Annotated in this window: 34 protein-coding genes and 1 riboswitch (1 of these 35 cut by a window edge); of the genes, 4 read left to right on the top strand and 30 right to left on the bottom strand. The window is 59.8% G+C overall.

Going from position 1 to position 43,138, the window contains the following annotated elements; translation table 11 throughout:
* The 25 genes from EXY20_RS03465 to EXY20_RS03350 all read right to left on the bottom strand — a co-directional run.
* Positions 1–253: transposase (locus tag EXY20_RS03465; RefSeq protein ID WP_135547603.1), on the bottom strand; the 253-nt coding region annotated here is incomplete at its 3' end.
* Positions 254–536: 283 nt separating this feature from the next.
* Entirely contained in the window at positions 537–695 is a 159-nt protein-coding gene (locus EXY20_RS38770) for a hypothetical protein (RefSeq protein WP_167858954.1), read from the bottom strand.
* A gap of 36 nt (positions 696–731) precedes the next feature.
* The gene (crcB, locus tag EXY20_RS03460; protein ID WP_135547601.1) at positions 732–1,088 is read right to left on the bottom strand and encodes a fluoride efflux transporter CrcB; all 357 of its coding nucleotides are present in this window, start codon (positions 1,086–1,088) and stop codon (positions 732–734) included.
* Entirely contained in the window at positions 1,085–1,480 is a 396-nt protein-coding gene (gene crcB, locus EXY20_RS03455) for a fluoride efflux transporter CrcB (RefSeq protein WP_135547599.1), read from the bottom strand. The genes crcB (EXY20_RS03460) and crcB (EXY20_RS03455) overlap by 4 nt, the downstream gene beginning before the upstream one ends.
* A 48-nt stretch (positions 1,481–1,528) precedes the next feature.
* Positions 1,529–1,591: riboswitch (Fluoride riboswitch) on the bottom strand.
* A gap of 83 nt (positions 1,592–1,674) precedes the next feature.
* A complete protein-coding gene (gene cntE, locus EXY20_RS03450) occupies positions 1,675–2,859 on the bottom strand; it encodes a staphylopine family metallophore export MFS transporter CntE (protein ID WP_135547597.1) in 1,185 nt (394 codons plus the stop codon).
* 51 nt (positions 2,860–2,910) lie between these two features.
* Complete coding sequence (nikE, locus tag EXY20_RS03445) at positions 2,911–4,533, bottom strand: nickel ABC transporter ATP-binding protein NikE (protein WP_135547594.1); 1,623 nt, start codon at positions 4,531–4,533, stop codon at positions 2,911–2,913.
* Between the two features lie 11 nt (positions 4,534–4,544).
* Positions 4,545–5,378 (bottom strand): ABC transporter permease, encoded by an 834-nt coding sequence (locus EXY20_RS03440; RefSeq protein WP_135547592.1) that lies wholly within the window; start codon positions 5,376–5,378, stop codon positions 4,545–4,547.
* Positions 5,375–6,331: an ABC transporter permease gene (locus EXY20_RS03435; RefSeq protein ID WP_135547590.1), complete on the bottom strand. Its 957-nt coding sequence runs from the start codon at positions 6,329–6,331 to the stop codon at positions 5,375–5,377. Before EXY20_RS03435 ends, EXY20_RS03440 begins: the two co-directional genes overlap by 4 nt.
* A 9-nt stretch (positions 6,332–6,340) precedes the next feature.
* A complete protein-coding gene (locus EXY20_RS03430) occupies positions 6,341–7,906 on the bottom strand; it encodes an ABC transporter substrate-binding protein (protein WP_135547588.1) in 1,566 nt (521 codons plus the stop codon).
* Between the two features lie 111 nt (positions 7,907–8,017).
* Positions 8,018–9,280 carry an ATP-grasp domain-containing protein gene (locus EXY20_RS03425; protein WP_135547586.1) on the bottom strand — a complete coding sequence of 421 codons (1,263 nt, stop codon included), beginning with the start codon at positions 9,278–9,280 and terminating at the stop codon, positions 8,018–8,020.
* A gap of 383 nt (positions 9,281–9,663) precedes the next feature.
* The gene (locus EXY20_RS03420) at positions 9,664–11,133 is read right to left on the bottom strand and encodes a serine hydrolase domain-containing protein (RefSeq protein ID WP_135547584.1); all 1,470 of its coding nucleotides are present in this window, start codon (positions 11,131–11,133) and stop codon (positions 9,664–9,666) included.
* 84 nt (positions 11,134–11,217) lie between these two features.
* Positions 11,218–12,195, bottom strand: a complete 978-nt coding sequence (locus EXY20_RS03415; RefSeq protein WP_135547582.1) for a phosphotransferase enzyme family protein — start codon at positions 12,193–12,195, stop codon at positions 11,218–11,220.
* Between the two features lie 18 nt (positions 12,196–12,213).
* Positions 12,214–12,690, bottom strand: a complete 477-nt coding sequence (locus EXY20_RS03410) for a GNAT family N-acetyltransferase (RefSeq protein WP_135547580.1) — start codon at positions 12,688–12,690, stop codon at positions 12,214–12,216.
* A 394-nt stretch (positions 12,691–13,084) separates the two neighbouring features.
* Complete coding sequence (locus EXY20_RS03405) at positions 13,085–14,116, bottom strand: glycoside hydrolase family protein (protein ID WP_135547578.1); 1,032 nt, start codon at positions 14,114–14,116, stop codon at positions 13,085–13,087.
* 8 nt (positions 14,117–14,124) lie between these two features.
* Positions 14,125–15,513, bottom strand: coding sequence for a sulfatase-like hydrolase/transferase (locus tag EXY20_RS03400; RefSeq protein WP_135547576.1), 1,389 nt, complete (start codon positions 15,511–15,513; stop codon positions 14,125–14,127).
* Positions 15,503–16,831 (bottom strand): sulfatase-like hydrolase/transferase, encoded by a 1,329-nt coding sequence (locus tag EXY20_RS03395; RefSeq protein ID WP_135547574.1) that lies wholly within the window; start codon positions 16,829–16,831, stop codon positions 15,503–15,505. Before EXY20_RS03395 ends, EXY20_RS03400 begins: the two co-directional genes overlap by 11 nt.
* On the bottom strand, positions 16,828–18,336 hold the full coding sequence (locus EXY20_RS03390) for a sulfatase (RefSeq protein ID WP_135547572.1): 1,509 nt from the start codon (positions 18,334–18,336) through the stop codon (positions 16,828–16,830). The genes EXY20_RS03395 and EXY20_RS03390 overlap by 4 nt, the downstream gene beginning before the upstream one ends.
* Before the next feature lie 2 nt (positions 18,337–18,338).
* The gene (locus tag EXY20_RS03385) at positions 18,339–20,204 is read right to left on the bottom strand and encodes a DUF3604 domain-containing protein (RefSeq protein WP_167858953.1); all 1,866 of its coding nucleotides are present in this window, start codon (positions 20,202–20,204) and stop codon (positions 18,339–18,341) included.
* A gap of 58 nt (positions 20,205–20,262) precedes the next feature.
* Positions 20,263–21,771: a sulfatase-like hydrolase/transferase gene (locus tag EXY20_RS03380; RefSeq protein ID WP_167858952.1), complete on the bottom strand. Its 1,509-nt coding sequence runs from the start codon at positions 21,769–21,771 to the stop codon at positions 20,263–20,265.
* A 13-nt stretch (positions 21,772–21,784) separates the two neighbouring features.
* Positions 21,785–23,125: an arylsulfatase gene (locus EXY20_RS03375; RefSeq protein WP_167858951.1), complete on the bottom strand. Its 1,341-nt coding sequence runs from the start codon at positions 23,123–23,125 to the stop codon at positions 21,785–21,787.
* Positions 23,126–23,189: 64 nt separating this feature from the next.
* Entirely contained in the window at positions 23,190–24,932 is a 1,743-nt protein-coding gene (locus tag EXY20_RS03370; protein ID WP_135547564.1) for an extracellular solute-binding protein, read from the bottom strand.
* Positions 24,933–24,955: 23 nt separating this feature from the next.
* Entirely contained in the window at positions 24,956–25,852 is an 897-nt protein-coding gene (locus EXY20_RS03365; protein ID WP_135547562.1) for a carbohydrate ABC transporter permease, read from the bottom strand.
* Positions 25,853–25,866: 14 nt separating this feature from the next.
* Positions 25,867–26,781: an ABC transporter permease gene (locus EXY20_RS03360; RefSeq protein ID WP_235885322.1), complete on the bottom strand. Its 915-nt coding sequence runs from the start codon at positions 26,779–26,781 to the stop codon at positions 25,867–25,869.
* Positions 26,782–27,801: 1,020 nt separating this feature from the next.
* Positions 27,802–30,798, bottom strand: coding sequence for an S-layer homology domain-containing protein (locus EXY20_RS03355; RefSeq protein ID WP_167858950.1), 2,997 nt, complete (start codon positions 30,796–30,798; stop codon positions 27,802–27,804).
* A 17-nt stretch (positions 30,799–30,815) separates the two neighbouring features.
* On the bottom strand, positions 30,816–31,259 hold the full coding sequence (locus tag EXY20_RS03350) for a hypothetical protein (RefSeq protein ID WP_135547557.1): 444 nt from the start codon (positions 31,257–31,259) through the stop codon (positions 30,816–30,818).
* Positions 31,260–31,391: 132 nt separating this feature from the next.
* Here EXY20_RS03350 and EXY20_RS03345 point away from each other — a divergent pair, with 132 nt between their 5' ends.
* Entirely contained in the window at positions 31,392–31,961 is a 570-nt protein-coding gene (locus EXY20_RS03345; RefSeq protein WP_135547555.1) for a TetR/AcrR family transcriptional regulator, read from the top strand.
* Positions 31,962–32,015: 54 nt separating this feature from the next.
* Here the strand turns inward: EXY20_RS03345 and EXY20_RS03340 are convergent, their stop codons facing one another.
* Together EXY20_RS03340 and EXY20_RS03335 are read right to left on the bottom strand one after the other, a co-directional pair.
* Positions 32,016–34,262, bottom strand: coding sequence for a helix-turn-helix domain-containing protein (locus EXY20_RS03340; RefSeq protein ID WP_135547553.1), 2,247 nt, complete (start codon positions 34,260–34,262; stop codon positions 32,016–32,018).
* Positions 34,263–34,313: 51 nt separating this feature from the next.
* Positions 34,314–35,189 (bottom strand): helix-turn-helix domain-containing protein, encoded by an 876-nt coding sequence (locus tag EXY20_RS03335; RefSeq protein WP_167858949.1) that lies wholly within the window; start codon positions 35,187–35,189, stop codon positions 34,314–34,316.
* A gap of 132 nt (positions 35,190–35,321) precedes the next feature.
* Between EXY20_RS03335 and EXY20_RS03330 the strand changes: the two genes are divergently transcribed.
* The 3 genes from EXY20_RS03330 to EXY20_RS03320 all read left to right on the top strand — a co-directional run bounded on the left by EXY20_RS03330 (position 35,322) and on the right by EXY20_RS03320 (position 38,316).
* The gene (locus EXY20_RS03330; protein WP_135547549.1) at positions 35,322–36,833 is read left to right on the top strand and encodes a sulfatase family protein; all 1,512 of its coding nucleotides are present in this window, start codon (positions 35,322–35,324) and stop codon (positions 36,831–36,833) included.
* Between the two features lie 92 nt (positions 36,834–36,925).
* Complete coding sequence (locus EXY20_RS03325; protein WP_235885321.1) at positions 36,926–37,855, top strand: VOC family protein; 930 nt, start codon at positions 36,926–36,928, stop codon at positions 37,853–37,855.
* A 137-nt stretch (positions 37,856–37,992) separates the two neighbouring features.
* Positions 37,993–38,316, top strand: coding sequence for an MGMT family protein (locus tag EXY20_RS03320; protein ID WP_135547547.1), 324 nt, complete (start codon positions 37,993–37,995; stop codon positions 38,314–38,316).
* A 37-nt stretch (positions 38,317–38,353) separates the two neighbouring features.
* On the opposite strand, the gene EXY20_RS03315 is transcribed toward EXY20_RS03320, so the two are convergent.
* The 3 genes from EXY20_RS03315 to EXY20_RS03305 all read right to left on the bottom strand — a co-directional run.
* Entirely contained in the window at positions 38,354–39,514 is a 1,161-nt protein-coding gene (locus tag EXY20_RS03315) for an FAD-dependent monooxygenase (protein ID WP_135547545.1), read from the bottom strand.
* A 27-nt stretch (positions 39,515–39,541) separates the two neighbouring features.
* Positions 39,542–40,576 (bottom strand): aldose 1-epimerase family protein, encoded by a 1,035-nt coding sequence (locus EXY20_RS03310; protein ID WP_135547543.1) that lies wholly within the window; start codon positions 40,574–40,576, stop codon positions 39,542–39,544.
* 707 nt (positions 40,577–41,283) lie between these two features.
* Positions 41,284–43,138 carry the 3' portion of an alpha-amylase family protein gene (locus EXY20_RS03305; protein ID WP_135547541.1) on the bottom strand. 1,295 nt of this gene lie beyond the right edge of the window, so 1,855 of the gene's 3,150 nt are visible here — the last part of the coding sequence; its start codon lies off the right edge, out of view — the gene reads right to left on this strand; the stop codon is at positions 41,284–41,286.

The raw sequence follows: 43,138 nt of genomic DNA, 5'->3' as shown, positions 1-43,138 counted from the left end.
TCGCCTTTTTTAGGATCGCGAGTTCCTCCTGCAGATCTTGATTCTGTTTTTCCAGTTTCTTCAGCTTCTCGTGGTCCACATATAATTGGGACTTTTCACCGACGTCTGTGAACTGTTTTCGCCATCCACGAATACTACTCACAGGAATATCCAGCTCTTTGGAAACTTCGGCTGGTGTTTTCCCGGTTTCTTGCATGTGTTTGATGGTTTGGCGTTTGAACTCCTCATCAAAATGTTGGCGGATATTTCCCATGACACACCTCGACCTTTCGTTTGTTTGTATTGTATCAGGTCGCTGTTACAGTGTGTCTACTTTCTAGTCTAAATTCATTTCGGCAAGCGGCCGGCCAAATAAGGCTGATTTCAGCCTTACAGCGGCGTTTCGGCGAGCGGCGGCCTTACAGTAAATCGCAACAGCTACCACCGCTTAACCCGGCAACCTTGCCAACGTGCCCCCTGCCTTTACCTGCATTAATACACTAAAACTCGCCCAAAACGGCCGATTCGAACAACTTAAATGCAAAAACACCTTTAATTCATTGTTGATTTCCATTAATTAGTACCTTTAAATCGAAGTCAAGTGCATTTTTACCTTTAAGCGCTTCAAAAAGGGATGTAGCGCAATATTTAAGTGCATATTTACCTTTAAACTGCTGCCAGACTTCGTCGGAACGCCTGTCATCGAGTTGCCTCACCAAAAGCAGCTCTCCACACCTCCTGTTTTCCACATCCTAGAAAATCACCATGCCAACAAACGCGCTCAAAAGCCCGCAAACGACCGAAAGCCCCACATAAACCGCCGCTTGCACGTGCTCCCCTTTTTGAACAAGCTGGCTTGTTTCGTAACCAAACGTGGAAAACGTCGTGTAGGCGCCGCAAAATCCGGTCCCGCCAATCAGCCACAACGAGTCGGAAATATTCTGGTTGGCATGAAGGGAGAACAACACTCCCAGGATAAACGAACCGGTTATGTTGATGACCCACGTTCCCCAAGGAAACCCCGGTTGAAGCCGGGAAGCAATCCATCTCCCCAGGTAAAATCGCGCAAGCGTGCCGACAACGCCGCCAAGCCCAATGAGCCAGATCATGCTGTCCCGGTCCCCTCCTTCTTCACTCGCGCTTTCGCCAGTCGAACTCCGGCAAAAGTCAAAAGCAATCCTCCCACGATACTAAGCAGAACATATAAGACGGCAATGATTCCATGTCCCTCCCGGATCAGCTCGACGGTCTGAACCGAAAACGTGGAAAATGTCGTAAACGCTCCGGTCATCCCCGTTCCCAACCCGAGTCGAATTTCGGGACGGATGGCGGGATGTCCCCATGACACGGTAAAAAACCAGCCCAGAAACAAACAACCCGTCAGGTTAATCGTCAGGATGGCCAGCGGGAATCCGCCCGATAACGCAGGCACGATTTCCCCCAACTCGTACCGCATGACGGTCCCGATCAGTCCGCCTATGACAAGCGCCACAACATTCATGTTCGACTCCCTTTCGTCACAAAAATAAAACTCCTACCAGCACAAAATAAACTGGTAGGAGTCATTAGCCTTTGGAGGGCGGTTACGGCGAACTCCATCGCCATATCAAGTTCAAAGTTGACTATAGCGGATGACTCGAAAAAAATCAAGCGCAGTTGCGTATAGCCTTTGCTCGCGACTGGGGCGCCCAATTATCATCCCGCCCGCATGCTTCGGTTCATCGCGACCAAGCAGGCGGCGCCAGCGGCAAGCCCGGCGCTTGCCAGGTACATGGCACTGTACGACAGCCGGTCCGCGACCGGCCCCATCGCCATGCCGCCCATGGAAACGCCAAGGTCGGCCGTCGCGATAAACAAGCCAATCCATACGTTGCGGGATGCGCGCGGCACGACAAAAGTGAGGTAAGCCACCAGCGTCGGGTACAGCAGCGCCTGCGCCGTGCCGATCATCGCCGCTGCCGCGTACAACGCCGCCGGCCCTTGCGCCTGCGACAGCATCATCGCTCCCGCGGCCGCAAGCAAGCAGATCCCGCCGACAAAACGGGGATGCCACTTGCCGTCCGAAGGCAACCGCTTACGGAAGGCGAACCGAACGGCGACAATGACGGCGGCCTGGACCGTCAAATAAACGCCCGCCTGTCCGTGCGGCACTTGTTTGGCATACAGCGGAATGAAGGTGGCGACCGCCCCGAACACGACGGAAACGATCAGCATCAACAAGCTGCATACCACGAGCGGACGCTGGGCGGTTAACTGGCGCTGCCAGCCGCGCACACCCTGCCGTTCCGGGGCCGCAGCGGCAGCGTCCTCCTGCGGCCGAACGGCAAGCGTCGGCACGCTCCAGCCGAAGATGGCCGTCGCCATAGCAACGCCGATGATGACGGCGGCAAAGACGTCCATTCCTCCCGCCTGCCACAAGGCGATGGCGATCAGCGGGCCGAATACGGTCGGCATGTACGTAAACAAGGAATACAGCGACACGCCCTGGGCTCGCTGCTCCTCGGGCAAGGCGTCCATGATTCCGATCTGCAGCGTCATGGAGAAAAAGGCGGTGCACGCCCCCTGTATGACGCGGGCCACCGTATATCCGCTCAATCCCGCGAAGGCGTACATCGCAAGCGCCAGCCCGTTGACCACAAGCAGGAAACGAAGCACCGCGGCAGGCCCGTGCTTGTGAATCAGGTGCCCGGCCCACGGCCGAAAGCACATGCAGGCGAGCATATAGGCGCCCATCATCGCCCCGATGCGGCCGTTGCTTGCCCCGAGCGTCGCGCTTTGCAGCGGCACGATCACATTGAGGATGGCGTTGGCGCTGAAAAAGAGCAGCGTCAGCGCGTACAAACGCAGCAAAGGCGCGGCAAGCGCCCGATTTGCTTTCACATGATGACCGCCTTTCCCGGCAACCTCAACCCGCCTTAATCGGCGGGCGTATCAGTCGAGCCCATCTTCCAAATCGCCCGCGCACCGAAGCAGCAACTGCGTATAAGAATGCTTGCTGTCGCGAAGCAGCGTGTCCGCCTGCCCGATTTCGCAAATGTGTCCGTTGTGCATGACGGCAATGCGGTGGCAGAAGGAGCGAAGCACCCGCATGTCGTGCGAAATCATCAGCAGCGCAAATCCGTACTGCCGATGCAGCCGCATCAGCAGCGCCAATATGCGCGCCTGGATGCTCATATCCAGGGCGGAAACCGCTTCGTCGCAAATGAGCACCTCCGGCCGGACAACCAGCGCCCGAGCGATCGCCACCCGCTGGCACTGGCCCGTGCTCAATTGGGGCGGCCGCCTGCGCTGCGCTTCCCCGGCGATGCCGACTTCGTTCAAATAAAACGTCGCCAATCGTTCCCGTTCCTGCCTGCCGCCGCCGATACGCAAGTACCGAAGCGGCTCCTGCACAAGCTGCAGCGCGGTGCGCCCCTGGTTCAAGCTCGCGCGGGCATCCTGAAACACGAGCTGGATCCGCCGGCACAGCTCGCGCCTTCGTTTGCCCCGCAAGCGGCCGATATCGGCGCCGCGAAGCAGAATGCGGCCGCCGCCCGGCGGCTCCAGACCCGCGATGAGGCGGGCCAAGGTCGATTTGCCGCTGCCGCTCTGCCCCGCAATGCCGAGAATCTCCCCGCCATGCAGCGTCAAGTCGACCTGGCGCAAAACCTGCTGCTGCTTCCGGCCGAACGATTTGTCCACCTGCTCCAGCGCCAGCAACGGTTCGTTCGTCGCCGGCTGCTCCGTCTCCCGCACAGCGGCGGTCACTTGCGCGCGCGCAGCCAGCAACCCGCGCGTATAGGCGGCTGCCGGCCGCGTCAGCACGGTGCGGGTGTCCCCCTCCTCTTCGATCGAACCGCCGTTCAACACGATGACGCGGTCGCTGATTGCGTTCGCGACGGCAATATCGTGGGTAATGAACAACACGGTCAAATTCAGCTTTTTCCGCATCGCCTGCAGCAAGTCGAGCACTTCCTTCTGGCTGACGGTATCGAGCGCGGAAGTGGGCTCGTCCGCGATCAGCACGTCCGGCTGCAGACACAGCGCCAGCGCGAGACAGACCCGCTGGCACATGCCGCCGCTGAGCTCGAACGGATACCGCGCCAGCACGCCGCGCGGATCGGAGAAATTCAGCGACGCAAGCAGCAACGCGCCGATCTCCCGCGCCTCGTCGCCCGCGGCGAGGCGGTGAAAGCGCAGGCTTTCGCGAAAATGCGCCTGGATGGTCAACAGCGGGTTGAGCGCCTGCTGCGCATCCTGGAACAGCATCGCGATCCGTCTGCCGCGAATGTGCGCCCACGGCGCGTCTTTGCCGGACAGGTCGATGTCCGGCCCCGCGCCGATGGTCATGACGCCGCTGCCGATTTGCGCCGACGGCGGCAGCAGGCCCGTCAGCGCCCGGGCGATCGTCGATTTGCCCGAGCCGCTCTCCCCCAGCAAGGAAACGACCTCTCCCTTGTGCAAGTCGAAAGAAAGGCGGTCGAGCACGGGAACGGGCCGGCCGTCAAGCGGATATGCGACCTGGAGATGGCGCAGGCGCAGACTGGCTTCGCCTTGGCGATGGCGCTGGGTCATTCCCCGCCCTCCTATAACTCCGATTTTTCATATGGGTCGAGCCTGTCGCGCAGCCCTTCCCCGATCAGGTTGAACGCCAGTACGGTCAGAAAAATAAACAACGCGGGGCCGAGCAGGATGTGCGGCGCCTGCAGGAAATGGTCGCGCCCGTCCGCCAGCATGCTGCCCCACTCGGGGGCCGGTGGCTGCGAACCGAGTCCCAGAAACGAAAGCGACGCAATCGACAAAATCAGGCTGCCCAGCTCGAAGGTGGCCAAAATCAGCACCGGACTTATCGCCTTCGGCAACAGTTCCTTGCGCATGATCGTGCCGTTCGACGCCCCGAGCACTTTCGCCGCAGCGAAGGAACCTTCGTTCTTGGCATGCAGGACAACGCTTCGCGTCAAACGCGCGAAGGAAACCCACCATACCGCCACAACGGCGGCGAGCAGATGGTAGAGGCTCGTGCCGAACAACGCCGCAACGATCATCGCCAGCACCATGAACGGAAAAGCGAGCAGCACATCGACGATGCGCATCAACAGCGCGTCGAGCGGCGAGCCGTGATACATGCCGGCCGCAAGTCCGACGGCGAGACCGATGGCGAGCGCGGCGCCAAGCGCGGCAACGGAAGCGAGCAGCGTCTGTTTGCCGCCATGCAGCGCGCGCGAGAGCACATCCCTGCCGAAGCGGTCCGTACCGAACGGATGGCGCAGGCTCGGCCGCTCCAGCCGCTCCTCCGCCTGCTGTTTCAGCGGATCGTGGGGAGCGAGCCGGGGCGCGCCTATGATGGCGATCGCGAGCATCCCGAACAGAACGACGCCAACGATCAAACTGAGCGGGCGTTTCCCTTGCCTTCTGTTCATCCCGCTCCTCCTTTCCGGCGAACGCGGGGATCGACAAGCGCATAGGCGATCTCCGCGAGCAGGTGAATCAGAATGACCAGCGCGATCATGACCAGCGCATAGCCTTGAATGACCGGATAATCTTGGATAAGCAAACTGTCCAGCGCATACTTGCCGATGCCCGGCCAGGAAAAGATGCTTTCGATCACAACCGCGCCGCTGATCGACATCGTCAGCGAAAGCGCAGCCAGGGTCACGACGGGAAGCAGCGCATTCCGCAAGGCGTGCCGCACGACCGTCCGGCGGTCGAGCCCGCGGGAAAGCGCCGACAGCACATAGGTTCGGCCAAGCTCGGACAGCAGATTGGCTCTGACGACGCGGATGAGCTGCGGCGCTCCCATCGCGCCAAGCGTCAAGGCGGGAAGCCATAATCTCGAAAGAACGGCTTCGCTGCTGATTTCGTATATGCCCAGCGTTACCGCGCAAACCGACAGCAGCCCAAGCCCGATCACAAAAACCGGCGTGGACGCGAGACCGACACAAGCAAGCCGGATCGCGTTATCCTGCACAAAGTTCGCCTTGAGCGCCGCAATCGTCCCGAAAATCAGGCCAAGCAGCGCTTGGATCGCCAGTCCGGAGACAGCCAGAAAAGCAGTCGCCGGCAGCCGCTCTGCGATCTCGGCCCCAACCGGCCTGCCCGTGCGGATCGATTCCCCCAGGTCGAGGCGCAGCAATCGCTTCGACCAGGCGATGTACTGCGCGGCCACACTCCGGTCCAGCCCGAACTCGGCTCGCAGCTCGGCCGCTTTGCGGTCGTAGGCGGTTGTGTCGCTCATGGCCACTTCGGCGGAGCGGCCGAGCAGCAATTGGATCGGATCGCCGGGCGCGACGCGAATCAGGACAAAAAGCAGGAACGTTGCGCACAACAAAACGACACCGGCTCCGAGCAGCTTGCGCAGAAGCGTCTTGACCATGGGCGGAGCCTATTTCGCCGCCAGGGCAAGGTTGCCGTTCACGATATTCTCGAACTGGCGGAAGTGGGCTTCGAAGCCTTTCAAGGAGCTGCTGACCGCCGTAATTTGCGGGCGCGGGAACAGGCCGATGACCGGCGCCTGCTGAGCCACGCGCTCGTTGATTTGCAGCGCCAGTTTGCGGCGCGCTGCGGCGTCGGTCGCTTGCTCCAGCTTGGCCAGCAATCCGTTGGTCTCATCGTCGCTATACCCGCCGTAATTGGCGCTTCCCTTCGGCCCGTATTGCCCGATCAGCAGCGCGTATTCGTCGCCGAAGGTACTCCAGGCTTCGATGGAGGCGTCCCAATCGCCGGATTTGCGCGCCGTTTCGATCAGGCTGTAGTCCCCGTGCCGCACTTCCGCTTTGATGTCGATTTGGGTCCACTGGTTTTGCAGCGCCTCGCCCAGCGCCTTGTCGCCTCCCCATGTCATCAGCCGCAGCGTCAGCGGTTTGCCGTCCTTGTAGCGAATGCCGTCGGCGCCTGCTTTCCACCCCGCCTCGTCCAGCAGCTTCGCCGCCTTGTCGCGATCGAGCTTGTCGTAAACCGCGTTTCTCGCTTCCGCGTAAGCCGGGTTGGAGCCGAGCCACGTGGATACCGGAAAGCTTTGTCCTTCCGCCGCCAGCGTGACCAGCTCCGCGCGGTTTACCGCCCACGACAGCGCTTGCCTCACCCGGGCATCCGCCAACTGCGGCTGCTTCAGATTCAAGTAAATCGTTTGCGTATTGGCCGCCGGCGCAGCCTCCAGCTTAACTGCGGCATTGCCTTTGAATTGCGCCAGGCTCGTCACCGGCACGTTCATCACCACATGGCTGCGCCCGCTCAAGCCGGATAGCACCCGCGTCTGTTCGTCGGCGATTTCCTCGAACACGATTCGCCTGACCGCCGCCGGTTTCGTTCCCCAGTGCGATTCGTTTGCGGTCAGCACCATTTTTTGCTTCGGGACGAATTCCACCACCTTGTACATGCCGGTCAAATCCATCGTCGAGACCGCGTCATGCTTCGCCTCCGCATTGTGGATCAGCGTCTGGTAGTAAGACAAATTCAGCGGCACGGGCATATGCTCGCGCGCCGTTTTGACGCGGATCGTCAGATCGTCCGCCTTGCTCAGCGTCAGATCCTTCAGGAACGGCAGCGCCTGCAGGTCGAGCGCCCTGGATCGCTCCAGCGAAGCGATGACGGCGTCGGCGTCCGCCTTCTTCCCGCTCCAGAAGCGCAGCTCCGGCCGCAGCTTGATTTCCCACGTGGTGGCATCGAGCTCTTGGGCGCCGAGCGCCAGCTCGGGCACTACCTCGCCCTTGGCGTTCACCTTGAACAGCGCTTCCCCGGCGCCGATGGCGCGCAAGTAGCTCGAGGTGATCGGTTTGACCGGATCCAGACTGGCCGCGATCTCCTGACTGACCACGATCAGCTCCTGGTTCGCGGACTCCGTTTTCGTTCCGGGTTGCTCCGTCCCGGGAGCGGCCGTTTTGTCGCTTGTGCTGCAACCACTTAATGTAATTATTACGATTAAAATCAGCGCAAAAAAATTTTTCTTCATGATTTCCTCCACTTTGCCATGCGGCAGCGTTCGATTTGGGTTCCATTGCGTGTGCGACGCGTTGCAGACGCCTTCTTTCTGTTCCTTTCGCTGAAAGTTGTGCGGCGCGGGTCAGCGCTCGGACGGTTTGGGCTCTGCAAAATCGAGTGTAATGCGTCTCAGCGCTTCTTCCGCATATTTTCTGGCATTCGCCCCTTCCCGATCCTCCGCGACCACATGGCCCAAATAACAGGCGTTGTCGACCGGAGCCGCTACGGTTTGGCCGGCGCAATCCTCGATTGTGTAACGAACGAGATGTTCGTCGGCCGCCAACGTTTCCAGCCCTTGCACTTGCGCCACCGTGCCGCCTCGCGGGGGCACGAGGAACATGACGGCCGCGCTGCCTGCGCCGGTTTCCGCAGGTGTGAGCACCGGTTTCAGGCCAAGCGACAGCTCGACGAACGCCCGGAGCAAATCGATCCCCGTGACGCGGTCGATCAGCTCGACGATGTAGTTGCCGGCACTTCTCGGGTTGATCTCGACCAACCGCGGGCCTGCGGCCGTCAGTTTTACCTCCGTATGGGCGATGCCACGGTCGAAGCCGACCGCCGCCAGGGCGCTGCCGACGAATTGTTTCACCGCCGACCCGGTTGCCTCGTCCAATCGGGCCGGGAACATGTGTCCATTTTCGATAAAATACGGGGTGCCCGTTACGGATTTGTCCGTGATGCCGATGATCGTCGTTTCGCCTTGGCAGGAGACACTTTCTACGCTGACTTCCTCTCCTTCCATGTACGCTTCGAGCAGACAGCCGAGGTCGCGCGGTTGATCCCGGAAATTGAGCGGAAACGCGTCGAGTGCCCGAAACGCCTCCTCCAGCTCCCGCTGGTTGCGAATGAGGTAAACGAACGCGCTGGACGCCAGATCGACCGGCTTCAGCACAAGCGGATACCCGATCGCGGCTGCGGCTTGCTCCACTTCCGGCCATCCGTATGCAATACGGTAGTCCGGGTTTGCCAATCCGGCGCGGTCCAGCAGCCGGCGCATGAGATGCTTTTGCCGCACCTGCTTCACCTCGCGGGGAAACGGGCAAGGAAGCTTGAACGCCCGGGCCACCTCGCTTGCGGCTTCGATGTAGTAATCGCAAACCGTAATGACTCCATCGAACCGATAGGGCTGCAAAAATGCGATCAAACCCGGTACGTCGTTCGTTTCGGTTACGAGAACCGAATCGGCATGCTGCAGGACTGGGTGCTCTTCCGTGCTTGACGCGCTGCGATAATGCTCCGGCTTGCGCGTCACGAACGTATACGTGTGCCCCAGCGATTTCAACAGCGGGGGCAGCAGGATGCCGCTCGCCCCTACCCAGCTTTCGATCATGAGCAAACGTGCCATATGTACCTCCCGAAACGATTATGATGCCAACCCTTTCTCCAGTCCCCTCGCTTGAATGAGGTTCCTGCCTTCTGGACGCCTCCCTTAATAGTAATAATTACATTTAAAAAAACTATAGCTGATTCCCCCTTTCATTGTCAATTGTTGTTTGGCTAAAACGAGTGGAAATCGGCGAATATCCGGCGAACCCGGCTTCCGCCGCTCCTGTTTGAACCGTCGCCAAGCAGACACGTTGCGCAAAACGCGGCATTCTCCCCTCCGCCAACTAACTAATTCGCTTTTGTGCCGCTCCGATTAAGCGCCCTGAAGAATAGGCCATGTTAACTATGCCCACCAAAAAAAGCCCGCTTCAATTGCGGACTTGATCCGGTCGGCTTGTGGCGTTATTTGCGAACAGATGCGAGGGCTTCCAAGCGTTTCCCGTCCGGGTAGGTGAAGATTCCTCTTACAACCCGGCCGTCGCTCGAGAGCTCCAGCCTTCCGTCGTAATAGCTCGTCGTGTATTCGATACTTTTGTTCGACACAGCCACGGGGATGAGTTCGAGCATGACCCAACTGTATCGTATACGGATATATAAATAAGCTTTGTTGCGGGATTCGAGCACCAGAAAGGCTTCCGCCGGATTGATGGCAAGCAGTTCAAAATCGCGCAAGAACATGCCGTTCGCAATATCCCCTGCCGTCGCTTCCTCCAGCCGGGCAAGCAGCTTGTTCTCCTCCAGCTCGCGGGTATCTTCGAATCGTACCGACCGATAAATGCCCCGCACCGCAAATGGGGGCTCTATGCTCGTTTGTTGCGGCTGAGGCGGGAGGAACAGAAGCTCGTCGCCCAAAACCAGGTGTGCCAATTGTTTGGCAATGCCTGCAACGGGAGTGATGTCGATATTGCCGAGCACAATAATGCAAACATCCTCGTCAACGGCATTCACCATATAGGCCGTATACCCGCTCACATCCCCGGCAAGCCAATAAAAAGGAAACACAGTCCCGCCGATCGTGAATTGATCTTTCCCCCAACCAAAGGCATAAGGAGCGTCCCCTCGAAACGATGGCTTCACATGACGCTCATACCACCGATACAAATCTTCCACGGTCGAATACAAGGAGAAGGCGCCTTGGCCGTAGGACATATCGGCAAACTCGGCCCGAATCACGTCTTCTTTATGCACCGAGTACCCGGCAGCCAAATGCCGGACGACCTTCCGGCCATCATCGTTTCCGGTATGGTCCATCCCCAGCGGCCGGAACAATTGTTCCTCCAGAAACGCCGTGTAGGATTTCCCGGAACATTGTTCGATAAGCGCTGCAAGCAACATGTAACCCAAGTTGGAATACATAGATCGGGAGCCCGGTGCAAAAAGCAACGGCTTGTTCGCGCTTTCGAGCCGTTTCTCGGCGGTGTGGTAGAGGCGCTGCGCGATTTGCCAGGACGCAAGCGAAAAGCTGGCATCGTCGAGACCCGACGTATGTGCCAGAAGATGCTCGATCGTGATTTCCTTGTGTGGAAAAGCAGGAAAATGCCGCACCAATCGATCGGTAATGTGCAGCCGGCCCTGCTCCTGCAGCGCTAATACGGCCTGAGCCGTAAACGCTTTGGAAAAAGAGGCGATGCGAAAAGGATAAGCGGCCGAATTGGCGATACCGAACTCCACATTCGCCAGACCGTATCCTTTTTTCAACAGGATCTCACCCTTCAGGCCGACCAGGACGGAGCCGTAAAAGCATCCGCGCGAGGAATACGCTTCCATTACACGTTCCAAACTTTCTGCCAAAGGCAAAGGCCGCACGGAACAACCACCTTTCCACTCAACATGCTTGCTACGTACGATTTTAGCAGACCCGCTCCTCCTCATTTTGATAATAAATGGTTATAAATGAACGTTGCCAACGAAGCGAAGCTGCCGCTCGTATTTCGCGACAGCTTCGTCTTGCTCAACTCAGAAACTCAGGAAAATTCGTTCCCCGTTAAGGAACGGCACGCAGCGCGTTTCGCAAAAGGCAGGCAATTTCTCCCGAATCCGCGGGTGTACAGCCTGGTGCTCCATCATAAAAGCGTAGTACCCCAGCACCGCGGAAAGCATAAATCCGTCCACGACCGGATCGATCGCTTCGAGCGCCAGCTCCTTGCCGTAATAACCGTTTACCACTTGGATCCGGTGCTCTTTGGGAACCATCATCGCAGCCATTGCCACATCCAGCAGCAAATACCCATAACCGAAGAGACAATAATCAATAAAAACATAAGCTCCGGATGGCGTGATCAGTATGTTGCTCTTGTTAAGATCGGCGTGGATCATCCCCTGCGCCAACCAATCGGGCCGCCCGGACTTCAGCTGTTCGACGAAAAGGGCAAACGTACGCTGAATGATCGTAAAATGTTCCTCGGCGAACAGTTCCATTTCGACACCCCGCCGAATTTGCACGAGCATTTTCTCCGTGCCGGAGATGCCGTAATCGGGCCGATCGCTTGGCAGCGCCTTGTCATAAGTGGCAAAAAACGCATGCAACTGCGCCACCTGCACGCCCAAACGGTAAGCGGCGGCATCGCTCGACAAGTCCTCTGGCGTCAAAATTCGCCCTTCGATCCAATGAAGCAGCGAACAGAAAATCGTCCGCCCCTCCCATTCGAGCTCGCTAGCGAGTTGCCCGCGCAGATCGGCTACAGGCATCTGGGCCATAAGCTCCGCACCGCTCGCGATCGCTTCCAACAGCCGCAGCTCGGATTCAATCCCTTGTCTGGTATGCTGAATACCGGCAAGGTTGACGGTCACCGGGTCGTGCACGCGCAGCAGATAGTCTTTGCCCTGGGAAAGATCGTTCACTTTATACGTCCGATTCTCGTTGTGTCTGAGCAGATTGACTTCAGGGCGGATCAACCCATACTGGAGCAAAAGCCCGGGCATTTTATCATCCATAACGACACCCCAATCTTGTTAAAGCTGCAATACGGCAACCGACTCGTTGTGAATCACTTCGCCGTTGTCGCGGAAGCCGAGACTTTCATAAAGCTTGGCGGCAACGACGTTTTCGGGTTTGTACGCGATCCAGCAGTACTGTGCCGGACCCGCCGGAAAGGTGCGGATAAAGGACAAGACAGCTTTCATCGCTTCCCGGCCGTATCCTCTGTTCTGGTGCCGCTTATCCATCATCAGCCGCAAAATGCAATAGTTGTTCCTGGCGATCGAGGGTTCGTCGTATCCGGTAATCCCATAGACCGCCATGACAAAGCCGACCGGCTGCTCCTCCTCGTAAATCGCAAACGGAAACGGATGCCCCCCATTGGTTGCCAGAACATAACACGACGCCAAGCTTGATAGATTGGAGGCAACAAAACGACGCTGTTCCTCGGTTACTTCCAGGTTAAAAATATCGCGCCGGTTATCCAGCGTGATCTTTCGGAGCGTAATCATCGAAAGGGCTCTCCTTCATCCTTTGCCGTATTGCGCCGCGGTCGCCTTTTAACCATACAATTTATGTCTATAAAGTAATAGACTTATGCCGAATTTTTTTATAGACTATTATGTATCCGTGCCAATTTTAAAATATCCATTTTATGGGACATATTGACCGGCAATGAGTGCTGAAATATCAAAATAAGCCATGTTTTATTGGCTATTTCGTCAAAAACAAGGAGCAGCACAGAAATAGCCAGCGAAATCGCTGGCTATTTTGCTGAAACTGCCCGTTATAGAGCGATTTAGTCGCAATAGCCAGTGTTTTCACTGGCTATTTTTGTCGATCCAAAAGAAAATGGGCGAATAAGCCATTTTTCATTGGCTATTTTGGACGACGAGAGCATGTAGTTTACGTCGCGAGCGGGATCGCAATCGTCCATGTGGCGGTGGCGGGGTCGCGGGTGTCGTACACGCCTCCTCGATTGGCGGTCGCGGCATAGAAACAGACCGGACGCCCGTCTCTGACGAGCAGCTGCGGCCGTTCCAGCGAGCCTTGCACGGTTACGGCGCCGTCGCCCCAGGCGACGGTGCGCGAATACGCAAGCGGCTGCGCGGACACCGTCCACCGCAAGCCGTCCGGCGACGTCGCATGAATACCCGCATGCTTCTCGCCGCATATGCCGCCCTCCATGTCCTTCATAATCAGCTCGAAGCGCCCGTCATGAAACCAAATGTACGGGTCCTCCACGTGATCTCCCATCTCGTCGAACCGGAAGATCGGTTCGTCCGCCGCCCGCTCGTAAGGGCCCAAACAATGGGCCGCTTTCGCCACGCCAAGCCGCAGGCGGTCGCTCTGGGAGCCGGTCGACTTGTACACGAGCAGCACGCTTTCGTCCGGCAGCACGCATACCGCCGGATTCGTTGTCATCAGCCCGTCCCACTTGCCCTGCCTCGGCAGCAGGATCGGCGTATCAAACCGTTCCCAGGGCCCAGCGACCGAATGCGAAACCGCAAGGCCGATCCGCTGGTTGCTTCTGGCTTCGAGCGGTTTGCCCTCGCCCCATAGTTCGGGATGCGAAGCATCGGGCATGCCGCCTTCGTAAGTGGTCCCGGTATAATACAACAAATAGCGGTCGCCGGAACGATGGATCGTCGGATTGTGCGTCATCATCCCGTCCCAATAAGCCGGGCCGCGGGGCGGCAAAACAACTTCAACGAAACGGAACGGGCCTTCCGGCGTGTCGGACACGGCGCGCACAATTTCCGAATTCGTCACCCAGTACGGCCAGAAGCTTACCTCCTTGGACCACCGCGAAGCAAACATGTGAAACCGGCCGTCTTCACCCTCGATCACGGAACCGCACCATACCCAATAGTCGTCCATCGCAAATCCGCCGCCGACGGGCGCCGGCAGCAGTCGTTCCTGAAATGAAAGCGCCATGCGTCACCTCATCCTCCTTTCGTTCCCCCTGCGTTCTCGCTAAGCTTGCCGTCTCCGTCCGCCAGCAACGCCAATTGCCGCTGCTGGAAACGAAACGCGTTTTCGTTTTCCCGCTCGGGCGAACAAATGCGCCGCAGCTCATCCTCCAATCGCTGTGCCATCTCCGGATAGTCGGCGATGACGTTGCGCAGTTCGTCAGGATCTTCGGCCAGATGAAACAGCTGATGCGGCGCATCCATATAATAAACCAGCTTCCAATCGCGGCAGCGAATCACGTATGCGCCGGAGCGGGTGCCATGACCGTGATATTCGGCGAACACGATCCGTTCGGGGTCGTCTTCCGGTACGTCCTGCAGTGGCTGCCCCGCCCAATCCGGCGGCCTGACGGCTCCCGCCGATCGAAACAGGCTCGCCTGCACGTCGAACAGATCGACCGCCGATTCGACGACGGCTCCCTCCCGGTAGTCCGGCCCCATGGCGAGACACGGAATCCGCACGGAATCTTCGTACAGCGAACATTTTCCCCACAGGCCGAATTTCCCCAGCATTTCGCCGTGGTCGGATACATAAAGCAAATTGGTCGTAGCCGCCAGCCCGGTCCGGTCGAGCGCGTCTATCAGCCGCCCGAGCTGCCGGTCGACGAAGCTGACATTGCCGAAGTAGCCCCGGCGCAGCCCGCGCGCCTGCTCCGCCGTGACGGCGTCCGTGCCGAAATGCGCGCGCAAGTCGGCGGCATGCGGATGCCGCGCCGACTCCCGGTCGACGCCGTGCGCGGACAAATCCGGCTCCGGATACAAGCGCCAATAGTCATCCGTGTTCCACTGCGGGGGATGGGGATTAATGACATTGACGACAAGCACCCAGGGCCGCTCCAAGCAGGACGCCTCGTCGTGAAGCCAACGCAGCGCAAGATCCACCTTGGCAAGATCGTCGTCAAACGCCGACTCCTTCACGCCGTAAGCGTTCGCCCGCTTCTCCGCACCGGGACGAACGGCAATCGGCTGTCGCCCGATGTGGACATCGCCGGGCGATCGGCGGTCTTTCGGCTCCAGCAAACGCGAAAAGCCGAGCCGGTCGCCGGCGGCAAACACATCCGTTTTGCCGATATAGACGGTAAACACGCCTTGTTCGGCCAGCCGCCTGCCGTACGTGTCCGCCTGCTCCGGCACGCCGATCGTGCAGTTGCTGTACGCCTGCAGCTCGTGCACCCGCTTCCCGGCCATAAACGCGCTGCGGCTCGGCATGCAGAGCGGCGACGGGCAATACGCGCGCCGAAACAATGTGCCGCGAGCGGCCATCGCTTCCATATGCGGCGTCTGTACGAATGGATGGCCATAGACCGAGGAATACACCGGGTTGTGCTGATCCGACATGAACAGCACCGTATTAGTCATCATGGGACAATTGCTCCTTCAACCAGTTCAGCTCGGGGCAACCGGCCCGTTCGCCGTGCCGGACGAGCGCGCCGGTCAAACGGACGACATGCTCGCGATAAGAAGGCCGGTCGATCCGGTTGAAGAGCTGCTTCGGATCGGCCAAGCGATCGAACAATACGCCGCCGGAACGATCGGCGTAAACGAGCTCGAACCCCGGGGTAAACACCCCGAATTTTCGCTGGCTGTCTTGATGCAGAAATACTTCGTCGATCCATTCCGTCAGTTCCCCGCGCAGCAGCGGCGAGGCGTCCTTCCCCTGTTCCCTGCCGCACGGCGCGACGCCGATCAGTCCGGCTAAGGTAGGCATCACGTCGACGGCTGCCACCAGCCGCTCCACCTCCGTGCCCGGACGGATCGCTGCAGGCCAGCGAACAAGCAAGGGTACGCGGTAAGCCGTTTCGTATACGTTGTTTTTGTGCATCAGCCCGTGTTCGCCCATGTATTCGCCGTGGTCGGACGTAAAGACGACAATCGTCCCGTCCAGCAATCCCGCCTCCCGCAGCGCCTGCATCAGCTTGCCGACGTTATCGTCGATGCATTTCACTTCGCCGCAATACGCCGCTTTCGTTTCCTGCAGCCGCCGCTCGCTCCATACGCCGCGAATGTCCGATTTGCCGCCCGAATCGACGGCGGCCGGCCGGTCGCCGGCGGCGAACGTCGGCGGCACCTCCATCGCGGCCGGATCGTACATGGACGCGTACGGCTCGCGCACGGTGTACGGATCGTGCGGGTCCGGGATGCTCAGCATCAGGAAAAACGGCCGCTCCCGCGGCTGCCGAACGTAATCGATCGCCTTCGCCGTCAGCCAGTCGGTCGTGTACGTCCGTTCGTCGCCGATTTCTCCGCTGACCTTCACCTGGCCGGATTCGTCTTCCAGCAAGCTTTTCCAATGCCCGCGATTGAACATGAACCGGGTGTCGGCGAAGCCCATCGCCTGCTCCGGCTCCATCCATCCGGGACGCGGCTCGCCGGCAAGGTGCCACTTGCCGATATACCCGGTGTCGTATCCGGCCCGGGCCAGCAAATGCGCCAGCGTCACCTCGTCGTCGCCAAGCCGCAGGCCGTTGGCATAAGCGCCGTGGGCGTGGGGATACCGGCCGGTCATGAAGCATCCCCGCGAAGGCGTGCATAACGCCGAATTCGTAAAAAACTGGCGAAACGTCGCTCCTTCGCGCCCGATCGCATCAATATGCGGCGTGTCGACGCAAGTGCTGCCGTACCGGCTCAGCGCCCAGCCGCTCAACTGATCGACCATAACAAGAAGCAGGTTCGGTTTCATGGCGCCTCCCCTCCGCTCCCGTCCGCAGCGCAGGCCGGATCGAGCCCGAGCCGCGCGAATTGCTCCGCCGGCGCTTGCGCCTCTTGCATGGCGCCGACCATCAGCCGGATCATGCGCGCTTCAAGCGCGTCATCGTCCAGCGGACGGCGCTGCAAATAGTCGGCGCGAATGTCAAACAGCTGCGTCTTGCGCCCCAGCAGCGCATGCCCAAGCTCCGGACCGGCTCCCCCTGCGGGGAAACGGAGGACGGGATAATCGGTGCCGGCGAGGAAAGCGCCGCAGGCCACATCCTCCGGCCGCTCCGCCCTTACGCTGCGGCGAAACGCGGTCGGCATCGCCGTGTACAGGTAACAAGGCTGGTTGTCGCTGCGCGCCGGCGTGCGAAAGTAAGTAAACGCGCCGTCCGTCACATTGACGTCAAGGCCGAAGTAGCCGTAGATGGCCGCCCCGCGCAAACGGTCCTGCTGCCCGTTTAGCAGTGCAAGCAGCGAACCGCCGCGAACGGAAGCCGGGACCGGCAGCCCAAAGAAGTCGAGCAACGTCGGCATCAGATCGATATTTTGCGTCAAGGCGTCGATTCGCCTGCCCGCGCCGGCGCCGCCGGGCAAATGAACGAGCAGCGGCAAATGGGCCAGCTCGTTGTAGACGTTCATCACATTTTTGCCCAGCATGTCGTGTTCGCCGAGCAGGAAGCCGTGATCGGTCGTAAGCACGACCAGCGTATCGTCCCACATCTGCAGCCGGTCGAGCGTGTCCAGCAGCTTGCCGAACCGGCGGTCGACCATCGTCAGCAGCCCCGCGTACCGGTTGCGCAAATGGGCAGTCGCCTCTTCTTCCTCCGGGTTCGCCCCATAGTTCGGCCAATTGTAGCGAGGACCGTCGTACGTGTCGCCGTACAGGTCCAGGTATTCCTGCGGGCAATCGAACGGCTCGTGCGGATCGAACGGCTCGACCATCAGGAAGAAGCGATCGGCGTCGCGGTTCGCCTCCAGCCAGTCGCAGGCGCTCTGAAACGTGCGCGCCGTCGGATACTGCTCCTCCGAGGCGAGCAGCGAACGATTCCGTTCGTACTGCGCGTTGACTCTTCCTTTATGTGACGCCGGCATGTCCGGCGGCTTTACGGTCGACACCCACGGATCGAACTCCTGGCCGCGATGGAATTCCCAGGTTGTAAACGGCTGCACGTAATTTTCGCCGCCGGTGGCGAAGTAATGGTAATGATCGGTGACAAGATGGGAAAAAACGCCTCCTTGCGTCAGCCGTTCCTGCAGGGTGACGTCGAACGGCTCCATGCCGCCCCAGCCGCGCTCCAGAAAACCGAGCCTGCCGGTAAAAATATCGCGCCGGGCCGGCATGCACGGCAGCGAACCGGCCCAATGGTTGCCAAACACGGCCGACCGGCGCGCGAACCGTTCAATGTTCGGGGCCAGCACCCGGGTGTCCGGATTGTACACGGACAGGCTGTGCCGGTTTAGCGTATCGATCAGTACGACGATCGCTTTCATCGTCATTCCCCTTCCTTTCCGGCCGAATGCCGCCCAACGACGAACACCGGGCTGGCGTACATGAAGCCGCCGTCGCGCTGGAGCGCGCGCATGTAATAATAGGTCGGCCGCGGCGGTTTGCCCAGGTGCACTTGAAGGTCAACGAACGGCGTAGACGACGAGGCCGCCCAGACCGTTTCCCCGTCCGACACGATTTCGATCGACTGCAGCGGCGCCTCGGCGTGGATGCGGATAACCGCCGTCAGCTCCGCCGATTCGTCATGGGGCAGCTCGCCGCCCATGGGCACGCCGCCCACCGCAAACCAGACGATCGCACGCGTGTCGATCACGGCCCACGTATGGCGCCGCCACAACGCGTCGAACACCGGCTCGCGCGCCACGCGCGTTGTCCAGACGCCGGTCAGGATGACGCTTTTGCGCTGCTGGTGCACGACTCGTCCCGGCCAGCCGACATGATTGTCCGTGCCGCCCGTGAAGCCCAGGCGGTGGCCGGCCCGCAGCGCGTCCTGGACCGAAGCGAACTGCTGCTGCACCATGCCGCGCCAGGCGTCGTCATAGTCGTTGCGCTCCTGGTTGCCGCGGTGCTGCACGATTTCCACCAGCCGTCTATACGGCCGAGGCTCCATCCAGTTGTACGGATGCCACGCCGGCACGCCGTCCCTCTTCAGCGCGGCGCTGCTGTTCGTATGATGCGGCACCGCCAGAACCCGTTCCGGCGGGAACGCGTCGAGGCCGGCGGTTGCCTCCTCCAGCGTGTGCGGCGCAAAACCGGCCTTGCCTCCGCGCACCGCCTCATGATCGGACGTCGTAAAATAGTAGTTTTCGTGACCGCGGTTCGTCGAATTTTCCCAGCCGTACAAGGTGGCGAAGCTGTCATTTTCGTTGAACGCGTCGACGGCGTCAACCGTACGCTCCCATTCCGCCCTCGTCGGATCGTGATCGCTTGGCGCGGCGAAATCCATGTTCAGCTCGTCCCGGGCGCAGCGGAGCGCTTCCGTCATCGCCCGCCCGCCGTCCTTCGCGGACGCTTCTTCGGTATGCCAATGGATTTCGCCAAAAGCGGGCTGGAGTCCGTCCACGCGCTCCGGCTGCACCGGATTGCCGCGCACGACGAGCGCGTCTTCCGCTGCCTCGCCGTTCGCAATATTTTCGCGCAGCGACAAGGCGTCCATGCGAATGCGCACTTCCGCCCGCTCCGGCCGTTCCAGCCGCTCCGGCGCGTCAAGCTCCAGCACGGCGGCTTCGCTTAGCGCAAGCGTGCCCGTCCGCCCCGCCCACGTCCATTCGGTCGTCACCGGCCGTTCGAACGCGGCAGGGTTGCCGTAGCGGTCCTCCGGCACGATACACGTGCGAACCGTGCCGCCCGGACCGGGAAACGGCCGCGCGTACACGGACAGCCGCTCCACCGGCCCGGCTTGCACCGTCAGCCGGCACGGCTGCTCCGATTCGAGCTGCGGCGGCGCGGCTTCGGCGCTTTGGTCGGCGCCTGCGCCGACCGTCGTGCGCACCCAGACGAGCAGCTCCAGGTCCATGCCGGCATACAGCGACGGCGTCGCCGCCAACCGGATCGTCACCGGTTCGCCCCGCCGGACCATCCGCAGCAGCTTCGCTTTGAACAGCAGTCGTAATTTGCGGTTCTGCAGCGCATCCGGCCCCGCCCGCTTGATCTCCGGGCTGAACAACACGTCGGCCCGCTCCATCTCGATATGATGCATCGTCCATTCGCAAAATTGGCGAAACAGCTTCGTTCGCAATTCCACCTCGGTGCCAACGATGTAATTGCGTTCCGGCAGCCAAGTCAATTCATAAGCGAACTGCCGGTACGCCGAACAAAACGCCTGTCCGTCGCGTTCGATTCGAAGCGCCATTCCCTGTTCCCCCTTTCGCTGTCTGTTGCCAAACGGCCGCCTCTGCCGCATGATCGGCTCAACTCCGGTACAGCGGCTCCAGCTCCTGCCAGTTGTGCTGTCCGGTATGCAGCAGCCGGGTCATGGCGTTTCGCGTCAAATAGCCGATTCGTTTCGACGTTGCCGCCGTCGAGCGCGCCCGATACCGGTTCACATGGTCGAACATTCGTTCAGTCAGCATCAGCCGGATTGCGGCATACGCCGGATCGGCGTACCGGTTGAGCAATTCGCCCGGATCGGTTTCGTAGTCGTACAGTTCGCCTTCGCCTTGTCCGTAATAGACGAGCCGGTACCGCTCCGTGCGTATGGCATTCACCCTCTCCGCATAGCGCGGAGACGACCATTCGCACACGGTTTGCGGCTTGCCCGGCCGCTCGCCGGCGGCCATGGCCGTCAAGCTGCTGCCTTCCACCCGCTCCGGCACCGCCACGCCGCACAGCTCGCACAGCGTCGGATACAGATCGACGCTTTCGGCGATGCCGCGCGGCCGATTGCCTGCCGGCGCGCCGGGATAACGAAGCAGCAGCGGAATGCGATGGATCGCTTCGTAGATGCCGGCATTTTTGTTCATCAGCCCGTGTTCGCCGGCAAAATCGCCGTGATCGGCCGTAAACACGACAATCGTCCGCTCATACTCGCCCGATTGCCGGACGAAATCCAGCACGCGGCCGATCTGCTCGTCGATGCGGGTGATGAGGCTGTAGTAAAACGCCAGCTGCCGCCGCAAATCGGCTTCGTCCTCCGGCGCGTACAGCATGCCGCTGCCCGATCCGGCCAGTTGGCGCAAGCTGTCCGGCTTGCCCGCGAGCCGGCGCTCGAACCAGTCGCCGGCATTGTCCGGCAAGGCGATCGCGTCCGGATCGTACAGCAATCCGGTGTCGTACGGCACGGTGTAAGGCTCGTGCGGCCGCTGAAAGCTCATGTGAATGAAAAACGGCCGCGTGTCGTCCCTCGATTCGAGAAACCGTAGCGTTTCGTCGCCGGTCCACGTTTCGAGCGAGTGGCGCTCCGGGATGGACGATTCGAAGGCGCGCCCGCGGCTGCCCGGATGGTCCGGCGGCAGGGTGCCCAGGTCGTAAGCGGCGGCAAGTCCGTGCTCGTGCAAATGGCGGAAATAGTCGTTCGCCAGCGGATCGTTGCGGTCGCAATCGCACAGGTCGCAGTAGCGCGCGTGTTCGAAGCCTTCGCGGTCCCAGGCGCCGATCATGTGCGATTTGCCGATCACCGCCGTCTGGTAGCCGGTGCGGCGGAACACCGCGGCCAGCGTATGTTCGTTGCGGTCGTCCAAGTCGCGGATGTCGTTGCCGAGAATGCCGTGCGTATGCGGGTATTGGCCGGTGATGAACGTCGTCCGCGACGGGCCGCAAATCGGGTTGTTGCAGTAGGCGCGCTCGAACAGGACGCCTTCGGCGGCCAGCCGGTCGAGGTGCGGCGTGCGGATGTCCCGGCCCGCCGCGCCCAGGCAGTCGGCGTGAAATTGGTCCGCCATGAGGTAGAGCACATTCGGTCTTCGTTTCGTCGGCTTCACGAGCCTTCCTCCTTCAAGCGCCGTCCGGCCGGGGTGCTGCAAGCCGCTCGTCAAGCGGCCGTTCGCCCGTTTCCGGCATCGGCCAGATGTCGCTGTCGCCGCGCACGGCGTCGAGCCGCGCGGCCATTCGTTTGGCGACGGCCGGGTAATCGGCCGCCACATTGTTGCGTTCGCCTTCATCCTCCGCCATCCGGTACAGCTCGATTGCCCCTTTGCTGCCGTACCGCACCGCTTTCCAGCCTTCGCCGACATCGAGCAGCGATTGCCGGCCTTTGCGCTCCGCGCCCATCGAAATGAATTCCCAGTACAAATCGGCGTGCTGCTGTTGGCCGGGCCGGTCCAGCAGCGCCGGCACGAGCGACAAGCCGTCGATGTTCGCCGGCACCCGGCTGCCCGCCAGCTCCGCCAGCGTCGGCAGCCAGTCCTGAAAGCCGCAGACGTGTTCGTTGTCCCCCGGATGGATTTGCTGCGGCCAACGAACGATCAGCGGCACGTGAACGCCGCCGTCGTACACATCCCGCTTCATTCCGCGATACGGCCCCGCGCTGCGGAAAAACTGCACCATCTCCCAGATGTCGCGGGTATATTCGCTGCCCGGACCGTTGTCGCTGGTGAACACGACAAGCGTGTTGTCGTCGATGCCAAGCTCGCGCAGCTTATCCAGCAGCCGGCCGATATCCCGATCCATCCGCGTAATCATCGCCGCATAGCTGCGATACGACTCCGGCCACGGCTCGTTGTCATACGGCTCGCGATCCGGCGGATTGTACGGATTGTGCGGAATCGTATAAGCCAAATACAGGAAAAAGGGCACCTCCGGCTCCCGCTCTCGCCCGATCCACGCCAGCGCTTCTTCCGTGAACAAGTCGTGGCTGTAAGCGCCGTCTTCGTTTGGCACTTGCCGTTCGCCTTGCCCGTCGCCCCGCCACAGGAAGGACGGATAATAATCGTGCGCCGCCTTGTGCGAATCGTAGCCGTAGAAGGTATTGAACCCTTTGGCAGTCGGGAAACCGGTGCTGCCCGCTTTGCCCAGCCCCCACTTGCCGATGCAGGCGGTGTCGTACCCGGCGTCGCGCAGCAGTTCGGCGATCGTGGTGTCCTCCGGCCGCAGCGGCACATCGTTGCCTTGCGACGGATTGCCTTTGATGTAGCCGCTGCCCTGGTGCTGTCCGGTCATCAGGCACGCCCGCGACGGGCCGCATACGGGACCGCCCGCATAGTGGCGAAGAAAGCGTTTGCCTTCCGCCGCCATCCGGTCGAGCTGCGGCGTGCGGATCCGCGTTTGCCCGAAAGCGCCCAGCTCGCCGAAACCAAGATCGTCCGCCAGAATGAACACGATGTTCGGTTTGACCACAATGCCTCCCCCTTTCGCGCCGTCGTTCAACGGAGGACCCGCGCGGGCCCTCCGGCAACGGCGGTTATTTTTTCATTTTCGCATCGTAGGCCGCCTGGTAAATCGCCAGCAGCTTCGGCAAATTGAGCGTGTTCAGCTGCGTCAGATAAGCATCCCAGTTTTTGTCGATATCGACGTCGCCTGTGACGAAACGGGCGAACATTTCGTCCACGTAGGTGCCGATCGTCTTCGAGTAGTCCACGACCTGTTTGCTTTGATCGACGTCCATAAACAGCGTCGGGATGATCGTATCCGGCTTCTGCTGCACCGGCTCGTAAAGGTTTTTGGTCGTTTCGTAGAGGACGACCGCCAGCGGCTTCGGCGCCTTCGGATCGACCACGGAAGTATAGCGCTGGGCGTCGGGCGTAGCCGACAAACCGCGTTGATACCAGCTGTTGTTGCTCTTCTCCTCGGCAATCGGCGCCAGCTGCGCGAACACGGCCTGACGGCCCATCATGTCGAGCTCGCCCGGGTTCGCTTTGCGCCAGTTGCGCCCTTCTTCGCCTTTCTGCAGCCGCCATGTCACTTCGCTGTCGTACATGAAATCGGCCCAACGCATCGCCACTTCGGGATGTTTCGCCGCTTTGGTAATGATGAACGCCCCCGTCTGCGTTGCGTTCGCGATGAGCGGCGTCACCTGGAAGCCCGACGGGCCTTTGAGCGGCGGTACGGCGACGTATTCCGTCCAGCGGTTGCTGGGCCCGCCGTATTGCGTAAACTGGCCGAGCCCCAAGGCGCCGGTTGCGCCGAGAATCACGGTGTTCGGATTTTCGCCGATCGCTTTCAACTGCTTCAGCGTTTGCGTAAACGCCTGCGGGTCGATCAGTTTCTCGGCATACAGTTTGTTCAAATATTTGAGTCCTTCTTTCCAGCCAGGCTGGGCGAAGGCGGCGGTAATTTTGCCTTTGTCCACGTACATGTGCTGCCCATCCTCAATCGACAGGCCGACGGCAGTCGCTTTGACCCCGTTCAGAACGAATGCGTTCATCAGAAACTCGTTAAGCGGCGTATGATCGCCTTCGATCGTGCCGGACAGCGGAATTTCGTCGGCTTTGCCGTTTCCGTTCGGGTCCTTCGTTTTGAACGCCAGCAGCATCGCTTCGAATTCGTCCGTCGTCGTCGGCACCTTCAGGCCAAGCTTGTCGAGCCACGGCTTGTAAACCCACATCTTCTGCCCCATCGAGCATTGGTAGCAGTCCGCCACGTTCGGCAGCGAATAGATGTTGCCGTCCGAGGCGGTAATGTCGTTTTTGACGGTTGGAAAAACGTCGAATACGTTCTTCTTCGTATTGATGCCGTATTTGTCGATCAGCGCGTTAAGCGGGAGGAAAATGCCTTGTTTGCCGTATGTCATTTGCTGCGTGCTGGTCACGTTGAAATTCATGATAACGTCCGGGTAGTCGCCGCTGGCAAGCACGACGTTCAGCTTCGTTTGCGCTTCGGGGCCATCCGGCGCCACCTGCCATTCGATGTGGACATTCGTTTGCTCTTCCATCCATTTCGTCGCAGAGCTGGTCGGGAAGTCGATGTTCGGCCGCCCTTGCACGAGCACCTTCAGCGTCGTTTTTTCCTTCGTGATCGGCAGCGTGCCGGCCGGCGTCACGATTGAATTGTCCGCCGTCGGCTTCGCCGATGCCGCCGCCGTGCCGCTTGGGCTGCCGGACGGACTGGTCGAAGCGCTGCCCGAATCGTTCCCTTTGGAGCATGCGCCCAGCGCGGCGACGCTGACCATAACCGCCGCCAGCGCGGCCAAACTTGTTTTTTTCATGCGATCCCCTCCAGATATAGTGGTTACCCTTTCAACGAACCGATCATCATGCCTTTGACGAAATGCTTCTGAATGAACGGATAGATGACCAGCAGCGGCGCCGTGGACACGACGATCAGCGCGAACTTCAGCACGTCGGTCATGCCCGCGAGCCGTGCCGGGTCCTGCACCTGATCGAGCATATCCGGCGTAACATGGCTCAGAATCAAAATTTCGCGCAAGATGAGCTGCAGCGGAAACAGCTTCGGCTGCGACAAATAAATGAGCGCATTGAAATACGCGTTCCAGTTGGCGACAGCGTAAAACAGCGCGTTGACGGCGATGATCGGAGCGGACAGCGGAATGACCATGCGGGCGAGAAACCGCCAGTCGCCGCAGCCGTCCATCTGCGCCGATTCCAACATTTCCTGGGGAATCGTCGTCTTGAAATAGGTGCGCGTAATGATGACGTTCCAGGCGGCAAGCGCGCCGGGAACGATCATCGCCCAAACCGTGTTGATCATATGCAAGCTTTTGACCACCATATAGGTCGGGATAATGCCCGCATGAAACACCATCGTGAATACGAACAAGGCCATAAACCACCCTTTGCCGTAAAAATCGCTGCGCGACAGCGGGTAGCCGGCGAGCAGCGTCAGCGCGATATTGAACATCGTGCCGACACTCGTGTAGAGGATGGAATTGCCGAGCCCGCTCCAAAATTTTTCATACGTAAACACTTGCCGATAGCCGGCAAAATCCGGCCGGACCGGCCACAGATATACTTTGCCGGCACCGACGGCTTCCGGCGCGCTGATCGAATTGCTCAGCACCACCAGCAGCGGATAAAGCACCGACAACGTAAAAATCGCCAATATGACGTAGTTGATAATGGTGAATATGCGATCGCTGCCCGATTCTTTCATCGCTTTCGCTTCCATGCCATGCCCCGCCTTTACCATAAGCTTTCCTGCTTCAACCGGCGCGCCGCCTGATTGACGGCCACGAGCATCACCAATCCGACCACGGACTTGAACAGGCCGATCGCCGTCGAATAGGAAAAATCCGCCGCCGGCGACGCAAGCGCCACCTTGTACACAAGCGTGTCGATGACTTCCGATTTTTTGATGTTCAGCGGATTTTGCATGAGCAGCACTTTTTCGAACCCGGTGTCCATGATGTGGCCCGTGTTCAGAATCAGCAGAATGATCGCCAGCGGCATGATGCCCGGCAAATCGATGTGCCAGACGCGCCGCAGCTTGCTGGCTCCTTCCACCACGGCCGCTTCGTGCAGCATCGGATCGATGGCGGCAAGCGCGGCGATGTAGACGATGCAGCTGAATCCGAGATTCTGCCACAGCCCCGACCAAACGACGATCGACTGGAAGTACGCCGCTTTGCCCATAAAATTGACCGGGTCGAGGCCGAGCCACCCCAATGCCGCGTTGATCAGTCCGGTTCGCGGATCGAGCAGCTGCATGATGATGCCGACGATGACAACGACCGAAATAAAATGCGGCGCGTAGGTGATCAGCTGCACCGACTTTTTGAACTTGCGGCTGTGCACGTAATTGAGACTAAGCGCCAGGATGATCGGAAACGGGAACCCGGCGATCAACTGGTACAAGCTGAGGCCCAGCGTGTTTCTCAGCACGCGCGCGAACTCGTTCGAACGAAAGAAACGGGTGAAATTGTCGAACCCTACCCAATCGCTCCCCCATTGGCCTTGGACGAAAACGTAATCGCGGAACGCGATTTGCGAGCCGATCATCGGAATATACTTGAATGTAATCAAGTACGCCACAGGCAGCAGCATCATCAAATATAACGGCCGACTCTTGGCAATCCGCTTCCACGTATGCGCTTTCACAATACTATCACCTCCCTGCGCCAAGTGTAAAATGACGCCGAAAACGCGGTCAATTGGAAATGTTGCGGCATGTGTGCATCCCTCAAGAATCCGCATATGCAGCAAAATAGCGATGTGCACGAAACAAGAAAAGCTGCTGCGCGCGAGTTCAAACCGCGAAGATTCGGCGAAACCGGCTCCCGCTGCGCGCGGGGGTTGGGATTCCGATCGCTTCTTGTTTTCCGGATTCTTGGAACGATAAGGTCAAGGAGGAATCCGGAAAACAAAGGCGAACGCTGAGCGTATGCTTCCGAAGCCGCTTTCTTACAGAAAGCGCTCAGCTTCTCCATCCCAACCCCCGCTCTCCGCTCCCGCACCCTCGCCCCTGGTTGAAACATCTCAAAGCAGACACATTGCACCAAGCGCGGCATTTTCCCCTCCGCCAACTGACAAATTCGCTTTTTGCGCCGCTCTGATGAAGCGTCTGGCAAAATAGGCCATCTTTTATTGCCTATTTCGCCAAAAACGGGCCGACTCTTCGAAATAGCCAGTGAAATCACTGGTTATTTCGGCTAAAATGCCCGATTAAGGGGCCTGACGGAGCAAATAAGCCATGTTTTCACTGGCTATTTCCGACGAGGCACCCGAAATCGGGCCAATAAGCCATTTTTCACTGGCTATTTCATTCCGGATTTAATACTTTCTGTGATGCCGCAAATCGGCATGAAGTTTGAAATGCAAGAAAACCTAGCCAGCGGCTAGGTTCTTTTGTGATCGCGTTAAAGCCGGCTTTCCCGGCTTATTTGCCTCGACCTGGGCTCATGCGACGATTTAAGCCCGTTTTCCCGGCTTATTTGCCTCGACCTAGGCTCACGCGGCGATTTAAGCCGGCTTTCCCGGCTTATTTGCCCCGACCTGGGCTCATGCGGCGATAAAGCCGGTTTTCCCGGCTTATTTGCCTCGACCTGGGCTCACGCGACGATTTAAGCCGACTTTTCGGCTTATTTGCCTCGTCCCGGGCTCCGGCAGCGCTTGTAAGCCTCACCTGTCGATCAAACCCGATTGGGCCAACAGCCGTTCCACGATCGCAGCCGCTTCGGCACGGGTCAGCAGCGCCTTCGGCGCCAACTCGCCGTCGCTTCTTCCCGCTACGATTCCCGCTTCTATGCTTGCCGCAAAGCCGCTTGCCGCCCAGGCCGAAACTTGCCCCGCATCCAGATACGGGTGAAGCGCCTCATCCGTCAACTGTCCCTGCAGACGCTCGGCCAAGCCCGTGACGGCCATGGCGTTGGCGACAATTCGCACCGCCTGCTCGCGAGTGATCGTGTCGTCCGGCCGGAACGTACCGTCGCCGTTGCCGTCGATCAGCCGATATGCCGCCGCGGAACGAATCGCTCGGAAGTACCAGTCCGCCTCCGTCACGTCCGCGAAGCCGCTATCGCCGCTCTGCGGCGCAAGACCCAAGCCACGAACGATCATGGCGGCAAACTCCGCCCGCGTCACGTCCCGGTCCGGATTGAACAGGCCGCTGCCCGTCCCGTTTACGATCAATCGCGAGCCCATGCGGGAAATGGCCGCTTCGGCCCAGTGGCCCGCAATATCGCTGAAAACGGCGGGACTCGCGACTACCGCGTACGTGCTGTTGGTCAAACTGCCGATTTCCGCGTATAATCGGCCATCCCGCTCCACCACCCAGGTCGGTACGTGGCGAACGGTTCCGTCCGGATCGACAACGATGCCCGTGGTCACCCGTTTCGGATCCACCCCTTCCGGAATCGCTATCGTCCGCCGCACATAACTCGTAAACGCGCTCACCTCTTCCGTATGTTCGCCAAATACAGCGCTTATTCGGAAGTCGAGCGGCGGCGCAACAATCGCAAATCCGCCCTCGTTAGCCGCATCCTCCACAACGGAAACGGTCTCGCGGGAAGGAGCCGCCACGGCGATTCTCACCTTGATGTCCTGCAGCGTCGGTTTCGTTCCGAACCGTTCGGCAATCGCCTCCAGGTTCAATTGATTCGCCGGAAGCGTATACGAGCCCCGATCGGTGCGAATTTCGATTACCGCTTCCCGGTCCGCCATGTTTTGCACCAATTGTCCGTTCAGTTCGCCCACCGCAACATCGCCGCCGGCCTGGAACGGAATGGCGAACACGGCGCCTTTCCCCGCTTCTCCGAGATTGTGCCGTACCCACTCCTCATCCACCGTAACAGTGGTCACTTGCTGTCCATTCCTTTCAGACGTTGTCGCTTTCCCCGCTTTACCCGCCGTGCCGTTCACAAGAACGTCCACGCCGGTATCGACCGGCTCCTGCGCCGGCTGCGAGGTTGGCCGGGGAGTCGGAACTGGCGATGGTGACGGCGAAGGCGTTGGCGACGGCGTTGGTTCGCTGCTGTCGGTATCAAGAACGGCGGCCGCCGGCGTCGCGTCGACCTGCTGCGAATAAAGACTTTCCAGGCTGCCGTTCAACGCCGTGATGGCAAAATAATACCGGATGCCGTTCGTCAATCCGTCCAACGCCGCGCTGTACACGGACGCGCCAACGGACGCCGCTTCCGCACCGTACGTAGCGGAAACGACACTTTGGTAAACCTTGTAGCCGGTTGCGCCCGGCACCGGATTCCACGAAAGGTTCACCTGTCTGTCGGCCGCCTCGGCCCGAACGTTCGCCGGCGCCGCCGGTTTGGCATTCACCGTAAGCGTAACGGTCGTCGAAGCGGTCGCATATGCGGAAATGTCCCTCGCGATCGCACGGTAAGCGTAACCGTTCATGTCGCCGGCCGCCCCGGTTACGGTCAGGGTCGATGTTGTCGCCCCGTCGTACGGGCCCGTATTGCCGACATCAACAAAACCTGTACCCTCGTCCACTTGCCATTGGTAGGAAGCCGCGCCGGTTGCCGTCACCGTAAAGCTGGTGCTGCCGTCTTCGTCCACTGTTGCGGGGAGCGGGTGCGTCGTGATCGTAGGCCCCCGGCCGATGCCAACGCCGTTGATGACCGGGTAGCCGCCATTTTGCCCCGCGCTCCATTTCCACACGCCATTCGAAACCGAATCGCCGTTCATAACGGCGAGAAACGCGTCTTGCTTCATATCGGCCGATGTCATGGCCCCGTTGGCATTGGCGGGATAGCTCGCCTCGGTCGAAAAAGCGACGCCAAGCTTCTCTTCGACCGGAGCAGGCGGCACGTCCGACCAGCTGCGCGTCCACGTGTGGACCGCATCGCGGTTCCAATAGCTTGTGCCGCCGATCGCTGTCGTCGTGTAGCCGACCAATCCGCCGACCCGCACCTTGTCGCCGCCTCCGGCCAAGTCGCCCGTCGCGTAGCTGTTCTCCAAGTTGGTATCGATTAAAGTACCGGCCAATCCGCCCACTTTGGCCCCCTGCAGCCCCGCCGTTATGGCGGCCGTCGAGTAGCTTCGCCTGATCGTGCCGCCTGCCGGACCGGAGGATCTGCCGACCAGCCCGCCTGTATGGACATTGATGCCGGTCGCAATCGATCCGGTGACATAAACATTTTCGAGCAGCGTGCCGGAAGTTTTATTGAACATGTTGCCGACCAGTCCGCCGGCGAGCGTCGTTTCCGCGATGTTCACCGCCACTTGCTCCAAGCCGACATTGCGAATTTCGGCGTCCTGCACTTTGCCGAACAGCCCCGCTTCCTCCGCATTCGTGGTGATGGTTAGATGGGAGATGACATGGCCCTTGCCGTCGAACTTTCCGCGAAAATAGGGGGTCGTGCCGCCGATCGGCGTCCACTCGCGCCCATCAAGATCGATATCGGCCGTCAGTTCGAAATAAGTATTCGCATATTGATTGCCCGTGTTTACCTGTTTCGCCAGGTAAGCAAGCTCCGCGCCGGTTCCGATCAGGAACGGATTAGCCGAAGTGCCGGCACCGCCGGAATAAGCGGTTGCCGCCGCTGCGCTCCACGATTCGGCCGAAACCTTCTCCGGAAACATAGCACCCTGCACAATACCGGCGCCCAGGCAAAGCGACAACAGGACAGCTTTCATTTTCCCCATTCTGATCTGCAACATCCGCCACCCCTTGGTATTCATCTTCCTCCGCTGCTGCGGCTTGTCCGGGCATCGGCTGCACGACGCCGCGCCAGCGCAAGCAGAAGCAATGCCAGCACGGAAAGCGCCAATTGCAGCGTATCCTGGCTGCCGCCTACAACCGTTTCGGCCTGCGAAGGCTTAAATGCATAGCCGATCCACAAATTCAAGCCCGTCTTCAAGCCTTCCATCGCAAACGCCAGCGGCAGCAGCGTTCGACGAAAAAGCGCCACGTACACATAAAACAGGGCCAGCACGATCTGTACCCCGCCGATGATGGCAAACAAATACACAATATCGGTTCCCCCGGCGTTGTCGATGGTTATGCCGGCCGTTCCCGCAGCGCTGTCTTGCGTCAAGAGATGCGTCAGGCCTCTGACCAGGTTGATGGCTCCGACGATCAAGCCGATGATCCAGCAGCTATGTTTGATAACTCCTTTCAAGTGCCCCTTGCTCCTTCCATGAATGATGGTGTGCTTCTGGATTCAGATACACTTGTATCTCATTTCCTTGATGATACAATAGGGGGCGAGTCGATGTAATAGCGGCGCGAGATGTGGAACAGGAGGGCGAAAATGTATCATATTTCGGATGATAAACGTTCCAGGGAGAGCAGCGCGTGGATTTACGAAGCGCTTGTCCGGCTGATGGAGACAACTACGTACGCCGATATCAAAATAACGGCCATTTGCCAAGAAGCCAAAATCGGCCGTGTCACTTTTTATCGCCACTACGATACAATTGACGACGTACTGCGCAAAAAGTGCGACGAAGCGTTCGACGGCCTGATCGAATTTTTGTTCGACTACAAAAAAAACGCTCCCGACGAACCGACTTTTTTTCTGAAACCGTTCCTGCGCTACTGGTATCAAAATCCAACCATTTTGAAGCAGTTGTTCCAGGCAGGCAAAGCCAATATTCTTGGCGAATCGTTCGATACGATGCTGCGCAAGCTGCGCGCGACGATCAGCCTGCGGCATCCCGCTACCAAATACAGCCCTTACTTTTTTGCGCTGCGCACGACGATCCCCATCGCCATTCTGGCCGAATGGGTCAAGAACGGGATGGACATCCCGCCGGACGAATTAAGCGAAACGTTGCTCCATCAATTGAAGGAAGTGGTCAAATTCAATCAGATGGGGTAACGGCGAACAGCCCTGACTTCGCAGTCAGAGCCGTTCCCTTTCGCCTTCCTTTTCCTACACGCCGGCTGTCGCTTTTTTATAGTCGGTTGTGCTGACGCCATTCATGCGTTTGAATGCGCGGCAGAACGTGTTCGAGGAGTTGTAGCCGACCTGCTCGGCAATGTCCTTGACCGAATAGCGGTCGTCCATCAGCATCGCCTTGGCCTGCTCCATCCGCAGCCGCTCCACATACTCGGAGAAGGTGACGCCGGTTTGCTCTTTGATGAAATACGATACATACACTTCCGAAATGCGGAACGTTTCCGCAACAACGCCGAGGGAAAAGCTGGACGAGCGGTACTGCTCGTGAATCATCTGCATGACGTTGGTCAACAACTGATCGTTGTGGCTTTTTTTGCGCCGATCGACGATGTCGCTGATGTGCAGGCACGTACGTTCGATCGCCCGCATCGTTTCCTGCGCGTCTTCGGGGCGGTCGGCGGGAGCGAGCAGCGTCTGGATTTGCCCGGCCAGCTTCGGATCGTCGATCGCAATTTGATCGCCCAGCTTGGCAACGGTCCCCTTCAGATCGTTCAGCAGCAGCTTCATCATCACGGCGGACAAATTGCGCTTCTCCATATTTTCGTGGAGCAAGCCGGCGAACACCGCTTTCACATCGCCCTGATGGCCGACCTTGATCGCATTGACCAGCTTCATCTCAACTTCGGGCGGATACGAGTAGCTGCTGTTGTTTTGCGGCAAATCGTGAAAGTGGACAAGGCCGGACATTCCCCTGCCCATCGTATAATCGAGCGCCTGCTGCGCTTCCCGGTAGGACAGCGGCAGCTGCTCCGGATCGGCATAGGCGTTGCCCAAGCCGACCGAAGGATTTCCATACATTTCCTTGTGCATCTCGACCATGAGGTTGCGCAAGAAACGTTCTTCTCCGGCCCGGTATTCGGCCGCTCCGTCGTCTGCAGGACCTGCCGGGGACGAAAAAATGAGCGCCGCCCGGTTGCCGTTCAGTTCGTGCACGTAGACAGCGTCGCCGAGCCGCGACACGATGTCCTTGAACTTCACGTGCAGCAGGTCCGGATCCGGCAGCAGCTCCGATCGCAGCCTCAGCCGGTCGTCGCAGAGCGAAACGACGGCGACTCTGTATGCGCTGCCGTCCAGGCGAATGCCGAGCCGTTCCATGACCGGGTTGCGGTCGTCCGCATGCGGCAATTCCCCCTTCAGCAGCCGTTCGAAAAAGGCGAAACGCAGCATCGGGCGCTGCTTCTCCATCTCCTGCAGCAGCGCGTCGTTGTTGATTTTCAAGCTGTCGATCGTCTGAAACAGGAAACGCACCGGGCGAAAGCTGCGATAAGCCATCAGAATGGCAATGATCAGGCCGGCGGCAAGCGACAGCACAAAAATGGCGATCATCGTATTTTTGATGTAAGTCGCCTTCTGCAGCGCGATATGCGCCGGCTGTGAAACGACATACGTCCAGCCGTTGTAGGACGACGTCGTATAGGTCGTCATGACGTTGCCTGTTTGCGCCGACGGGAAAATCGTGCCGCCCGCATCCGGGAACCGCCGGAACGCGGGAGCGGCGGCCGGTTGGTCGTCGTCCGCAATGTAGCTGATGATTTGCCCGTTCTGGTCGGCGATGTATGCATAGCCGCCGTCCGAAATGTCAAGGCCGCGCAGCAGCTTGGCAAACTCCTGGTTGTCGATGAGCATGACAACTGTCGCATACGTATGCGAAGGCAGTCCGAGCGACTGGATGTAGGTGACCATCTGCCGCTCCTTCCCTTCGATCGTGTAAGCGCTTGCGGGCTCGATGGAGCGGGAATGGTATTGATCGATCGTCAGATTCGTCCACGTCTCGTAGTTCCAATCGCCGCGCTGCAGCACCTGTTGGTAAAACGTCGGCAGATCGTAGACGCTGGTCGGCGTCATGACCAGCTTGCTGCTGCTGAACAGCACATAATAATTCGAGATGAAGGTGTTGAACAGGTTGTAGTTGACCAGGCTCTTCTTCATTTCGATTGTGCGCGCCGTATTGGAGCCGTCGAACGGATGTTCCATGTATTGGTACGTAATCAGGTTCGGATCGAGCATGATCTGCTGGACGATCCGGTCCAGTTCGTCGAGCCTTCGGTCGATAATTTCTTTGCTTTGGTTCAACAGCGTCATGTTCGACCGGGCGGTTTCCGTTTCGATGACACTGATCGTCTTCTGATAAATCGTCGTTCCGATCGCGATGGGAATGACAAGCACCAGCAAATAGGGCAACAAAAATTTGCTCACGAAGTTGCTTCGTTTGATCCGCATAACACCGCTCCTCCACTCTTTTTCGGCAGCATCATTCGTTTCCGCCCGGTTTCAAGCCTCCGCCTCTTGAACCGGCTCGCGAACGCGGCGCCTGAATTGCAGCGGCGAGCAGCCGGCATGGCGCTTGAAGGCGCGAGAAAACGCATACAAATCGGCAAATCCGAGCGAATACGCGATTTCGGTCATCGACCGTTCCGATTGCGCGAGCAGTTGTTTGCCCTTCTCCATCCGCAGCCGATGCATGTACTGCTGTGGCGAAACGCCCATTCTGCGGGAGAATTCGCTGGAGAAGTAAGAGCGGTGCACGCCTGCGCGGCGGGCGGCTTCCTCGATGCGCAGCGGCTCGGTGAAATGCAGCTGGAAGTAGTCCAGCGCCTGGGCGAACCAACCGCCGTCCGCTTCGCTGCCGCTGTGTTCCGCCTCGTCCCCTGCGGCCGACAACGCCTCGAACAAGCCGTAAAGCAGCTGCTGCACGCGCAGGAAGCTGTCGTTGCCGCCGGCATACAGGCGCACGAGCTGATCCAGACACCTCCAGCACGCCGGCATGTCGGCGATCGCGGCGGTCGGCCGCTGCTCCCGCATGCCGCACATGTCGAGCAGCGCCGGCATTTGCGGTCCGTCCATCGACAGCCAGACCATGCGCAAGCCCGTTTCGCCCGGCAGCAGACGATACGTGTACACCGGGCCCGGGAACAGGCAGAACCAGTCGTCTTTGCGCAGCTCCCACTCCCTTCCGCCCGATTCCAGCAAAACCCCGCCTTCCTCGATAAAATGCAGGCCGTACCAGCCGATTTCCTTCGGGCCGACCGCGTAGTTCGGCTTTGCTACGTTCCGGCCGATCCGCAACAGCCGCATGCCCCCGTCCTTCTCCAGCGGCGTCGGAACGCTGTACCAGAGGTCGGCGAACTCATAAGCGTATTCTTTCATGGCGCAAATCTCCCCCGTTCTCGATTGACGCGTTCCGCTTCCCAACATTGCGATGCTAACATTGTACCATTTTCTCAGCCTGTTGATATGCTCTATTATAAATAAAAATCAAGCTTTCGGGAGACGATGCGAATGAACCGACCTAACATTTTGCTTATTACAAGCGATCAGCAGCATTGGCGGACGATCGGCGTTTGCCAACCCGAACTGGCCACGCCGAATCTGGATCGGCTCGTCAAGGAAGGGACGATGTTCACGCGGGCGTACTGTCCGAATCCGACCTGCACGCCGACGCGGGCGTCGATCGTCACCGGCATGTACCCGAGCCAGCACGGGGCATGGACGCTCGGCACGAAGCTGCTCGAGGACCGGCTCACGATCGGGGACGTCCTGCAAGCCGAAGGCTACCGGACCGCGTTGATCGGCAAGGCGCATTTCCAGCCGCTGCGCTCGACGGCAGACTATCCTTCGCTGGAAGCGTATCCGGCGCTGCACGATCTCGACTTCTGGCGCAGCTTCACCGGGCCGTTCTATGGCTTCGGCCATGTGGAGCTGGCGCGCAACCATACGAACGAGGCTCATGTCGGTCAGCATTACGCGTTGTGGATGGAAGCGAAAGGCTGCGCCAACTGGCGCGACTATTTCCTGCCGCCGACCGGCACAATGGACCGTTCGATCCGGCACACGTGGCCAATTCCGGAGCAATTCCACTACGACGCGTGGATCGCGGAGCGCACGAACGCGCTGCTGGAGCAGTATCGCGGCGAAGAGGAGCCGTTCTTTTTGTGGGCCAGCTTTTTTGACCCGCATCCGGATTATTTGGTGCCCGAGCCCTGGGACACGATGTACGATCCCGATCAGCTGACGATTCCGCAAGCGGAGCCGGGCGAACACGACAACAACCCGCCCCACTTTCGGATGACGCAGCAACCCGCGCCCGACTTTTCCCCTTGGAAGGAAACGGGGTACGGCATTCACGGGTACGGTTCCCATGTGAACCTGCCGGCGGAGGAACGGAAGCGGCTTGTCGCCACCTATTACGGCATGATCAGCATGATGGACCGATACATCGGCCGGATTCTCGACAAGCTGGATGCGCTCGGACTGGCAGACAACACGATCGTCGTGTTCACTTCCGACCACGGCCATTTTTTCGGGCAGCACGGCTTGCAGGCCAAAGGCGGCTTTCATTACGAGGATCTGATCAAGGTGCCGTTTCTGGTCCGTTATCCGGGGCAAGTGCCAAGCGGACTATCGTCTTCGGCAATCCAGTCGCTGGTCGATCTGGCGCCGACGCTGCTGTCGTTCGCCGGCATTCCGGCTCCGGCCGCCATGACCGGCGTCGATCAAAGCGACGTGTGGCGCGGCCGCCGTCCGCAAGCGCGCGATCACGCGATTTGCGAATTCCGTCACGAACCGACGACCATTCACCAGAAAACGTACGTAGGCGAGCGGTATAAACTGACCGTCTATTACAATCAAACGTACGGCGAGCTGTTCGACTTGCAGGAAGACCCCGGCGAAATCGACAACCTGTGGGGCAAACCCGAACATGCGGCGCTGCAATACGAGCTGCTGCTGCGCTACGTTTGGGCCGAGCTGGGCAAAGAAAGTATGCCGATGCCCCGCATTTGGCATGCGTGATTAAAGCGGGGTTTGGCTTCGTTGGGGCAAAAATGGTAAAATGGCAGCATATTCCGCAGCTTTTCATCCACTCTCAAGAAGGAGGTCAATTAATGATCAACTCGGCGAACGGATCTATGCCGCGAATCGTGCCGCACCTCTGGTTCGACAAGGAAGCGAAAGAAGCGGCGGCGTTTTATTGCGCCGTGTTTCCGCAATCCCGCATTACCAGCCAAACGGTGCTCGGCAATACCCCTTCGGGCGATTGCGATCTCGTGTCGTTCCTCGTCCGGGACCAGCCGTTTATGGCCATCTCGGCCGGGCCTTACTTCCGGATCAATCCGGCGATTTCGTTCATCGTCAATTTCGATCCGTCGCGGGAAGCGGACGCAAGCGCCAAGCTTGACGCTGCCTGGGACAAGCTGTCCGACGGCGGCACCGCGCTGATGCCGCTTGACCGCTACCCGTTCAGCGAACGATATGGCTGGATTCAGGACAAATTCGGCGTCTCCTGGCAGCTTATGCTGACGAATCCGGACGGCGAGTCGCGGCCGGCGATCATTCCCAGCCTGCTGTTCGCAGGCGACAACTGCGGCAGAGCCGAGGAAGCGCGCAACCACTATTTGTCTCTGTTCCGCAACACAGCAGCCGGCCCGCTCCTCCGTTACGGACCCGGCCAAGAGCCGGACCGGGAAGGTACGGTGATGTTCACCGACTTCAAGCTGGAGCATACGTGGATCGTTGCGATGGACAGCGCGCACGAGCACAACTTTCAATTCAACGAGGCGGTTTCGCTGCTTGTTGTTTGCGACACGCAAGAGGAGATCGACCATTACTGGTCGGGCCTTTCCCACTACCCGGAAGCGGAGCAGTGCGGCTGGCTGAAGGACAAATTCGGCGTCTCCTGGCAAATTTCCCCCGCCGTCATGGACGACATGATGGCACATGGCACGCCGGAGCAGCTCGAACGGGTCACAAAGGCGTTCATGAAGATGAAGAAGTTTGATATCGCCGCCCTGCAGCGTGCGTATCAGGGAGAATAGCGCTTATTTTTACGAGGCAACGAACGGCCGGCCGGGCGGCTTCTCGAGAAGCGTTTGGCCGGCCGGATTGGCTCATGCCGGATAACGACCTGGCGAAAACCGGCGTATGTGCCGCGGAAATCGGAGGAGGAAAGTGGATGCAGCCGTTTACGGAGGAAGTGATCGCCATCATTCGTGCGATCCCCGCCGGCAAAGTGATGACGTACGGCCAAATTGCCGAGCTTGCGGGCAGCCGGCGCGCCGCCAGGCAAGTAGTGCGGGTCCTGCATGCGATGAGCCGCTCGCACGGGCTGCCCTGGCACCGCGTGCTGAACGCGCACGGCAAAATCGGGGAACGCGACGGAGAATCGATGATGCGGCAAATCGAGCATCTGGAAGCGGAAGGCGTCAAAGTGTCGGCCAGGGGCGAGATCGACCTTGCCGTTTATCAATATTGGCCGCCGCCCGAATCGCCGATTTAACTTTCCATCCACAACCTCCCCGCCTGTTTCCGGTTCTTTACACCAGTTTATCCAGCTTGACGCGATACAGAAAGTCCATCTGACGCGCCATTGCCGCCTGCGGCAGCAGCGGAAGCAAAGTGTTGCGAATGGCAGCGGGCCATCGTCCCTGCAGCTGCAGCACACGTCCGATGCGGCCCGAAAGACGGGTGATCCGTCCCGTCCGGCGAACGCGATCAAGGTCGTAGGCAACAAGCGCATCCCGCCAATTGGCCGCCCGCTTCAGCCGCATGGCAAGCACAACGGCATCCTCGAGCGCCTGTCCCGCTCCTTGCGCCATATTCGGCGTTGTCGCATGCGCCGCATCGCCGAGCAAGACGACCCGGCCATAGCTGAACCGCGAGAGCGGAGAAATATACTCGATATCGTGATGCAGGAGACGGGTGTTGTGCGAGGCGGCGAGCAACTGCGGAACCGGCTCCGGGTAAGCGGCGAACCGATGTTCCAGATCGGCCGCCGTTGCGGCGTTCATGGCCGGGTCGCCCGCCGCGGCATTGACGCAGGCGAACCAATAGATGGACCGGCCGGTCATCGGCGCGATGCCGAATCGACCGGAACAACCGAGCACTTCCATAAACAGCTCCGGGTCGTACGCCAGCGACGCGTCCGCCTGTACAACCGCCCGCCAGCAAGTATACCCCGCATACCGCGGCTGAACGTCCGGCAGAATCGCCGCACGCACCGCCGAACGGATGCCGTCGGCCGCCACCAGCAAATCGCCTTCGTCCGACGTTCCGTCGTCGAATCCCGCTTTTACACCGTCGCCATTCTGCTCGACATGAAGGCAGGTTTTGCCGGTGACAATCCGGCCGGACGGCCCGATCGCTTGCAATAACAGCTGCAGCAAATCTCCCCGGTGTACGATCACTTGGTCCGGCTCGTTCGTTCGGCCTGCCCCCTCCGGTTTCACCCGGCGCAGCAGCTTGCCGCTTTCCGCAACGAAGCGAACTTCCTTCATCTGTTTGCCAATAGACAGCACCGCATCTCCCAGACCAAGCGCATGCAGCGCCATCACCGCATTGGCGCCGATGCCGAGTCCGGCTCCCTGGAAACGAATTTCCGGTTTGCTTTCGTAAACGACGGCATCCATCCCGACCGCACGCAAAGCAATCGCTGCGCTCAAGCCGCCTATTCCTGCGCCAATAACGATAACTTTCATCGCCGCCCTCTTTTCCGTACCGGGTTTTTACACTTGCGACGCCGCTTCCCGAGCGGAAAACGTGACATGGTAGGAAACGCTCTCGCCGTGTGCCAGCAGCGGCAAATCGTAATTGCGGGCATCCGCCCGCCCTTTCATGCCGCGGCAATTGGCCGGTTCGACGCCGAACACGTACATGCCGCTTTTGAGCATTTTCCATTGGTACAGATGCGGCAGCTCCGCCGAACGGAACGACACGCGCGCGCTCAGGTTCATGCCGGGATTGACGATTTCGCAGTAAGCGTAAGGCTGTTCCTTGCCGGCATAATGGTAGAACACTTCATCCTTGTTTGCCGGATGCGCAGGGTAGAACCGGTCGCGATCGGTCAACCCGCGTCCCATGTCGTCCATGAACACTTCTTCGTCCCCGGCTTCGCTCCAGCGAACGAACGATTCGGGCGCAACCAGCGGGAAGCCGAAGTTAAAATGATACAGCATCATATGCGGCACAGCGTCGAAGCCTTCGTTCGTCACCGTATCGAAAATATGCAGCTCGCCGCGGCCGCCATAAGCGCGAATCGTCCGGTCGAGCCGCAGCTTCTCGCCGTAAACCGCCGTTTCGCGGATCGTGCCCGCCGCTTCCAGCACGTATTCGTCGCCTTCCCAGTATTGCCGCGTATTCACGTCCGACGCCGGCAAATTCGAGGCGCGGCCGTGCAGCCCCAGCTCCTGATCTTCGTCCGTGTTCGGGTCGCCGAACTGCGTCAGCCCGCCGGTAACGAACAGGCCGCCGGGATAATTGCGCAGCCAATCCTGATCCTTCGGCGAATAGTACGCCGGCGCCGCGTCGCCAACGGCCGAACGCCACGCAAGCGGAATCCCTTTATACTCCAGATAGGAAATGTCCATGCACCGGTCCGGACTGACCGAAAAGCGCAAATCGCCGCAGCGCACGTCAAGCAGCCGGTTGCCCCGCTCCGCGCCGTCCGTCATTTCCAGCGCCTTGATGCCGAGCAGCTGCTGCATGTCCCCGGTATACGCCAGCAAATCGCGTTTGCTCCATTCCCGTCCCCACAAGTTCATCGCTGATCCCCCTTCGCTTTCTTCTCCCCATACTACTATGGCGAATGAAGCGGAGACAAGCCCTCGGCGGCGGCGGGCAGCGAGCAGGCGGCGGAGAGACAAGCCGGTTTTTGGAGCAGTCGATTAACGGTGTATACCTTCGGGAAAGTACAGAGAGCCGCATATGGTCGAAAAATCATACAGATAAGCAACGTCCGCACCAAAGCCGTAGGTTATATTCGAAAATTTATTCAGCCACTTGGGTAGCCATTAATCTCTTTTGTGTTCGCTCAAGTGAAAACTGTCCAGCCTCTTTTTTGCTCCGATCCGGACCGCGGCAGCGAATAAGCCGGTTTTTCCGGCTTATTTCATCTAAATTACAGCTGTGATAGCGTACTCTGCCTACTTCATGACAGTCGTTTGGAGATTCACTTGTTGTTTACTTCTGTGCAGGAAACGAAATGGCTTCGACTGCCTGGCCCAAACACCTCATCGGCTCGCATAGGCAGAAACATTCCCAAATGAAGCCCGGTCCGCTTCGTGAGCAGCTTATTTTGTCGCCCCGCCCCTTCCACGGAGCGAATCAACCAGTGACATGTAGATCAAGCGCTTACCCTTCCGTGTCGAAAATCGGCGATTCCGCAACGTCCGTGCCGGGCGTTGCGGCATTTTCTGTCGCATCCTGCGCTTCCCCGGGAAATAAACGGCGGGAAATGACTCCGCCGGCGTTATCCCACCTCCACGTCGACCTCATCCGGACGATAAACCGCAAGCAGCTCGCCTTGCCGGCCGGCGGCAAACAACACGGAACGTTCGCTCTCCACCGTAAAAGCGTACGTTTTGCCGGTGGCCCGGTCCTTCACCTTAACCTCGGCGGCGAACCCGCTTTCCGACACAAAAACGAACAGCGCCCCTTCGGCAAAAGTCAGCTTGCGGCCGTACAAACCAGGCAGTTCCCCGCCCGCGAGCCATTCCAGCTCGGTCGTTGCGCCGGCAAGCGCAAGCGCATGGCGATAAACGGCCGCAGTCGTGGCGGTGCGCCGGTTCAGCTCCAGCGGCAGCGGGCACCACAGGATACGGCCTCGGCCGACCTCCGCTTCAACTAGCGCGGACCGTCCGCCCGCCGTGCCGCCGGCCAGCTGCTTCGCGCTGTCGGCGATGCGGGAGCCGCCGAACGACAACGGCAGCACGGCGCCGTTCAGTTCGAGCGCTTCCTCGCGCAGCAGGTTGACGACTTCGCCCGTGCGCAGCAAAGGAACAAGTCGCGCTGCAGGACGCCAGTATTCGTCGAGCCCGACCGGGCCGGTCAGCAGCAGCGTGCCGCCGGACGATTCGATGTGCGCCAGCAGCCGGTTCAGCGCGGCGTCGCTGAAATTGTGCGGGCTCGGCACCACGATCAGCTTCGGCGGCGCGGCATCGAGCGCATCCAGCTGGTATTCGCCGACGCCGCGCGGATGCACGTTCATTTCGTACGCCAGCGTGCGGACGGCGGCCGTCGTCGCTTCATAGGCAAGCGGCCGGCTGGAGAAATCGTTGGCGTAAGGGAACACGACAGCCACGTCCTCCAACACCCGCTCGCGGAACAACGGCGCCGCCGCCTTCATGAACGAGCCGTAATCGTAGGACACGTTTGCCTCCGGCTTTTCGCTCCCGTCCGCACGCAGCGCCCCGATGTTCGATTCGTTTACGTTGTTCATATAGAAATTCGTGTTCCAGATCCACTGCACCGCCCCGGCGCCGCCGGTCGCAAACGCGTACGCATACTTGCGCTCGAGAATGCTGCGCAGCTCCGCTTCGCTTCGTTTGGCCCGGCCGTCGGGCGTTTCGACGTACATGATGCCCGTCTCCTGGATCAAATTCGGCTTCCCTGCCTCTTTGCCGAACACGCCGTCCCAGACGAGGTCGTCCATGTTCCACCACGTATGCACCGTCGTGTAGTCGACCGCTTCCGCATAGAAGAACGGCGACGGCCGTTGCCCGCCGAGCCCTTCGTCCTGGCCGACCGTCACCAGCTGCTTCGGCTGAATCGAACGAAGCGCACCCACGAGCTGCGACGCCCAGCGGTTGTGCATCGCCATCGTAAACAGCGTGTAGTCGAGCCACGGCCCGCCTCGTTTGGCCAACCCTTCCGTCGTCCGGAACGGCACGTCCTTCGGCTCCGGCAGCCGCACGGCGGCAAACGCCGGCAGTTCGTCCGGCGTCATGTTCCACTTCGCCTGCAGCGCTTCGATCGTGCCGTGGCGATCCTGCAGCCACGCAACGAACGCCGCCAACTCGAACCGGTCGCCGCTCGTGCGCGGCCCGCTGAAAATCCGCTTCGGATCGAACATCGACGGTTCGTTGATCAAGTCCCAATGCACGTTTGTCGTCTGCGCGTGGCGTCCCGCGACCGAGGCGATGAACCGTTTCTGCGCTTCGACGCTGCGCGGGTCGAGATACGGGTTGACGCCTTCCCAACCTTCCGGCGTAAAAGCGAAGAAATTGAACGTCACTTCCAGTTCATAACGTTTGGCCGTCAGAATGAAGGCGTCGATCGCCCGCAGCGCCTCCTCCGAAACATGGCCGTCGACGAACATCACCTGC

Origin of the sequence: Paenibacillus cymbidii, assembly GCF_004764705.1 — a bacterium.
Classification (GTDB): domain Bacteria; phylum Bacillota; class Bacilli; order Paenibacillales; family NBRC-103111; genus Paenibacillus_AN; species Paenibacillus_AN cymbidii.
This window is presented reverse-complemented; position numbering and strand designations above follow the sequence as displayed.

Excerpts from the sequence above, each read along its gene's own strand:
- EXY20_RS03435 (WP_135547590.1), bottom strand. The coding sequence starts at position 6,331 with ATGGTCAAGACGCTTCTGCGCAAGCTGCTCGGAGCCGGTGTCGTTTTG.
- EXY20_RS03410 (WP_135547580.1), bottom strand. The coding sequence starts at position 12,690 with ATGATTACGCTCCGAAAGATCACGCTGGATAACCGGCGCGATATTTTT.
- EXY20_RS03440 (WP_135547592.1), bottom strand. The coding sequence starts at position 5,378 with ATGAACAGAAGGCAAGGGAAACGCCCGCTCAGTTTGATCGTTGGCGTC.
- EXY20_RS03390 (WP_135547572.1), bottom strand. The coding sequence starts at position 18,336 with ATGAAAGCGATCGTCGTACTGATCGATACGCTAAACCGGCACAGCCTG.
- EXY20_RS03365 (WP_135547562.1), bottom strand. The coding sequence starts at position 25,852 with ATGGAAGCGAAAGCGATGAAAGAATCGGGCAGCGATCGCATATTCACC.
- nikE (WP_135547594.1), bottom strand. The coding sequence starts at position 4,533 with ATGACCCAGCGCCATCGCCAAGGCGAAGCCAGTCTGCGCCTGCGCCAT.
- EXY20_RS03430 (WP_135547588.1), bottom strand. The coding sequence starts at position 7,906 with ATGAAGAAAAATTTTTTTGCGCTGATTTTAATCGTAATAATTACATTA.
- EXY20_RS03320 (WP_135547547.1), top strand. The coding sequence starts at position 37,993 with ATGCAGCCGTTTACGGAGGAAGTGATCGCCATCATTCGTGCGATCCCC.
- EXY20_RS03395 (WP_135547574.1), bottom strand. The coding sequence starts at position 16,831 with ATGAAACCGAACCTGCTTCTTGTTATGGTCGATCAGTTGAGCGGCTGG.
- EXY20_RS03370 (WP_135547564.1), bottom strand. The coding sequence starts at position 24,932 with ATGAAAAAAACAAGTTTGGCCGCGCTGGCGGCGGTTATGGTCAGCGTC.
- EXY20_RS03335 (WP_167858949.1), bottom strand. The coding sequence starts at position 35,189 with ATGAAAGAATACGCTTATGAGTTCGCCGACCTCTGGTACAGCGTTCCG.
- EXY20_RS03355 (WP_167858950.1), bottom strand. The coding sequence starts at position 30,798 with ATGTTGCAGATCAGAATGGGGAAAATGAAAGCTGTCCTGTTGTCGCTT.
- EXY20_RS03405 (WP_135547578.1), bottom strand. The coding sequence starts at position 14,116 with ATGGCGCTTTCATTTCAGGAACGACTGCTGCCGGCGCCCGTCGGCGGC.
- EXY20_RS03400 (WP_135547576.1), bottom strand. The coding sequence starts at position 15,513 with ATGATGACTAATACGGTGCTGTTCATGTCGGATCAGCACAACCCGGTG.
- EXY20_RS03425 (WP_135547586.1), bottom strand. The coding sequence starts at position 9,280 with ATGGCACGTTTGCTCATGATCGAAAGCTGGGTAGGGGCGAGCGGCATC.
- crcB (WP_135547601.1), bottom strand. The coding sequence starts at position 1,088 with ATGATCTGGCTCATTGGGCTTGGCGGCGTTGTCGGCACGCTTGCGCGA.
- EXY20_RS03385 (WP_167858953.1), bottom strand. The coding sequence starts at position 20,204 with ATGGCGCTTCGAATCGAACGCGACGGACAGGCGTTTTGTTCGGCGTAC.
- crcB (WP_135547599.1), bottom strand. The coding sequence starts at position 1,480 with ATGAATGTTGTGGCGCTTGTCATAGGCGGACTGATCGGGACCGTCATG.
- EXY20_RS03420 (WP_135547584.1), bottom strand. The coding sequence starts at position 11,133 with ATGAGGAGGAGCGGGTCTGCTAAAATCGTACGTAGCAAGCATGTTGAG.
- EXY20_RS03330 (WP_135547549.1), top strand. The coding sequence starts at position 35,322 with ATGAACCGACCTAACATTTTGCTTATTACAAGCGATCAGCAGCATTGG.
- EXY20_RS03415 (WP_135547582.1), bottom strand. The coding sequence starts at position 12,195 with ATGGATGATAAAATGCCCGGGCTTTTGCTCCAGTATGGGTTGATCCGC.
- EXY20_RS03310 (WP_135547543.1), bottom strand. The coding sequence starts at position 40,576 with ATGAACTTGTGGGGACGGGAATGGAGCAAACGCGATTTGCTGGCGTAT.
- EXY20_RS03340 (WP_135547553.1), bottom strand. The coding sequence starts at position 34,262 with ATGCGGATCAAACGAAGCAACTTCGTGAGCAAATTTTTGTTGCCCTAT.
- EXY20_RS03345 (WP_135547555.1), top strand. The coding sequence starts at position 31,392 with ATGTATCATATTTCGGATGATAAACGTTCCAGGGAGAGCAGCGCGTGG.
- EXY20_RS03315 (WP_135547545.1), bottom strand. The coding sequence starts at position 39,514 with ATGAAAGTTATCGTTATTGGCGCAGGAATAGGCGGCTTGAGCGCAGCG.
- EXY20_RS03325 (WP_235885321.1), top strand. The coding sequence starts at position 36,926 with ATGATCAACTCGGCGAACGGATCTATGCCGCGAATCGTGCCGCACCTC.